The following is a 57,671-nucleotide window of genomic DNA, read 5'->3' as shown; positions in this document are numbered from 1 at the left end:
TAATATTAATGGCCATGTATATAAGAATTATTATACTAACTCTTCTTTCTTTTCGACCCTTGAAATCAAAATTTTGTCTACTCTAAATTGATCCATGTCTACTACTTCTAGTTTTAAATCCTTGACTTCTACAAAATCATTGACTTTAGGTATATCCCCAATTTGATTTGTAATGAACCCCCCTAATGTATGAAAGGTCTTATTATTCAAATTGATTGATACATCCTTTAAATCAAAATACCTTATAAAAGCATCAAATGAAACAAATCCATCAGCTAACCAGGTTGTTTTATCTCTTTCAATAATTTGAGGTTCTGCTTCATCTACTTCAGGCATGTCACCAACTATATTTTCTACAATATCATGTAAAGTGACCAATCCTTCAATTCCACCATATTCGTCTATGACCATTACCAGATGCTGACCAGACTTTTTTAAAGTTTCTAGTGATTGAAATACTTTCATTGATTCTGGTAGTACAAGGGCTTTTTCAATACACTCTTCTAATATAAAATCTTTCCCAAGCATTACTTTTGAAAAAACATCTTTAGTATAGATTATTCCCCTAAAATTATCCAAGCTGCCTATTCCAACAGGAAATTTCGAATAAGGACTTTCTGTCATTATCTTTATATTTTCTTCAAACGAATCTTCTAAATCGAGCCAAACAATTTTTGTTCGTGGAGTTAGGATGTTACCCAAATATTTATCTCCCAAATCAAAAATTTGCTCAACCATATCCTGCTCTATTTCTTCTAGTACTCCACTATAAACACCTTGTTCAATTAATTGTGTAATTTCTTCTTCTGTCACTTCAGGATCATCGTTTGGTTTGATTCTTAGTAATTTCAGTACTACTTCTGTAGATTTACTTAAAAACCAAATAAGTGGTCTTCCAATTTTAGAGAAATAAAACATTGGCTTAGCAACTATACAAGCAACTTTCTCAGGATTACCCATGCCAATCCTTTTTGGAACTAACTCACCTATAATTAATGATAGATACGTGGAAATCCCAACAACTACCGCAAAACTCAACTCGTGACTAAAAGGCGCAAGGAGATCAACTTTTTCAACATAAACTGCTAACTGCCCAGCTATTGTAGCACCGCCAAATGCTCCCGTAATAACACCAATTAGAGTAATACCAATTTGAATAGTTGACAATAATTGATTCGGATTTTCGGCTAATTTTAAAGCGTAACCTGCCCGTGAGTCACCTTCTGCTTTAAGCTTTTCAAGCCTGTTCTTTTTGGAGGTGACTATTGAAATTTCGGTCATTGCAAATACACCATTTGCTATAATGAGGATTAAAACAATAATAATGGAAACCAATATGCTACTTTCCAAAAAATCTCCACCGTTCCTTATATTGATTTTGAAATATTTAGGTTGCACCTAATATGCATTATACCAAATTAAGAACTTTGGTATCCTTACCAGTCATAACTTCTAAACTTTGAAAGGTGTATATGAAAAATACCCAAACATTAAGTCGATAATTTCCCAATAATTCTAGAACGAGATAAGCCTATTTCACTTGTTTGTATGAATATGCTCATTTGCTAGTGATCTTGAAAATTCATTTTCAAAAAATTTAAATTTCTGGTGTCTGAAAACACCTACTGTCTTTATATACTCTTTAGAAGATAATGGAAAATTAATGATAGTAGCTGATTATTCAATTAAATACACCTATACAGTTTCCCTTTCTTCTTTGTTTTCTTTCGTTAAGAACCAACCTGCAACAGCAATTCCAATTAATACAGTATAGAAGAAGAGTTTCCATTCAGTGGAGTGTGCAAATTCATAAGAAAGTACGCCAACATCAGGATGTCCTAATGTTAACACAGCCAGCATCACTCCAACCCATCCGACAATTGCAAAAGCCGCAATTTCTAGGCCTGGCCTTTAATGAAGTAACTTCACAAAAAAGTTTGCGGCAAAACGCATAATAATTAAGCCCATAATTCCACCAGCAAAAATGACAAGGAATTTACCGCCATCCATTCCACCAGTTTGTGGGAGATTTGTGTTTGGGAGTGTCATAGCTAAAGCTACTGCAGCTAAAATGGAGTCAACTGCAAATGCAATGTCAGCTAATTCGACTTTGAAGACAGTTCCCCAAAAACCAGATTTTCCTCTTTTCTCTTCTTCATTATTTTTTTCATCTTTCTTTCTAAATACAAGCTTCCTTACAATATGATTTATAGCAATATATAACAGGTATAGAGCACCTATCGCTTGCACCTGCCATACATCTACTAGGAACGAAATAGCAAATAATGAACCGAAACGAAATACAAAAGCACCTGTGAGGCCGTAAAAGAGGGCCCTTTTTCTTTCTTCCTCTGGGAGATGCTATAACCATGATTGCTAAAACAAGGGCGTTATCTGCTGCTAACAAGCCTTCCAGCGCAACTAATAAGATCAATACCCAACCGTACTCCATTAAAATTGAAAGTTCCAATTTACTTTTCCTTTAAACCTTTAAATTATACATTCTATATATAGACATGCATTTTTCTATAAAACCTTTTCCAAACGATCAAAGTCTTAAACTAATTGTTTAACCTTAGCACACTCCTTTTGTATAGTTATTTTTAATAAAATCTTTTTCGTCTCCATAAAAAAAACCTCTACCAGTATCGGTAAAGGCTTTTCAAACAATAAAAGACCTCTACCAATTGGTAAAGGTCTTTCTAACAAGGGATCGTTGCCAACAAAGCCGAGAAATAAAAAATTTCCGAAATGACGACTTTGCTGTAAAAGCTACTCCCCTTTAGGAGAACTATTAATATTAATCAGACTATATTCATATTATAGTGTTTTGTCAACTAATTTTTGTGTTTTCAAACAAGTTATTACCATTTAAAATAAAAAATGTAATTTTCCCCAACCTATGTACTACTTAGTATTGATGGAGGCTATCTAATGCTTGCTTTACGTTTGCGAAAGTAGTAATTTCAGACATTTTTATTCCGCTTTTTACTACAGTTTTTGCTAATTCAGGGCGTAGACCTGTTGTCAGGGTTTGGATCCCTAACAAATTAAGCATTTGTCCTATTTGATGCAGATGACGCGCTATATCTGTATCAATTATCAATATACCTGAGAAGTCACAAATTACATAGTTAATCCGTAGTTCAGCTATTTTTGGTACAACTTTCTCCATAATATGATTTGCCCTATATGAATCGATAATACCAATCAGAGGGAGAACCGCAATACCTTCTTTAATCAATACAATAGGTGCTGATAGTTCAGCCATTTCTCTTTGCGTCTCCTCCTTGTAATCGTCGGATAGGCGTTCGAATGCAAAAACCGTTTCATTGAGGCTTATGTCCAACATATTATTTATCCTTTTAATAATGAAAGCATAATCTTCTAATAAAAGCCCAATATCAATACTAATTTTCGTCATTATATCAGTAAAAACTTCCCTTGTTGTTGGGTATCGAACCACTATCTCTGAAATTTTCCCATTGGGAGATACTTGTCTTGCTGCATTATTCTTACTCCATTCAATAAGTGGTTCAGGTATTTTCTCTTCCTCGATCATAAGAGAATTACCTAAAAAATTTATAAAGTTAATATACATTTCTATTGCTTGTTCTTTTTCCCACAGAGGGATTTCTATTTTTAAGCTAAACAAAACACCATTAACGATTTCTTCCGCAAGTGATTCTGCATTATCAATTAAGTGGTTTGAAACATTAATTACCAAGTTCATTAGTCTCCCCCCTTTTTAAGATAATAAATTATAAACTCTTGTAGTAATAATAATCATTTACTAGATTGATAGTCAATGGAAGAAAACAGAGATGTGCTTCCTTCCTAACGAAATTTAACTAATCTACAAATGTTATGGCCTTTCACCCCCTCCAAGTAGTTAATCATCCAACAAGACGCGTTAATAACACTTATCGATAGTGGAGAAAAATACATATAATTATAGTCATGTAAGTAAATCATGTAATGTAACATCGAATACGAACGTATTAAATCATAATATTAATAAGTTTAGGTAAAAACAAAAAAAACTTCAGTCCCTTAATAACAAGGAACTGAAGCTTCTCACTCTGATGATCCGAGAGGGATTCGAACCCCCGACCCCTACCCTGTCAAAATTGGGTGAGGAATTAATAGAGTTAAATCTAATATAACTGCATTAAATAAGTATTGATAAATCAACGTTTTTGGCTAGTGATTGTAAAATAAGTTAATTAAATTCAATGAAATAAATTAAGTCTGTGCAAATACTGTGCAATTTGGGGTATGTGATCAAATTATATTTAATCAACAATAATACACAAGATAAACGTAAATAAATTACATTAAAAACTCAATACTTTCTTCAACCAATTATGAGCAAGAATCGGCCAAATAGCTATACCTTCGTCTGAATTAGTAGGCGGTGTAAATTCTCTCATTCCTTGAATAATGGCCTCTTTCACACTTATTCCTTCTGGTATTTCTCTCAAGTTATTAAAAGGTGGTGACAATTCAATCCTATTCACTATACAAAACTCCAATGTTTCTAAAAATTGCTGCAGAGTATACTTCCCTTCATAATTACCGCTAGCCCAATCTTCATTCGCTAGAGACAAACCATGCCCTCCATTACCGAACACATGTAGTTCAAAAGGAACCTTTTCTGCCTTACAAGCCTCAGCAAATACATAACTATTTTCTACAGGTACAAGTTCATCGGTTGCTGTATGCCAGAGAAATGTCGGTGGAGTGTTTTCAGTTACGTGTTTTTCTAATGACATGTACTCCAATTCTTCTTTTGTTGCATATTTTCCTAAGAGAGCTATAAACGAATCTTTGTGTGAATGAGAAACAGAAGAGATAACCGGATAAGATAAGATTACTGCATCTGGCCGATTGCTAATACCCTCGTATTCATTACCGATCATTAACTCCTTTGCATGATAATGAACCGCAAGACTTCCGCAAAGATGACCTCCCGCTGAAAATCCGCATATCGTTAGTTTATCTGGGATAATATTAAACATTTCGGCATTTTTCCGAAGAAAGGCAACTGCCTTGGATAAGTCCATTAATGGTTGCATTTTTAGTGGTATTTTCTTTAATAGATTTGTTGTGTACGTAATAACAAAAGCATTGTATCCTTTGTGATAAAACTCTTTAGCAACAAGTTCTCCTTCAGTTGGAGACACCATACTGTACCCCCCACCAGGAACAACGACCATTGCAGGTCTTTTGTGATCATCCTCATCGTGAATATAAGAGACAACATTCGGTATGAAATTCCCGAAAATCGGGTAGTTATACTCTTCTTTTGTCCATAAATGATACGTATTTTTAATCATGTTATTTTCCTCCTTCATTCTCCTATATTTTTGATATATATTGCCTAAAAAATCAAAAGGAGCAGAAAATTCATCCCTCGAATCTAACTGCTCCTTTGTTGATGCTGTTAAGTTATATATGCCTTATTAACATCTTTCACTTATTCTATTAAATACTATTCTTATTACAGAGTTAATCCACCATCCGCTAATAGGATTGAACCTGTCATATAACTAGAACTATCTGAAGATAAAAAGGCAACTACTTCAGCCAGCTCATGCGGTTCAGCATAACGCCCTATACGCATGTTTGGAAATTCTTCTGGCATATAACCTGTTTCCTGCAACTGTTGAGGAACACCCGCTGTAATAGCTGTTGCAACACCGCCAGGGCAAATTGCATTGACTCTAATTCCGCGTCTTACATAATCTAGAGCTGCTGCTTTCGTTAAACCAATTACCCCATGTTTGCTTGCAGTATAGGCAGCCAGACTATGTTCTGCTCTTATACCAGTGGTAGAGGCTGTATTAATAATGTTTCCATAGCCTTGCTCATCCATAATTTTCAAGGCGTATTTCATACCTAAAAAAACGCCTTTTAAATTAACGTTTATAATCTTTTCAAAGTGATCATCTTCAATATCTGCAAAACGTGAAAAAGTTTGGAGAATCCCTGCATTATTAAAAAGCACATCAATTTTACCGAATGCTTGAATCGTTTGGTCAAGATAGTTTTGAACATCCTCACTCTTGGAAACGTCTGCTTGGATAAAGATTCCCTCTCCTCCCTTATCTAAAATTCCTTTCAAGGTTTCCTGTCCAGCATTCTGTTGAAAATCAACGAGTACTACTTTTGCGCCTTTTGAAGCTAATAGCTCTGAACTCGCTTTCCCAATGCCACTTGCAGCACCTGTTATGACAATAACTTTATCTTGAAGGGATAACTCTTTATTTTTAGACAAAGTTTCTTCTTGGTTATTCTTTATATCTATCTCACTTTCTTCTATTTCGATGTTTTTTAATTCATTTTTAATTACTTCTAACATCTCCACAGGAAAATCCACTTGTGGCAGTGCTGCAAATTGATCCAGTGTAAATTGACCTGCCATACTAAAGTTTGGTTCATTAACGAAAGCAGGGATATATTTTTCTAAAACTTTATACGCTTTCTTATTTTCAAGTAATAATTTTATATTCCAATTAGATAAATCAGACATTGTGTTGACCTCCTATAGTAACATCTTCATTTATTGACTTATTTTTTACTGCTTCATTAAACTGGTATATTAATTGTTCTAGCATGTCTTCGCTCATTTTCCCTTTTGAAAATGCAATTAGTGCACGTAAAGGCATATATCTCATCATGGCTTCCATCATTTCAGCTGAAACAGAATCAGTGGGTCCAACCTCAGCACTTTCTCCCATCATACTTTGTAAATGTTGTAATATAGGAGCTGTTTTAGCGTTTTTCATTAATTCGCCAAGAGTTGTATTTCGATGAAATACAGGTATTATTTCTTCTGTTGACAGAATAGTGAGTGTGTCTTTTAAAACAATATCTTTCGAAGACTTTCCAACAAGAATTTCGAACTCGCCAGTTTCTACATGCCAATCTGCCAGTTCAGTATTGTAATAGGCAAAACTGCGTTTATCTAGATGGAAGGTAACAACTTTTTCTTCACCTGGCTGTAGAGCTACCTTCTCAAAACCTTTCAATTCTTTTTCAGGTCGTGTAATACTCGAATCAATATCACGTACATATAATTGAACTATTTCTTTTCCGAATTGATTTCCTGTATTTTTTACCGTTACATTAACTTTTACTATATCTTGATCTGTTGCTTGTCTATGATCAATCGTTAACTGCGAATACTCAAAGCTAGTGTAACTAAGGCCATATCCAAATGGAAAAAGCGGAGAAACATCCTTTGCATCATAATAACGATATCCAGTAAAAATACCTTCACGGTATTCAACTCGATCACCCTCACCAGGAAAGTATAGGTATGAAGGGTTGTCCTTCAAATTTTCTGGAAAAGTTTCCGCAAGCTTTCCGCTTGGATTCTTCACTCCGAACAATAAATCAGCAATGGCTCCTCCGACTGCTTGACCACCTAAATACCCTTCAAGTATTCCTTTTACCTTATCAAGCCATGGCATCTCAATCGCGGAGCCGTTACTTAACACAACAACTATGTTTTGTTGTACTGATGCAATTGAATCTATTAACTCGATTTGATTTGGCGGAATATGCAAATGTTCTCTGTCATATCCCTCTGATTCATACCTTTCAGGAAGTCCAACAAATAGAACCACAACATCAGCTGCTTGCGCTTTTTCTATTCCATCTTGTAATAGTTCATTTTCCTCTGCAACATCTATGTTCACATCATAGCCCCTCGTAAAAGTTACCTTACTTTGGTCTCCTGCTAATTTCATTATTTCTTGTAATGGAGCATCCATTTTAGTTGGATTAATATGAGAACTTCCGCCTCCCTGATAACGTACATGCTCTGCCAAATCTCCGATTACAGCTATATGACTACCGGGTTTTAAAGGCAAAATCTGATCTTCATTTTTTAATAGAACCATAGATTCTGCCGCAACTTCTCTTGCTAATAAATGATGTGCTTCTCTATCATAGTTCATTCCTTTTACTTGAGAAGAAGTTGCTTTATACACAATTTTCAACAAACGTTCAACCGACTCATCCAATACTTCTTCGGATAACATACCGTTTTGAACAGCCTCAATAATTCGTTTTTTCCCAGCTCCATAACTAGATGGCATTTCCAGTTCCATTCCCGCTGCGACACTTTTTTCTGCCTCGTTAACTGCTCCCCAGTCAGACACAACAATTCCTTCATGACCCCATTCATTCTTAAGAATATTAGTCAATAAATATTCGTTTTCAGAACAATAGGTTCCATTAAGCTTGTTATAAGCTGACATAACAGTCCATGGTTGAGCCTTCTTAACAGCTATTTCAAAGCCAGTTAAATAAATTTCTCTCAATGTTCTTTCATCTACTACTGCATCTGTTGTCATACGACGATGCTCTTGGTTGTTAACAGCAAAGTGTTTTAAAGAAGTTCCAACACCTTGACTTTGAACTCCATTAATATGAGCGGTCGCCATTTCTCCTGTTAAGTAAGGATCTTCAGAAAAATACTCAAAATTTCGACCACATAGTGGAGATCTTTTAATATTCGCACCAGGACCTAGTAGAATCGAGACACCTTCAGATTGACTTTCTTTTCCTAAAGCTTTACCAACTTGTTGTATTAGTTCACGATTCCAAGAACTTGCCATCCCTGCAGCTGATGGAAAACATGTAGCAGGTACACTTTGGTTTAAACCTACATGATCCGCTTCTCCCTCTTGCTTTCTGAGTCCGTGAGGCCCATCTGTCATAAGAATTGAAGGAATGGCCAGACGATCAATGCCTTTTGTTGTCCAAAAGTCTTCACCTGAGCATAATGATGCTTTTTCTTCTAATGTTAATCTTTCAATCATATTTCTTATATCAACAATATTCATTTCCATACTCCTTATTTCTTTTTTAGAAGTTCTCTAATGACCAATTGATTACAGATTAATCAAAAACCACCCTCGGATATAGAAGAAAATTAAGATTTTTATTGCTTGTTATATGCAAACGCTTTTATTTTTTTATGATGTTAAAAAGGCAATAAATAATCTTTATTAGTAAAATGGAAGTTGATATAAAAAAAGCTGCTCCCAACAGCCATTTTCATAACTTTTGGAAGTAGCCTACTACTCTATTTCTTATAAAATTTAAGGTAATATAATTGTTCCACCATCTACGTTAAATGTCTGTCCCGTTACATATTTTGATTCATCAGAGGCTAAAAATAAAATAGTAGGTGTTATATCCCTATAAACATCTCCAAAGTACCCAACTGCACCAAGTTGAAATCCAAGTGTTTCAGGATCTCTTTGTTCTTCAGGTAAGGTAGTTAAATATTGTTTGATACTGTCAGTAATTGCAGAAGGATTCACTATATTTACTGTAATACCGTCCTTCCCCCATTCACGAGCTACAACACGTGATAATCCACGAATTCCTTCTTTTATTGCAGCATAGGCAGCATACCCCTCTTCACCAATAACCCCTGCGCCCGAACCGAAGTTTATAATATTACCCTTCGTTTCTTTTAAATATGGATAACAAGTTTTCATCATGTTCCAAGTAGAAACTAGACCCGATTGATACGCCAAATCAAGTGTGTCAATTGTATGATCTAAAAAAGAATGAGGTGTTTTTATGGCTACAGCTAAATTAATTAAAACATTGATTTCCCCGAATTCTGAGATTACTTCATTAACAAATGTTTCACTTTCTTCATAACTTTCTAACTTCACCACTTTTGCTACTACCTTTGCGCCCTTCTCTTCACAAAGTTCTTTCACATTTATTAAAGCCTCATTGTTTATATCACAAAGAGCTAAATATGCTCCTTCTTCTGCCAGCCGAATAGATACATGCTTACCAATACCACCGGCAGCTCCCGTAATAATGGCAACTTTCCCCTGTAGATTCATCATTATCTCTCCTATTCTTGCAAAAAAGTTTTTTTATTATATTTGAAACAAATTTTTCGCAATAGACAGTAAGGCTTCACATTCATGATGTTAAAAATCTCAAACGAATGAGTAACGCTATTTAGTTTATTAAAAAATAATTGGTATTTCCTTAACCCCACGTATAATCATACCTTGACGCCACTCTAAGGAATCTTCCGTATCCTTCAATCGAATATCCGGCATTCTTTGCAGCAATTCACGTATGGCTATTTCCCCTTCTAACCTAGCTAGTGGCGCTCCCAGACAGAAATGAACACCTTTTCCAAAAGCAAGATGATTGTTTACTTCTCTAGTAATATCGAACATATCAGGATTGATGAATTCACTTGGATCCCTGTTCGCTGATGATAAAGCAATAAAAACCATCTCACCTTTTCGAATGATTTTCTCACCAAAGCTTACATCTTCAATTGCCCATCTAACATTACTAACTTCGGCTGGACCATTGTAACGTAATATTTCCTCTATAGCAGAATGGATAAGATCGGGATTACTAATCAACTTTTCTTTTTGATCAGGAAATTCCAGTAATGCAAGAACACCATTTCCTATTAAATTAACAGTAGTTTCGTGGCCAGCTATAATTAGTACAAAGACCAAAGCATATAACTCATGCTCACTAAGGACATCTCCTTCTTCTTCAACTTTGATAAGATCACTAATTAAATCATCCTGTTGATATCTTCTTCTTTGTTCAATTAAGTCCTGAAGGTATTCAACAAAAGCAATTGTTGCTTCTTCACCTTGCTGAGATAATACAGGATTATTAACACTTTCCATTAAAGAATTTGACCATTCTTGAAATTTGTATTGGTCTTTTACAGGGACACCTAACATTTCACAAATAACTTTTATCGGTAATGGAAAAGCAAAATCTTCGATAAGATTCATTTCTCCTTTTGTTTGTACTCCGTCTAAAAGATCAACGGTGATCTCCTCAATTCTTCCTCTAAGTCGTTCAATCATACGAGGTGTAAAAGCCTTTTGCACTAAACGTCTAAGCCTTCGATGATCAGACGGATTTACACTAAGCAAATTACGGGAGATAATCGCTTTATGTGGGGGAAGATTGGACTCATCTTCATCGTTATTTACTGGATAGTTTGTTACAAATCTAGAATCATTTATTACTAACGAAGCATCTTTAAAACTTGTGATGATCCAAGCATGTTGACCATTTGGCATAAGAAAACGAAAGATTGGATCCTTTTCACGTATTTCTTTGTATACTGGAAAAGGATTTTTGATAAATTCTTGATTTAAGAAATCAAGATTTGTTTTGTTAGATTCATTTTGCTGATTAGTAGACATATATATTCTCCTTTCAGATTTTGAAATCTTACAGATCGATAAGCTCTTTGAATAGTAGCAATTTCTATTAGATGTAAACGCTACATATTCAAGTTTCATTTTAATAGCATTAAATTTATTTAATAACGTCCTTTCGGGCATGTAATATATGAACGTTCGGGCAAATAGTCTTGGATCATTTAAATCTCTGACATTTACCTCATCAGGACTACAAAGAAACAGGAGTACATGTTCATACTCCTGTTTCTTTGTTAAAAAGTTTATTTACCAAAAGGGAACTACACTCTATTAGACTGCCTCGTTTTGAACAGAACTGTCTTTTTTCTCAAGATCTCTCATTATTGACTCGCCTTCAATATCTAGATTGGGTAAAATTTTATCCAGCCATTTTGGTAAGTACCAAGCTGCTTTTCCCATTAATGACATAACAGCTGGAACAATAGCCATTCGTACAATAAAGGCATCAAAGAGTACACCAAATGTAAGAGCTAATCCCATTTGTTTGATTATCGGATCTGGAGCGAACATAAAACCGGCAAAAACAGATATCATGATTAAACCTGCTGCCGTTACGACTCCGCCACTATCTTTCATTCCCGCTAAAATCGCTTTTCTTGCATCACCTGTATGTGAATATACTTCACGCATCCGACTAACTAAGAAAACTTCATAATCCATCGCTAAACCGAATAATATACCAACTACTATAACTGGTAAAAAACTTAAAACAGGACTTGCTGTTGGTAATCCGAAGATATTTAGTAGATTTCCATCTTGAATGACAAATACGATAAAACCTAATGTCGCGCCTAACGAAAGTAAGAAACCTAAAACTGCTTTTAAAGGAACTAGAATCGATCTAAATACCAATACTAAAAGGATAAAAGCAAATCCTACAATTAAGGCTGCAAATAAAGGAAGTGCATCATTTAGTTTCTGAGAAATATCAATGTTAACAGCTGTCGCCCCTGTTACCATTACCTCAATATTTTGTTCTTTTAAAATTAATTCACTTTTGTTTCTTATAGAAGTAACCAATTCTTTTGTTTCTAAATCATTGGGTCCTTTTTCAGGTGTAAGGTTCATAATATACAAGTCACCTGTGGCGCCAGGTATTGGAGGTGTCAAGCTTTTTATATTAGGTAACTCCTCCAATTGCTCGATTACATTATTTAATGCGTCCTGTGGATCTTCAGTATTCTTTTGGATCTTAGCTGCAATAACTAAATTTGCATGATAACCAGGACCATAGGCTTCTGATAATAAATCATACGCTCTTCTTTCAGTTGTCTCATCGGATTTTGTCCCATTATCAGGAAGTCCCAGTTCCATGTGGAAAAAAGGTAGTGTTATGACGGTTAACAAACCAATTCCAAGAATCGTGACAAGTAAAGGACGCTTCGTCACAAATTTCCCCCATTTATTTGAGTCCGTTTTTTGAGAAGAGCCTTTCATTTTTTGAAGTAAACCATTTTTTCTGTTAGGCCCAATTTTATGTCCCATCAACCCAAGAATTGCCGGGACCACTATGACAGCAATAAAGATCGCAATCAATACACACATTGCTGCTGATATGCCCATTGCGGTTAGAAATGGGATGTCAGCAACTGCAAGCCCCAACAATGCTACAATAACTGTAATCCCAGCAAAAACAACTGCACTTCCAGCCGTTCCATTTGCAATGGCAACCGACTCTTTTACCGAATATCCTCTTGTTAGTTGTTGTCTGAAACGTGAAACAATGAATAGAGCATAATCGATACCTACAGCAAGGCCTAACATCGCTGCTAAAGTAAGAGAAAAAGAAGTTATTTCAAACATATTCGTTCCTATTAAAATGAGCATCAACCCTATTCCTAAACCGATAGCAGCGGTCAAAATCGGCATTCCTGCTACTAAAAAGGATGTAAACGTGAGGGCTAATATTACAAAAGCAACAACTACTCCCAATACTTCTGTTATACCCCCAACTTCTATCTCAGAGAAAGCAACACTTCCAGCTAACTCTGTCTGTATTCCGGCATCTCTTGTTATTTCAATACTATCTAGTACAATTTCTTTTGATTTATCTGTTACTTCTGCAGAAGGGACGTCATATACAACCGTTGCGAACCCTATCTTTTTATCAGTGCTTAGATTACCTAAATCAATAGGTGTAGCTGTTGAAACAACCATCTTATCCTCTTTCTTTATTTGGTCCAGCACATCTTTCATTTTGTTAGCTACATCCTCAGACTCAAGCGTTTCACCCTCTGGTGCTTTAAAAACTAACTGAACTTCTCCTCCTACATCTTCTGGCTGAGGAAATGCTCTTTCTACTGCTTTTAGAGCTTTTTCTGACTCAGTTCCAGGAATAGACATGTTTTCCTCAAAAGAAGGTCCCATGCTTAAAGCAATAACAACCAGAATTACCAAAACTCCTATTGATGCTCCAATAATTTTTTTACTATGATTAACTGCCCAATTACCTATCTTAAAGAGTATTTTTGCCAATTTAAATCTCCTTCCTTATTTTCATGCTGTAGTAGCAGGAATGTACCTTTGTTATTACTATTTCATTTTAATAGCCGAAGACATAAAAAAAATCGTACATAGGGGCAAATGCCTGATGTACGATAGGGCAAAGTACTTATATATTTTTCTTACAACCTTTTTCATTGTTATTTTTAAAGTTTATGACTACATCTTAAACTGTACAATGAGTTCCCTTAAATCCTCCGACATTTTTGCAAGTAATTGAGATGAAGCAGCGATTTCCTCACTTGAAGCTAGTTGTTCCTGAGTTGTTGCTGTCACTTGCCTTGACCCTTCGCAAGCTTCATTTGCCATTTCTGCAACTTTATACATTGCATCATGAATATCATTTGTCTTTTTCTCAACTAAATAAATGGTAGAGGCTGCTTGATCAGAACTTGTTTCCACAAGTTGTATTGCCTTATGAATTTCTTCAAATGCACTCTCTGCTTCTTTTGTAGCAATGTCACCTTTTGCCACTCCACTTATTGTCAGTTGCATAGAGGATAGAACCATTTCAATATCTATTTGAAGTTTATGCACAATTTGATTTATTTGATTAGCAAAATCAGAAGACTGTTCAGCTAACTTCCCCACTTCTTTAGCTACAACTGCAAATCCTTTCCCCGATTCTCCAGCCCTTGCAGCTTCAATTGCTGCATTTAAAGAGAGCAGATTTGTCTGATCCGCTATAGACGTAATCATCCCACTAATTTTTTCTATATGATGAGAGTGGTGATTTAACCCTTCAATAGATGTACTTAAATTCTCTACATCTTTTTTTATGTTTCCCATTTCATTTATGCTATTCTTTATTGAAGAGGAACCGCTTAACGATAATCGAGTTGTTCTTTCAGTACTTTTAGATACCTGTGCTGTCTGATTCAACAGTTTATTCGTTAACTCCAGCAATTCTTTTAAAGTTGCTGTACTTTGACTTATTAACTCTACTTGGTTGCTTGAACCAATAGATAATTGCTCAGCTACTCTAGCAGTTAATTCACTTCCAGTTTTGCTTTGATCTGATACAGCACTCAACTCTTCAGCAGAAGCTGCCACATTCATCGAAGCTCTATCTACGTTAGTAATTAATCCTCGAATACCATGGTTCATATTTTCATATGACATCATTAATTTACCTATCTCGTCTTTTGCTTTGTAATCAACAATTCCAGTCAAATCCCCTTTCTCTGCCATCCCTAAAAGATTTTCCAGATGTTTAACGGGCTTTGTAATCATTCCAGCCAAAAAATAGCCAATAACAGATAAAACGATAATAGCTGTTCCAGAAATGATACTTAGTATAATTAACAATCGCCAACTCTCTTCTTTATTCTCGGCATTTAATTCTTTTGCTGATTCACTTATTAAAGTGAAAAGCTGTGCTATGATCTCTTTACTCTCATTTTGATTGGTACGAAAGTCTCCGAAATACAACTGGTAAGCTTCATTTATTTTCCCTTCGCTTTTCAACTGAAATATTTCTTTTCTAAGCTCAATCGCTTTTTCTCCACTTCTTTTATAACCCTGTAATAATTCATTTTCTTTAGAGGATTTCGAAAGTTCTTGTTGGTATTGTTCCATTACTATCAATTTTTGCTGATCAGCCTCTTTTATATTAATCTCTGGTTCTTTGGAATCTTCTGTAAAGAATCCATCTAGAATGTACTCATTTATTTGCTGATCAATCGCCATAAGCTTATTTAATAGCTGTGATGGGATAATCTGTTCCTCATACATTTTCTCAGCTCTTCCAGACATTTTTGAAGAATTCAGATTTCCAAAAGTGCCACTTAAAATTAAAAAAATGATGGCAATAATGATTAGAAAATATATCTTAGTAGATACATTTAAGTCTTTGATCTTTGTTTTCATAAATACCTCCAGTTTTGTAAAAGCAATTGCTTACTTTTGGTCCTATAGTTCTAATAAAGTTGTTTATATCTTAATGTTTGAATTTTAATTTATATATGTGATTTTAAAGATTTTTATAGTAGAATATATGAAAACGCTTAATATTATCATAGTACTAAGGAGCTATAAGTATGATGAAAGACTTACCGATGATCTCTGAGATGATTTTTGAAACTTCTCGAATCCCAGTAACTATTTTTAACGAAGAACAACAAATCACTTTCAAGTATGGTGAAAAATTCAAAAATCCTCTTTTAGACACAAAAGAGAAAACTCTTAAATATCTTATTCAATCAGAAGAAAAACAAGATATTCCTATAATTAAAATAACGGACTATATGGAAACCTATCTTTTGCTTACAATTGCCCAAAATAAAAAAATGAATAATTATCTTTTAATCGGTCCTTTTTCTACTTATGAAATTACAGAAAGTATGATTCTAGGACTAATGAAAGATTACCAATTACCAATCACTATACAAGAAGAGTTAGTATTATATTTTAGTCAGTTTAAACACCTAAATCAGAATGAGATCTTTTCACTTTGTCGGCTTATTTATTATTTAATCTATAAAAAGAATCTTGATCCGGAACATTTAAAAACATATATAGAAGATCCGCTAAAATTTGAGAGTACAGATATAGAGGCACTCATCAGAGATCGTCGAATTAATGAATCTTTTCACATGGATTACCGAGAGGAACAACTCATATGGCAATGTATAAAGGAAGGAAATAAAGAAAGACTGCAAGATCACTTAAATAATATAAAAATCGAAGGAATTGGTACCTTATCAAAATTAAGTCAAATTAGAAACATTAAAAATCATGCTATTATATCTGTTGCACTTGCTACGAGGGCTGCAATAGATGGAGGCTTATATCCGGAGATTGCTTTTACAATGAGCGACTTTTACATTCAAAAAATTGAAGAAACGTTAGAACTGAAGAAGATCAACCTCATTAATCAAGATTGCTTATTTTCATTTGTAGATCGTATTAATGAGAACAAAAACAATAACCAATCCAAACCTGTTCAGGTTTGTAAAAACTATATTTTCAATCACATATTTGATCAAATCTCGGTACAGGACCTGGCCGAGAAAGTTAATTTAAACCAAGTTTATCTCTCACAACTTTTTAAAAAAGAAACAGGCTATCCAATCGGTAAATATATTCAAATCGAAAAACTAAAAGAATCACAAAAATTACTTATTCAGACTGATTTGTCTGTTGCAGATATCTGTATGATGCTTCAATTTAATGATCAAAGTTACTTTACTAGTATATTTAGAAAGTATACTGGTCAGACACCCAATCAGTTTCGAAAGAATCCCAATGCAATTAACACTTAATTAAGAAAAGCCACTAATCAAATGATTAAGTGGCTTTTCCAAATCTACAGCTTACTATTAAATTTATAAACGAAACAAACCATTTTCCATCGCAACAGCAACTGCTTCGGTTCTCGTATTCACGCCAAGTTTATTGAAAATATTGGTAAGATGGGCCTTTACCGTTCTTTCTGCAATTCCCATGTCAAAAGCTATTTCCCTACTACGAAATCCTTTTGCAACAGCCTGCAGAATAAACAGTTCCTTTTCAGTTAATGATAGCTTATCAGAACTTGAAACAACATTTTGTTTCTTACTTTTTTTATTGAGTAATTTCTGTATTACCTCATCTTGTAATAGAGTCTCTCCCCTAATCGCAGATTCTATCGTTCGGAATAAATGTTCACGACTCGTATCTTTTAATAGGTATCCTTTTGCCCCCATCTCTATACCTTTAATCATCAATTCATCCTCATTATATGTTGTTAATATAATAACAGGGATATAAATCTGTTTATCATTCAAAACCTTTATTGTGTCCAATCCACTCTTTACCGGCATGTTTAGATCCATTAAAATAACATCAGGCTTAGAATCTTCAATTATTTGTAACGCTATCTCTCCATTTTCTGCCTCACCAATTACTTGGAAAGAGTCATTTGTTTCTAAAATAAGCTTTAATCCTTCACGAACAACCATATGATCATCCACTATTAATACTTTATGTTTCACTTTATTATTCCTTTCTCCTAAATAGGAATTCTGACAGATATAGATGTTCCGGTATCATGACTACTTATAATATCTAGACTCCCGTTAATAATCCGAGCACGTTCTTTTAGCCCTAACAATCCATATTTCCCGATATATTTTCCTACTTGATGTGCAGGAAACCCAACACCATCATCTTCCACTTCCATAAATAAGAAATTTTGTTCCTTGCTGATGGTGACTTTTACCTTTTTAGCTTTTGAATGTTTTGAAACATTCGTTAGACACTCACTTAGTATATAGAGACTATGTTCTTTTTTTAATCCTGAGAGATTTTGAATCGGCTCAATCTCATATTCAACTTTGATAGGATTGGTCTTAGAAAAGATAACAAGCTTTTCAACACAAGCTCGATAAAAATCGATATCCTCTAATTCTTTTGTCCGCAAATCATCTATAGCTTTCCTGGCATTTTTTAATGTATCCCTGGCCTGTTGCATAGATAGTTTAATAATTTCCTGAGATCTTTTCGTATTACCATTCCTAGCATGTGCTTCAATCGCTTCCAATTGCATAATTAGCCCTGCTACACCCTGTGCAAGGGTATCATGTAAATCCCGAGCCATACGTTGTCTTTCATTTAAAAGAGTCAATTCCTCCACCTTTTGATGAGCTTCCTCTAATTCCTGCAAATAATATTCCATCCGAACTCTAGCATTGACCTGCCTGTTATACGTAACAGAATAAAAAATAACGATCGTTAAAATAATAAATAAAATTGGAATAAATATAGGTAGTTCTTCTATTCCATAAGTAATTCCTATTGTTACACAATAAGAAGAATATAATATAATAAATACGATAAAAACTTTAAAATTGTTTTGGAAAATTGTTATACTCTGAGCAATTAGTATTGGTAAGAGCCCAATCAGAATAACTGGTGAACCACTTGGGATCAAGAATGAAGAGATGATAATTAGAATGCCTTGAAAGAAAAAATACACCCAACGATAATTACCTATAAGTAAATCACACTTCCAATATAAAGAGATATGAACGGCAATTATGAATGTAAAGACAATAGTCTGGATAATTAATGGTTTACTTATAAATTGCAGCAAGATCGCTCCACTATATACTAATATAATCCACAATAAAATTGGCACTCTAGAAACCTCTAATAGCTCTGTAATTTTATAAACTGAACTCCGATAATTCTTTATATTCACTATGCTTTCACCCAATCAATATTATAATAGAAAAGTTCACTAAACTCTTGCCCTATTGTTCATGCCCTCTCGTTCACTAATAGTCATAATTATTATTGGCACTTCCTTTATTAATTAAGCATAAATAAGAAGACAAGAAAAAAGCACTCTTAAACTGAGTACTTTTTTCATTACCATTATTGAAGTACTTATTTAGATTGCGCCTACTTCATTATTGCTTTTATTAAGTGCATCTATCACCATTTTAAACAATGTAGCTGATTCAGTAGGTGCATTCGCCAATACTTCACTTACCGAAAGTTGATAAGCAAACTCAATCATAGGATGTCCCATTAATTCTGGAGCATATTGATTAAAGAGTTCAATAGCAAGAGGTTCATTTAGAATTTCTTGCAAAGTAGTATCAAATGTAAATTTTTCTATTTCTAACCTAGTTTCTGTTTCATATTCATATTGATAGATTCCAGAACCAATTTCTATTGGCTGCTCTTTCTCTGGTAAATAAAGAATAGCTGTAGTATTAGCAGGAATTTCAATAGCTACTTTTATCACATTATCTTTGCATGACCACGAACTTTTTATTTCCCCGTAAACAGAGTTAAAGGTTGCATCTATTGAAGTGATTCCTTTAATAAATTGTGGTTTAATTAAAATCTTCTTATACCCTGGCTGCAGCTGATTAATTCCTGCTAACCTTCTATACATCCACTCACCGATAGATCCATATGCATAATGGTTTAAAGAGTTCATGCCAGAAGTATCGAAATCTCCATTTGGTAAAATCGAATTCCATCTCTCCCAAATAGTTGTCGCTCCTTTTTTCACAGAATATAACCAAGAAGGATAATCTTCTTTTAAGAAAATCGTACCAGCTAAATCATGAAGGTTATTTTCTGTTAGCGCATGGCAGAGATAAGGTGTTCCTACAAATCCAGTTGAAAGATGATTTTTATGGTTTGCAATATTCGTTTCTAATGCCTCTAAAATTCTGTTTCGATATTTCTCTTCTGCCAAGTCGAAGTAAAGAGCTAATACACACCCCGTCTGTGTTTCACTAACCAATCTACCAGTCGCAGTAATATATTCCTCATTAAATGCTTTTTTTACTTTTTGATATAACTCACTATATTTCTTTATATCCTCTGCTTTATTTAGCACTTCAGCTGCTTTTCTCAAAATGTTCGTAGAATAAGCATAATAGGCATTTGCAACTAAGTATTTATCTGTAGCACCCGTTCTATCGGCACTTTCTTCTTTATCTAAAGCAAGCCAATCTCCATACTGGAATCCAGTTTGCCATAGTCCATTGCTTCCACATTTAGACGTAATATATTCTACCCAACCTTTCATACTCTCGTATTGCTCCTCAAGAATTCGAACATCTCCATACGTTTCGTAAATAACCCATGGAATAATTACAGCTGCATCACTCCAAGCTGCTGCACCATCTTGATCTCCTAAAATATTAGGTACTACATGTGGAACCCCAAATTCTTCAGTTTGTTCAGATGCTACATCATGAAGCCATTTAGTGAAAAATAATGCCACATTATGATTATATGCAGCTGTTCCAGCAAATACCTGAGCATCTCCTGTCCATCCTAGCCTTTCATCTCTTTGTGGACAATCAGACGGAATATCTAAGAAATTACCTCTTTGACTCCACTGAATATTACTTTGAAGTTGATTAACTAGAGGGTTTGAAGAAATAAATGTACCGGTCTCTTCCATTTCTGTATGCAGGACACAAGCTGTAAAGTTTTCTAATTGAATGTCCTCAAGCCCTTCAATGCTGATATATCTGAAACCATGGAACGTAAAATGTGGTAAAAATGTTTGCTCTTCTCCATTGCAAACATATTGATCCACTGAAATCGCTTTTCTTAATGTATCGGGATAAAAATTACCCTCTTTATCTAAAACTTCTGCATGTTTGATCGTAATTCTCTGACCTACTTTGCCTTTAACTTTTACCTCTACAAATCCTGTAAGATTTTGGCCAAAGTCAATCACTTTTTCTTCCTTTGGAGTAATAATCAATTCTTTTGCTGGTAATTTCTCCGTTATACGTACAGGTTCACTTTCTTGAGCTATGATATTTTCCATTTTATATGAAGTACTAACAACCTCTTCAAGTTTCTCATTCTTATAACAAGAATCAATGGTTTCCCCCATATAGATCTCACTGCTACGTATACTACCTGTTGTCACCTTCCAGCTTTCATCTGTCTTAATTATTTCACTCGTACCATCTGTATAAGTGATATGGATCTCAGCTAAAGCAGCTACGCGATCACCATAATGGTTTGGTGTGCATGTAAAACCGAAAATCCCCTTATACCAACCATTACCTACAGTGATTTCAATTTTATTTTTTTCTTGAAGGATACGGTCTGCTTGATAGGTTTGATATTGAAGTCGATTCTTATAACTAGTCCAACCAGGTGCAAAGAAAGTATCTCCTAGCTTTTCACCATTAATTTTTATTTCATAAACACCTAGGGATGTTGCGTACACACGAACCCTTTCAATTGTTTTTTTTACAGAAAATTCTTTCACAAAAACAGGACATGCTGTTTCTTCTTCAGGAAATTCATGAGTAATCCATTCTGCACTAAAGTTTGTTCCACCTAACAAACCTGTTTCAAAAGTTCCTTGTACTAACCCTTGATTACCTTTGTTATCCCAAACTTCTACCTTTACCTCGTATAAAGAGAGTGGGGCAAGCTCTGGTCCTTCATATTGAATTAAAACTGAATTGCTACTCTCATTTATACCTGTATCCCATAGATCAACTCCGCCCTTTGACACAACAATTCGATATGCTTCTTGCAGAACGTTTTGCTCTTTAGAAACTAGTTTCCAAGAAAACCTTGGTTTCACCACATCTAATCCTATTGGATTTTCTCTATACTCTATTTTTAATTCTGTTACTTTCATATCTAAACATCCTTTCTATTAGGTAGGTTTATTTTTTATGAGAGATTAATATTCTGTTTCTTTGGTTCATCAATATACTTAAAGCATTTTTTTGCTACTCGTTTAGTTATAATATTGATAACACATCGAATTATTAATATTTTATACGCTTTCAAATGAGGATTATATAATAAAACACAGAAAAATATTGCTAAATATATATCATTAACTAAAATAAATAGTAGTAATCTAAATCAAAATAGCATAAAAGATGCCCCCAAAAAGAAGAGCAACTTAAATATAATTAATTACATCTATTATAATTAGTTCTACCATAATAAACCGATCATTTAGATAAAGAGTAAATCCTAATCTAATTACCTAGCAACTACAAGCTTGTTATCTTTTTCATTCAAATCAATGAAGATTGGTCTTTCATTCGGTGAATCATTTGGTGAATGTAGTGCCAATTTTAGTTGACCTTCGAATGTCCTAAAAATCATGCCGTGCCCTCCGTCACTTTCGAATATAGGATCCTCGTTTTGAACCCAAGGTCCCTGTATTTCACCGGATAGTGAGACAGCAATACCTTGAGCATACATTCCATTTTTAAAACTCGACCACAGCATCAATAAAGATCCATCCTGACAACGATGCAAGAAGGGACCGTCTGTAACATAATAAGAAGCATCTGGATATAATATCCGTGCCTCTTCAGGCAATGGCATTTGGGTAACCCATGGTGCTTCAATAGCGGTAAATAGCGTGATTGGTTCGCCTATTGCACGGTCTAATGATTCTGAGAGCTTAATAGCGTCAATAGTTCCTATTTTTATCTGCATCCATTCATGACAAAAAACCATCCAAGGTTGATTATTGTTATCTATATAAAGTGTACCATCCAAGCATTCCCAATCTTTAGGTGTAACTGGACCATCACTATGTGGCTGGAATGGTCCAAGAGGATCGTCAGCAACAAGTACTTGCGTACCTCGGCTCACTCCCTCCGCCTTAAAACTGGCTAACATATAGTACTTCCCATTATATTCATGTACCTCAGGCGCCCAAAAATTCATATTAGCCCAAAAGTTAGGTTGGGGTCTAAAAGCGGGAAATGGCCCTTCCCAACTTTCTAAATCAACACTTTTATAAACATCGAATCCTTCCGCTGGACCAGTCCAGGCATTTTTATCCGTTGTGCCATAAAGATAGTATCTTTTTTCATTATCTACTTTTAGAATAAATGGATCCCGAATTTGTATATTTGCTTTATCAAACATATATTCTATGTTCATCCCCTATCTATCCAATTTCTTAATCAGTTATGGTAACAGTAAAAGTTTGAAGATTTCCCCAAATCTCAAACCTTCACTTTTTTTGCTGCTACCAATCTGATAAGCAAACAGTTAAACATTCTTTATTCACTGATAGCAACTTCTAATAAAACATAAGCTTTTTAAACAGTTTATCTATGCCTATGAAGAACTAATTTTTTTACTTCTTATATTTTCAATTCGCTTTTCTTTCTTCGAGCTCCTTAACAATCTGAGGATATTTCAAATCCAGATCATATTTACGTAAAAGTAGATAAATAACTAGAAAGAATACAAATGGTAGATAAACAGTTAACAACAAAATACTGAATATGGACGAAGAAGGCTGTACAGCTAACGTCCCATCATAGTTTCCAAGCGCAAGGATCCATCCAATTATGGCGGCTCCAAGACCACTTCCCAATTTTCCGCCAAAGCTATTGGCACTATTAATTAATCCTACAGTTCGTTTTCCAAATTTCCATTCTCCGTATTCCGCAGTATTGTTAATTAAAGCAATGCTTAACGCCATTAAAGGAATGGTTGCAAATGAAGTAACTCCTCCTAAAACGAGTGCACCTGTAAAACTATATGGCATAAAACATCTTATTAGAGCGGCCACTCCCCCCATAATTAGAGTAATTCGGATCGTTTTTGTAGGACCAAACTTTTTGACCATTGGGCCTATTGCAATAAACCCTAATACGACAGGTATAAGACCAACTGCTCCCATAACACCGATTAGATTTTCGTTACCAAGAATGTATTTTGTATAATAAATTCCAGTTGACGCGGTCAGAACAGACATCATGTTCATCAAGAACAAAACAAACAACATAATAACCCAGTATTTATTTTTAAACAGTAATGGCAAACTTTCTTTTAGTGTGATGGTTTCATCTTTCCCCTCCACATGTGCTTCGGTAGCTTTCTCTTTTGATGCAAGAAATGCCAAATATAAACAAATACTTGAAATAATTGCAATCACTACACTTACGATAATCCAGGATCTTTGGTCTCCTCCAAACATATTTGTAATTGGAATTAAAGCCACGGCAACAATTGTACCAATGATATATCCAAATACAGCTCGGGAAATGCCCATCTTACCTCTTTCTTCCGAACTTCTAGTCCGTAAAGCAACAAGGCTATTATAAGGAATAACAGTAGCTGTATAAACAACCCCTGTAGCAAGCACAACAGTAATAAATACATAGATATTTTTAACTGTTGAAGAAGCACCTATCGGAACTGTAAATAATAATATAATTGAAAGTAGTGTGGGTATTATCATCCACAACAGCCATGGACGTGCCTTTCCATATTTCGATTTAGTCTTTTCAACAAGCACTCCCATCGTTATATCTGTAAAGGCATCTAACACACGGGCCAATAATAAAATAGTACCGACAACTCCTGCAGCCATTCCAACCTTATCAGTGTAGAAATAAGTTAACATACCTACCAATCCAGTAATAGCATTTAATGGGACCTGTCCTGCCCCATCTCCAAGATAATGACGCAATTTCATGGTTTTTTGAATTCCTTGAGCATCTAATCCAAGCTCTTTTCCTTTTTGCGGTTCTTGATTTTCCACATGATCTTCTAGTACATGTTCAACTTTCATAATCTCTAACCCCTCTTCTATTAAGTTTCACCATTATTAAACGCTTACATTAAATACACTTAAAACTGAATTAAACACAATTCCTTTGTAACGGTCCAGATAGTAAATTTCCTCTAATAAGTTTAAAGTTTCTATTCATTCACATTCTATACCTAAGGAACTATATTACTTGGATTACATATGATTTTATGCGCTTTCACACTAAAATTATATAAGGAAATATATAATTTTATAATTTTTTTTATATCTTTAATAAATACATTTAACTATAGTTGCCGCTACTACGAAATTGAATTTCACTCTAAAGGAATAGCTCTCTTTGAAATATACAAGAGAGCTTACTAGAATTGATACTCAACTAAAAAACTAGTTTTCCAATTATTTATAATTGTAGGGGTTATTGGCCAGAAATAAGTTTACAAGCACTAAATATTAATAGGATGTATTTACCAATCACACGTATTCCTTTTTTTCTTTCCACTTCCAAAATAACACTTAGAAAAATAAGTTTGATAAACATCTAATACTGGTTTCGCATTGATTGTCTTTATTTCTTCATCAACAGTGAACAAAGACATTGGCCCCCAGTGATTTAGAGACAAATCAGGTGCCCAAGGACGAATGCCGCTTACACCATTTTTCATCCCCCACTTAATAAAATCCTCTGTAAACTGTGATTGACCTTCTTCAGTAATTTCATATCCATTAAGCGGGACATCCCAATCCTGAAATGGGCCACTAGTCATTTCTTCAGATGGAAACGCATATTCAGCGATAAATACAGGTTTTTTTACTTCTTTATTTATCGCTACAATCATGTCTTTTACAGTTGCTACCGGGTCTTGTAAATAGCTCATTGAAGTTGGATAAAAACTGATACCCGCCTGATCAACCTTAAATCCATTTTTGGACAAAGTTTTGAAATAAGCGGTTGCAAATGTTTTATCCGCAACTGCTGTTGTGATATGCGTTGAAAACTTTGCATTACGATCAACTTTCTTTATTCCTTTTGCTAAAGCTGCCATCATTTTCCCATTATAGTTCCACACATTTTCTTTAAGCCATTCTGTACCAAAGGACGGAAGCATGTACATGTCCCAAAGATTTTTATTCTCTAATTCAGGATTAACAGCAGTTTTCAGCCCAACATTTACTCCACCGAAACCAAAATTAGCTTCATTACCTAAATTCCAATATTTTACCTCACACCCCGCTGAAAGAAGCTCAGACGCAACCAATTCTCCATACTGTGTAAGAACATTATTCATTTCTTCAAGAGTATATTCACTCCATGGTTTGTTAGGTTTATTTAATTCGGGATAATCTTTAAAATTCGGTGCTTGTTGACTAAATGAATCCATATAAGTGTACGCTAACATGATCTCAGGATTTATTGGAATATCAAGATCTGCTGCAATCTTACACATATTGAGACCAGTTTCTAATGAGTGTAGCTCAGCGTGCTCAGGATCTACCGATAGATCTCCATCATTGTATCTTTTAGTATTAATTCTAACAAACATCTCATTGGCTCCTGCATTTATATACAGTTGTTGAAGTTCCTTTTGGTTCGATGCTATGGTATCTCCATGTTTAAATATATAGCCCGATTTCAGAGTTTCCTCTACTCCCTGACCTAGTGACAAAGCCACTCTATAATTATGATTTTTTACTACAGTGTGCTTTTCTTCTAAGTTTTGCTTTCCCTGATTACTAGTTTTCTCTAAAACAGAGTCTTGTGCCCATACAGAATTTGGCATAACCAATAGAATCATCATCATTAAAAAGCAAAAAGTTTTTTTCAACTTTCTTCCCCCTTAGCCAATAATATGAGTAGAAATGTTTAAGTTATTTGATAGATCCAGCAGTCATTCCAGCTACAATTCTTTTATTAAATAAAATAAAGAGAATGAGAGGAGGGATCGATATTAATAGGACATTTGTAAAGAGCAAATTCCATTGTGTATTGTACATGCTCATAAAATTGTAAAGAGTTAATTGCAGAGTAGCGTTTTCGGATCCAGGAAAAAAATACAATGGATTTACAAAATCGTTATAAACGTTCACTGCAGTTAACACAATGACAGTTGAAGATACCGGCTTTAATAAAGGCAAGATTATTCGAAAAAACAATTTAAACCTACCACAGCCGTCTATTAGTGCAGCTTCATCAAGTTGCTTAGGAATTGTCACCATAAATCCTCTATATAACAAAATAGTAAATGGTAAGTTTAGTGCCACTTCAACTAAAATAATGCCTGGCATTGTTTTAAAGAGACTAATTCCTTGTAATACCAATATTGTAGGAACTACTGCAGGAGGAATTATGAGACCTGCCAATAGAAGGAAATTAAAGAAAGGAGTTGCTTTACTTACCTTCCTTTGTAATACGTATCCTGCAGCACCTCCAAATAATATTAAGAGAATGATCGAACCGCCTGTTATCATAACGCTGTTAAAAAATGCCCGAACAATCATTCCATCCTGTGCACTAAGTACCGCTTGAACATTTTCGATAAAATGGAACGAACTTGGCCAATCCATGTTTAACAAAGAAGATTCCTTTGTATTCTTAAAAGCATTAACAATGACAAAATAAAAAGGTATACCGAAAATTACTAACGTTCCTAAGACTCCAAAGAGTTCTATTATAAAACCTCTTACTTTCCGCCATGTTTTTCCTTCCCTTTTGTCAGTTATAATGTGCTTACTTGTGGAGGGAATCATTTCATAATTACTCATTTATAAATCCACCTCTTTTTTATTTAGATAAGCGTATAAAGGGAAGGCTAACACAGAAACAAGTATGAATAAAATAACGTTTCCAGCTGTTGATAAACCATAAAATCCTGCTTGATACTGTTTATAGATGATCGATGCAATTAAATCTGTACTAAAGCCCGGCCCCCCTTTGGTCATTGCCCAAATTAAATCAAATGTGCGTAATCCACCTATAAATGCTAATATAATCACCGTGTTCATAGCAGGGCGACTAAGGGGTAGGATAATATTTTTAAATTTGTGCCACGAGTTACCACCATCAATCATTAAAGCTTCATAATAGTCTTCCGGAATTGACATAATCCCCGCGATAAAAATAACGGTTGCCATCCCCACACCTTTCCATACATCTACCATTGCAACAGAAAGTAAGGCAATACGCGTGTCTCCTAACCAATCCGGTCCAGCGATTCCAATTACTCCTAGTGCTAAATTAATCATTCCTTGTGAAGGATGCATTAGCATTGTAAAAGCTATTCCGACAGCGATTGTGCTTAACAAGGTTGGAAAGAATACCATTGAGCGGATAAACCCTACTGTTTTTAGCTTTGTACTCAAAAACACACCAAGCAGTAATCCAAGAACAACTTTTAATACACATGTAATGACCGCATAAATGATTGTATTTTTGAAACCAATATTCAGAGAAGGTTCTGATAGAAAAGTAATGAAATTTTCAAGACCTATGAATTTCCAATCAGTTAATGTCCACCAAGTCATACTGAAAAAAAGAGACATAATCGTCGGTAATAAGAAGAAGACAAAATAAACAACTCCAGCAGGTAATAAAAAAGTGTACGTATAAGTTTTATTTGTTAACTTTTCCATGACTTCTCCTTTCTACTAGCCTATTAAATACGGACCCTAATTAAAGAATTAGGGTCATCTTAAAAATTATTACCATCCCTCAAGACCTATCTGTTTTGCCTGTTTCTCCACGTCCTTATCATATAAATCTGCTCCATCCTTTGCAGTACTTATTCCACTTCCTACTTGAGTTGTAATCTGTTCCAGACTTGGACCTTTTATTGGACTCAGGAATTCAAGTGCTGGGGCAATACTACCAGTATCAAAATACTGAACCATGTCTTTAACAGCCGGATATACATCTTCAGGTAGCTCTGCTCCTTCTATAGCAAAAGGACCTTCTGGCTTTACTTTGGAAGAATATAAATTAACACCTTCTTGTGAAACATAGAACTCCATCCATTTCTTAGCTGCATCTATATGTTCACTATTCTTATTAATATAGATTGCCATCGGCATCCAAATGGTTATTCCATTTTTGTCAGTCTGATCTCCCGGCTGAGCAAAAAATCCAATGTCTTGTATTTTGTCCGGAAAATTTGTAGCAAGGACCGCTAATGATTGAGTAAGCATTGGATAATGCACACCAGTTCCATCAGCTAACATTTTTGCACCTGCATCATAAGTCGTTGCAAGGAAATCTTCATTGAAATAACCTTTCTTATAAACTTCTTCTAGTTTCTCAAAGCTTCGAAGTGCAGCAGGAGTAGTGGAGAACTTTGACTTATTTGCTGTTAAATCTTCTGGAAATTCAGGATTTTCAGCTAGGACATTATAGTTATCTGAAAGGACAATCAATTGAGATGTCCAAGTGTCCTTAAAAGCACCTATTACAGGAGTTTTACCAGCTTCTTTAATTTTTTCATTGTTCGCCATCAACTCATCCCACGTTCTTGGAATAGTAAGACCAAGCTCCTCATATACTCTTTTGTTATACAACCACCCACCTGCTTGCGTTGGTGTAGCCGGAATGCCGAAAACCTTATCCTTTACACTTACAGAACCTTTAAAATCATCTAAAATCTTTTCCATAAATGGCTCATTCTTAAGGTCAACGAAATTCTGTTCAGGGTTAAGTGCCTGTAGAAGTGAACCTGAATTATAAAAAACTAAATCTGTCATTTCACCTGTCGCAAGTCTTGTTTTTACTAAGTTATCCCCTTCTGAACCACCTGGTCGTGTTTCAAATTCTGTTTTTATGTTATATTTCTCTTCAAACGCTTCGGCAATCGCTTTAATTCCATCCGCTTGAGTTTGGTTGTCGATCAATATTGTGAGTGTTTCCTGTTCTACACCATTTCCACTGACTGTTGTCTTCTCTTCCTGTCCACTGCAACCACTCATGATTCCTGTAAAAAGTGCAACAGAAGAAATGATAGATAATAATTTCCTGCTTTGCATAACCATAATTTTCTCCCCCTTTTTCAGAACTATTGTTATTTGACCACCTCTGAGAATAGATGCTATGGTTTTCTATTTGACCTCATAATATCCCCACCTTTATCGTAAGAATAATCGCCTCTCAATATTAAGCGGTTACATTTCAGAATAATATGAATATTTATAGAATTTTTTTGAAAATTATATATAAATTAATAAAACAAAACTAAAATTTAAATAATTTACATTAAACGTAGGACCAAAAAATCTCGAACAATTAATCTCCTATACAAAAAACTTCAACCCCTTATCTACCAAGGAGTTGAAGCTTACTTTGATGCTCAAATTCGAACCTCTGACCCGATTATTTAACCTTCTAGGAATTTTCACAATATGGCCCGTTTACTGAAGAAGAGATATGAAATTCTGGTGTTTTATTCTTCTAGAAGTGTTAATAGCGCTTATCGTCAGAAAAACCTAGAGAGAATAATCTAATGTAAATTAGAAAATTTGATTAAAGAATTATTGCAAAGCTTAGTCAAAAAAATAGCTTCAATTCCATATATCAAGGAATAGAGGCTTCTTACTCTAATGATCCGAGAGGTATTCAAATCCCCAATCCACTTTCAACATAGGAGCTCTAAAACGTGCAAACCAATTACATCGGATACAGGGTTATATTATTTTATATTTCTTAAAAAACTATCTTCTTAGTAATTGATATTAATCTTTAAAATACTGAAATAGGTTGAAAATCTCCTATTTTAAACATCATCTTTTTGGAGTGATTTAAAAAATTCAACGATATGCTGGCATACCACTTTTGTCGCCCTTGATTGGTATCTCCCTTTTTTAAAGGAAAGATTTATATACCGATTGCATGGAATATTTGCGATTGACAAGAGTTTTATGCTGTTATCCACTCCTCCACCCCAAGTAATTGCTGGTAGAAAAGCAATTCCAAGACCAACACCTATAAACCCTCTAACAGTAGCTGGGTCATCACTTTCTAATATTATCTCTGGTTCAAATCCAGCCATACGGCAATAAGATGTTGTAATATCTCTTAGATCCTTTCCTGTCTGCAAACTAATAAAAGATTCCGAAGCAGCTTCTTCTAACCTAATATTTTGTTTTGAAGCAAAAGCGTGATCGTTTGGAACTGCCAATAATATCTCCTCTTCTAATAGAGTAACGACATTTGATTCGTGTACTTTCTCTTTCGTTGAATATATGAATAAATCAGCATTTATTTCTTTTTCAGTCTCATGTTGTTTGATAATGAACTTATATTCAGGATACTGCTTTTTTATATCGAGAAGAATTTTCGGAAGCAATTTGGAAGCAGCGTACATCAGTATCACCACTCTATTATCTTGTTGTTCATTAACATCTGACATCTCTTTTTTCACATCATCAAGTGCACACATAATCTCGTTTGTGTATTTTAAAAGAATATGACCATTCTGATTTAGTTTTATATTTTTGCCTACTCGATCAAATAACTTGACCTTAAGTTCATCTTCTAAGATTCGAATAATCTTACTAAGAGCAGGCTGAGCAACGTGTAATTTTTCACTTGCCCTTGTCATGTGCTCTAATTCTGCAATAACTTTAAATTGACGTAAATGTTGAAATTCCATAATTCTCCACCTTATATACAAAAACATATAAATATATCTTTTATTATATATTATACATTATAAAAATAAGACTATATAATTTAATTAAAGCTAATGTACATTTAAGGGTTATACTCGAAATACATTTATTATAGGTAAGGAGTAGATTTCACATGTCAGGTAAACAATGGTTTGAGATGCTTGGGGACCCTATAGCAAATGAGGTAATGCAAGCATTTTTTAGGTTTGAGAGAGAAGAAAAATTGACACGATATAAGCATTTAAACCAAAAGGTTCGCAGTGGACAAATTTTGTTCGTTGGTTCATCTTTAATGGAACAATTCCCCATTAATGAACTTCAACAATCGCTTGAGAATCGCTATATTATTTACAATCGTGGTGTTGGAGGGTTCTTAACAACTGATCTTTTGTCAAACATGGAAACATGCATTTTTGCCTTAAAACCTTCAAAAATATTTATTAACATAGGTTCAAACGATATCAGTTTACCAGACTATAAAAAAGAAAATCTGATTGCAAACTATGAGAAGATATTATACCAAATAAAAGAAAGATTACCTGAATGCATGGTATATATTATGGCTTATTATCCTGTTAATGCAGAAGTACATAATTCTTCAAATGGAAATCATAATGTAGAATTATTTAAAACAAGAAATAACCCCAATATTTTAGATGCCAATAAATCATTAGCATTACTAGCAAAAAATCTTGACTACGAATTTGTCAATGTTAATGAGGGATTAGTAGATAAGAAAGGCAACCTAAAAGAGACATTTACAATTGAAGGTTTTCATATGTGGCCCAATGCATATTCAGTAATTTTTAAGAATCTATTAAAATACCTATAGTTCTCATATATTTTGGTAGCAATAAAGGAGTTCAAAAATGGAATACATCTTATTATTAGTTGGAGGACTTCTGGCTGGTACAATTGGAAGCCTTGTCGGATTAGGTGGAGGAATAGTTATCGTTCCTCTATTAATAGGACTTGGTGCTATATCGTTCATTGATGTAACGCCACAAATAACAGTAGGCACCTCTATGATTACTGTTTTCATTACAGGTCTGTCATCTACGCTTGCTTATATGAAACAAAAACAAGTTGATTATAAAAGCAGTCTTTATCTTTTTATTGGTAGTGGACCAGGAAGTATATTGGGATCATGGTTCAATCGTTATTTCAATGATGATTCCTTTTCTTTATATTTTGGTTTTTTTATTATTCTTGTTGCTATTCTGCTTATGGTAAAAAACAAGATCAAGCCTATAGGACAACAAAACAAATCAACTGTCACTCGTACCATAATTACCCCTGAAGGAAAACAAATTACCTATGGAATTAATTTGGCATTAGCAATACCAATTGCATGTTTGGTTGGATTTTTATCTGGCTTATTTGGAATAGGTGGTGGATCATTACTTGTACCGGCAATGATTATACTTTTTTCTTTCCCACCACACATAGCAATCGCAAGTTCAATGATGATTGTGTTCCTTTCTGCCATACTTAGTTCAATCACACACATATCATTGGGAAATGTTAATTGGTTGTTTGTCTTATTTCTATTACCTGGGGCATGGTTTGGTGGAAAGTTAGGAGCTTATCTTAATACAAGGTTAAGTAGCAATGTTCTAGTCATGATCCTTCGTGTAGTGTTAATTATTGTTGGAATTCGTATGATATTTTAATTTGTAAAACATTTAATTACACAAAGTTTTTGTGAAAGAGGTATATCTGCTGCATTTATCAATTCTTTTGGAACATTATTTGCAAGTCTTCATTTACGAGTGTGTTTAATTCTAAGTATCAACTACTCGGTAATGCCCTAAGCTAACAAAAGTGAATTAATCCATAATAGCCAACCAATTCACTAATGAGTTGGTTGGCTATTGAGTATACACTTATCCAAGTGCCTCTCTCAGCAGATTTTTGGACAGCATGTAACACAGCTTGATTTTTCACTCCATCTTCAAAATTAGTTACAAAGACAAACTGCAAATAAGTTAGAACAAGATTTTTTTAGAGACAATGTGCAATTTTCTTTCTTGAAGGGCTAGAGTGGCAGTTTATGTTTAAAAATAAGAAAAGCTTCAGTCCCTTAATAAAAAGGAACTGAAGCTTCTCACTCTGATGATCCGAGAGGGATTCGAACCCCCGACCCCTACCCTGTCAAGGTAGGACACCGACTCCGATCTAATCGGAAATGGGAGGATACCCCCCTATTATTCCGCTACTTTTCTTCTCAACTTCCGAGATTGTCAGATGTTTTCGGATTGATTCTGATAGAGTTTCACCCCGAAATCACCCCGAACACCCCAAACTCATGACGCTCCATAAACATTGATAAAACGAAGAAACACTTTATAAATGGTGTTATCCTTATAGTTAATATTCAATTAAATACCTTTTCAATTTCAGGTCGGTCATAATCTAAAATCCAGTCATTGTATCTTTTATAAATACCTCTTATGGTTTCCGTTAGAGTTGCCAATAAATCACAACCCTTGTCATCGTAAACATGAGAGATGGTTACTTTGTTGATATTTATAAAATAGACTCTGTTAAAAAAACATGGTTTTACTCCCAAATCCTGATTACAAATTGCTTTTAACATGGGAATGTATTTAAAATCGGATGTCTTACATTTTAGCATAAATCTATGTGTTCTATTTAATCCTTCTTCGTCATCTTCTGTAAAAATATTGTGCATTACTTTAGGGTTTAATTTATACAGTAATGATTTCTCACCATAGGGAGAAAAGTTTTTAAATTTACGTTTTATGTTTTTTCCTTTGTCGTAATCATTTACATCAACCACGAAAATAATATCATCCTGTTGGAGAATGAATGGACTCGAACAAAGTAATTGCCCTCTTATAACATCCTTGTAAATATGGACTGAAGCAATCATCTTCCCTTTGCCACTCTATCCCTAATTCAAACCGTAAACAATATTTAATTGTAGAACAAAGATAGTTTATGATCTAAATTAGGAAATTTTTCTTGAATACATTCTTTTAACTGCACCTCAACACCTCGCAGTCAACTTTTATTGCTCTTAATGTTTGAATGTAATACATGGCTTTAACACACTTTCCATACTGTTTGATGCGGGTAACGCTATTATCCTTTAATGTTGTATTTGCTGTTCGATTGAGAAGGTAAATGCGTCAAAAAAAGATTTATTCCTTAAAAGTTGTATAATTGATTTCCTTTTATAAAGAAAAATTTATGAATGATACAACTTGTGTAACTCAATTTAATAAAGCCTTTAGTAAGCATATTTATATCTAATCGGTTTATGTAAAAATCAGTATTATTATATTTTCTGAAACATCAATTGTGGATTCTATTAGGCAGACTAATAAGATAATTTGAAGCTACTAAACTAAGCATTGGAATTTTTTATTGTACACTCTTAAAGGGATTTCCCCGTATTAATTTGGAAAAATTAAATTTAATCAAAAATTTCATGTTGAAATAATAAAGTTTTTTGAGTTTTCCAGAGGTTGGAATTTGAAAAACCAAAAAAGAAGCATACTTCCAATGTTGATAATTATTTATATTAAATTCTGGTATTCTGTACAAGAAATCATTTGAAACAACAAATAAACTTTATTGCTTAGAACCATAATCCGTAGTTTGAGACCATATACCTATGTAGTTCATTTCTTTAATGCCATATTATCGTAGTTAAATTGGGAGAATCCCTACAATTTACTATAACATTTATAATCTAACATTACAGTATTTGTTATTCATTTATGTCATTCGCTTAAAAGGAATTACATCACCTGCAACTATTTTTCATTTAACCGAACAACAGATACAACAATACTTTAAATTTGAGCAACTGGAAAGACAGCTACTATTTGCATTAAAATAGAAAAGTCAACAGATTGATTTCTGCTGACTTCATGAGGACTAACTTAAAGATGAATGTGGATTTAACTTCCTGTAAGGATAATTTTCTGACCTGAATTTTTGCATTCGTGGGTATCGAGAAATGTTTGAATTGCATCTAAAATCCTTGAAAAGTTGCTTTTGTCCGTAACACCTATTAAATCTCTAATCTCCTTTTTACGTAAGAAGGAAACACCATTACTCTTAGCATCCAATATGATCTTTTTTGCATCTTCAATTTGGTGTTCCAATACCGTAACTCTTTTTGAAGAGTTTTGCTTCTTTTTGTTTACGCTCAACTTATTCTTTTTATACTGAATACCAGGCAATTGTGTAAGTACCATATCAACTGCATCTTGATTGGTAGTAAATACATACATATTCGAAATACGTGTATTATCTCGATTCACCCTTTTAATGGCTTGATAAATTTCTCCTGCAATCACAGACTTTCTGATGTTTTCTACGATATCATGTTTGAAGATATCAACATCACCAACATGACCGCCATCATTTTTACTGTTATAAAAATAAGACAAAGCGTAAGACAAATAATCAAAATTTGGTGTCTTTAACACTACTACATTGTCGAAATCCCTATAGGTGTTTACTCCAATGATATTTCCAAAGTAATCAATCCGTATTAAATCCTTCAACATCACCTTTGCTTCATTTTCCTCTACTCCATTTAAAATCAAATAGTTGATGATTTTTCCTTCTAAGTTAAGTTGGTTATCTTGATCCGTAATAAATAAGGTTTTACCATTTTTTTCAGGATGAATTATATCAAGAGCTTTTTCAGGAAGGTTGATTTGTTTGGACAATCCCTTTTTACTTGTATTTACTTCATAGTGGTGAAAAATAGAATGGCTGTATTCGAAGAATTTAGGTTGCTTTTCTACTTGGAATTTTTTCGAGAGGGTATAACGATAATCAAATCCATTTGCATCAAGAATGATGTTACTTTTCAAAAGTTTGAATTGTACTTGGCTATTGAAGGTGTGAAAAGATCGTTCATAAAAAAAACAACCGTTTGTGAGGATTTGCAAAACCTTCAATAGTAGAGTACCATCCCTTCCATCACTGACTGTTTTTAAAATCTCAGGCATGTCTATCTTTAATTTTTCCAACCCACATTCTCTAAAATCAATGAATAACATTTCATTCTTTTTATCGATTTCTTGTTGAACTGAACAATATGCCAACTTTTCTCTTAGAGAAAATGCAAGGTTTTCAAGCAAATCATTTTGATATTTATAATTCATCATCCATAAATATCCAATATCATTTTCTGATAGAGTGACTTTTTCTAAAAGATCTGGATACTCGTCAATAATTAATATGTCCCGACCTTCAATAAGTTCCTTATGATTTCCTCTACAAATTTGATTATACATCCTATGTGAGATGATAAGAACCTGGGCTTCCTTTGCCAGAATTCTACGCTCTGCTTTCTTTGAATCCTCACCTGTGAAACCAACGGCAACCTTTCTTCCTGAATGCTTGTTTATCAATGCTACTGAATTATTTAGTTCATCATCTCTTATAAATCGTTGAACATACAGGACTCGATAAGGGGATTCCTTAGTCATTTCACCAACAAAACGGAATGTGTTTCTGCTTTTTCCTGTACCCGCCTCGTAATCAAAGACATGAAAGCGATCCTTTTCCCATTTCTGTTTATTTATTATCCGCTCTCGTAATTCGTTGAAATAGTTTAGCATTTCAGTCACTCTTTACTTCCTCCTTATTAAATTAGTTTTTACACACTTATGATAAGAGGAAGTATAGAAACTAAAAATGCCTTATTGGTTCTACCTTGTTCGAGGTTTATGATTACAGGCAAAAGAATGTACCACTTCCGCCATGGTTTTTACCAGTGATTACAATGGTATTTACCAAAATGGTGTACATAACAACATTGGGAAATCAGGGAGGCTTTTCATTGAAATAAACTGGTTTACTTATTTATTATTAAAGTGGAGGTGGATTCATGGATATACATATTAACCCTTTCGAAGACATTACGGAGGTTGACCTTAGAGAAACTACAAAAGAAAGTCCTTTGAAAGACTTTGAACTTCCAAAAGGTATGTTCAAAAAAGAAGAAGATCATTTATTAAACTTAGATAGTTGGGACACACAACATTGGGAAACAATTTTAGAAAATAGATTGCTATCAGTAGACCGAAATTTTGGTTATGCTATGTATTACTATTAAGTCACCAGGTAAACAAGGACAATCGGTTCAATATTACCCTCACTTTGAGGAAAAACATTACAGTAACTTTTATAACTTCACTTATTTTGTGGACGTGTTCTTTTTACAATCTTCTACCGTATATGAAACTATTGGTCATTTGTTGTTTAAACTGTTTGACTTTGAAAGCAATGAAGACAATCCAAGAGACCAAATAAGTTTCAATAATGCAATTTTTAAACTCAAAGAAATAAACCGTCCTCTATACAAAGACTTAAATAAAGTAAAATACTCTGATGACTTTCAATTTGGAGTACGCATGAGGAACGACATTGCACACAATCACCCACCATACCGCATAGATTCTGGAATCTCTAAGTCAGAAGGATTAATCGCTTTTGGTGTGGGTGAATACACAACTACAAATGAAATTAAAAAGGTAATGATTGGTCTTTTAAGAAGTATCAAAGCAACTTTTAAAGTGCTTGAAAAACACCTACGATTAAAATAAAGGAGCCAGTTATGGTTCCTTTATACTTTGTTATGATGATTTCCTTCATGTTCCTCTTAATACCAGACATTCAATCCTGTCCTCATTGACTCCAAAATTCAAAACAACTATAACATCTTCCATTCAAAATCTATGCTTTTTAAATCTTAATCATCGCATAGATTTGAAATGGTACACTTTTTGTCGTTTAGTGGTAAAACTATGTCAAGGATAGTACATTGGCTTTAATCTATTTAATGCTACATTTATGAATTTTCATCATTTTATGAAGTAGTTCTACAAAATAATTTATGAAATGTCTTATATCTATGAAACTATTGCATAAGATAAATTATCAACTCTATCAAAATAATAACAGAAAGGAGAATTGACAAAATGAAAGAAGAAATATTAATAGCCTGCGATGTTGGCCGACACACAAGTAAAGCACTGATGAATTACGATGGAAAGACATTCATTTCCATGTTTCGCACAAAAATACAGGAGGTAGATCGCTTAGGAATAGAGGTTCAACCAGGCTCCTATCATATAAAATATGAAGGAAGGGAATACCTCATAGGAGACATGGTGAGCGAAGAATATAGTAGTTTCGACCTCGATAAAACTTCTCTTACTCAAAAAGTAGCAGTTTACACCTGTATCACAGACCTTCTTCAAAAAGCAAAACTAAATCCCCAAAATGTAATTCTTCGATTAGCTTGCAATATTCCCATCAATATGTACAAGGATGCAAACTTAAAACAGAGGTATAAGGAGTTTATTGAAAATAATGGGAGCAGTATATTGTTTTCAGTTAATCAAAAGACGATTTTATTTGCCCTAACGGATGTTACCATCGCTTTTGAAGGTATGGGAGTAGTTTTTAAACAAATGGATAATCACAAAAATCAATTAACGATTTCTATTGATATTGGAGGCTTAAATACAACTCTCTGCACATTTAACGGTATCCAACCAAATTTCGATAGCATGAGTGTAAGTAACTTAGGTATAAACGTACTGAAAGGTAAAATAGGTAAGGCCATTAATGAGCGATTTGGAATTGCCGTTTCAGCTAATGACTTAGAACAAATTCTTCACAACGGATTCCTTTCTCACCGTGGAGTTGTGAATGATGATAGTAAACTATTAATTTCAAAGGTTAAGCGAGATTTCTTTTTGAATATCATTCAATTTGCTCAAAGTCGAGGTTATACTTTCAACAATGCGGATATTCATTTTTGTGGAGGTGGTTCATTAACATTACAGGAATTCATAAAAGAGGAATTTCCGAATGCAAAAGTAGTAATCAATCCGCAATTTGCTAATCTCCGTAGTTTCCAAAGTATCTTAGAGGTTAAGTATAAATGACAAAACGGGCAAGGTACACAATCAGTTTCTTGCCTACTGATACTGACCTAATCCAACATTTAGATAAAATAAAAGAACACAAAACAGTCAGCATGTATGTAAGAAGTCTAATAAAAAAAGATCTCTATGACGAACACATAACCCCTGATATTGATAATGTGGTCGAAAAAGTGATACTGAAACTTAAATGTAATAAGGACTTTTCATTATCTCCGCAATCAAACGAAGATGAAATAAAAATTAGTGAGGAACAAAAAAATATCATTGCTACCCTTTTTTAATAATAAAGAGATCGGTACTTCCACCGATCTCTTATAATACATAAAGTTAAAGAATTAACTTACACCCAAAGCCTTAAACACCGCATCAATTGGATCGGCATAGAAAATTGGTTGTACTTTTATAAGCAAATCCGATGGAACGGTTTGAAAGTCTACAACCGATGAAGCAGGGATTAAAACTTTCTTAGCTCCCGCATCCACACAAACCTGTAGGACATTTGCCAGTTCTTCAACCTTTTCAATTGTTCCTCCAACTGTCATGTTCCCCAAAACAACGGTACTTTCTTGCAAAGGCTTTTCTAAAGCCCCCGAACATAATCCAATTAATTCAGCAACGGCTAATTGAGGGGTTAGTCCGATTCCTTGCAAATCAGCAATGTGCATCAGGTAGTCTTTTGTTTTAATCGATATCGTACCACTTATGCTTTTACTGTTTGCAGTAAAATATCGATAAGCTGTATCTAAACTCTCCTTAACTGCTCGGTTAGAACCAACACCTGATTTTTCAAATTTACCTGAACCAGAAACCACTTGATTTTCAAGTTTAAAAACACCTATCATTCCAGATTCACCGACACCTACTGTATAGACGTGTCCTGGTCTACCCATGCCTTCTGGTATAAGTTTACCTCCACCCTGTTCAGGAACGGATACGTGTTCTTCTTGTAGGGTTTCTTTGTCTATGTAAGAGAACATCACATCATAAAATTCCATTCCACCGATTTTCTTTAGTTGTTCTTTTACACGTCTACGACCTTCAAGAGCATATTGGAGAACTTCTTCAACATCCTCTCTTGTATATTCCCCATGAGGATACAATAACTTCATAAGACCTGAGACAGTTTTTCTTACCCCAATGACATCACGTTGGTTTAAATTGTTGCCAAGTTTAAAGAATTGATCAATCGAGTCGCCAAATGATCGCTTTCTCATTTCCCTAAAATACTCGGCTAAATAATCGACGATAAACCCACAGCGATCTGTGAAGAAATCTGGTCGCATTTTTGGGATCTCCCATCCAGGTAGATAATAGTGCATTCGATCAAAGAAAGCCGAATCATTATTCATTCCTTCTGGAAATGGGGCAAATAGATGTGAAGTTTTTATTAAAGAATCAACACTTTGATTGATATTACCAACAAAAACCATAGATGCTGATGCTGTTTTTTCTTCTTTCCCTCTGGCAAAAGATCCACTTGCCATATAATCCTTCATGATTTGAATACCGTCTTTATCCTTAAACTTAATACCTGCCACTTCATCAAATGCTACAACATCCCACATACCTACAAGGCCAACTGTTCTTGAAGACATATTATAAAAAAGATTTGCGACAGTTGTTTGCCCACCTGACACAAGTATAGAGTTTGGAGAGATTTCCTTATAGACATGGCTTTTACCTGTTCCTCTTGGCCCTAACTCACACACATTGTAATTATTTTCTACCAATGGAACAAGACGTAGCAATAAATGCCATTTCACACGATCATTAATTTGAGTAGGTTCCATTCCTGTTGAACGAATTAAAATGTCAATCCACTCTTCTTTTGTAAATTCTTGTCTCCCGTTAATGATTTCGCTTAGATCCATATTTGGCATTTGAATTGGTTTTAGATTACTAATGCTAAATGGACTCATATTCTTCTGTTCTTCATCGTAATAATAGTCCATTTTTAACATACACCAGATGCCCCCAGCTAATAGTTTATCAAACTCTTTAACGTAGCTTGATGAAATTGGAACATCCTTTAATCCTAAGTTTGAGAATTCTGCTTCATAGGTATCCCTTTTAGGGTTTAATCGAACTGTTATCTTGTCAATGATTGAATACTGACCAGTCTCCCGAATTTTACTTTTAATCTTCTCTGCTTCGTCTGGTCTTACAAAATTCTCAGACAGGATTTTCTTAACTCTTGCTACTCCTTCTTGAATGCTTTCATCATCATCAGTGGCCGCATACATTCCTAAAAGGTATTCAAGTACATATACAGGTACATTTGCCCCCTCTTTAATGAGCTTTGTAAGATCTTTTCTTACTACACGACCTGCAAAGACTGAATTCAATTTCTTATCTAATTCAAGCGTATTTACTTCATTCACGTTCTCCAAAGATTTTTCCCTCCCTTATCTTAGAAATCGAAGTCACTGATAATCCCCAAATTAATGTTGAATGGTACTTTTTCCAGAATAACACCTGTCTCAACATCTTTAATTGTTAGATAATAATGTTTGTTTTTATCATATGTCATCGTTTTTAACGCAAAACGTAGCTTAAAGGTGCGTTCTTCTGGATTTTCAGATGTGCGATCACCGATAATTGTTTCTTCATTAGAAATGACACTACCATCTTCATCTGCCATGTAAATCAATACCGTTCTCGGAACAACCTTATCTTCTACTTTTTCAGTTTGGAAAAACGACAAGTGAAATAAACTATTCGTAATTTTTCGTGTTGAACTTGTCATTTTGATATCTACTTTTACAATTTCCTTGCTGTTCGCTTGTCCTCTACGGATGTTTTTGAATTTGATTAATGGGACAACTACTTCTTGAAGGCTTGCACCCCCATGCACAAAATTCACCCCCGAGCCTTGTATTTTGAATCGAATGGTTGCTTTAGGAACGTAGACATTTAGTTGGTTCTTATTTTGAATGACGGAATCCAAATTAATATTAAGAATGCCATCCATCCCTCGTTTTTCTTTCGACAACATGTATCTTCTTTTCACTTCAATTGTATGAATATCCTCTTTATCGATCTTATCACTTTCAACTAAAGCATCTCTTTGATATACAAATCCATGATCAGCCGTAATCAATATATTTGTTCCTGAAAGATCATCACGAATAATCTTAGTTAATGTAGATATTTCATCGATTGCTCGTTCAACCGCATCAAACGTATAGATTTCAGTAGAGGATTTGTCACCCATCGCATCAATGGTATCGTGATAAATGTAAATGAGTTTTTTCCCTTTAAAATACTCTCTTCTGCCCGCTTTGTTCATTGCCAACATTTCTTGTGCATGGATCGCTACACTATCTATAACAGTAGATTCAATAATATCCTTACGATTTTCAATCCCGCTTGAAGACTTCCCATCAACTAATACTCTTGCATTTTCATCAAAATCAATCATCTTATGTGGTAACAAAGAAGCCATGCCAAGTTTCGTAACAGACGGCACAACACTAAGGACTGGTTCTATTTCACAAGCACCTAATGTTCCTGCATTCAGCTTATCAGCTATTTCCACCCCGACCTCATAGCGTAATGCATCCGAAATAATGACAAAGATCCGTTCTCCCTTATACACTTTTGAAGCAACATATTGCTTATAAAAATCTTGTTGATTCGTAATGCCTGGAAGAACCCAATTTTCTTTCATATCTGATTCTACTGCCATAGACCAATGTGAGCTTAAATCTCCCATATACCAATTTGTATATAGATTTTCCACCATTACTTTTAACTTTTTCAGGATTTCACTGTTAGGGTCTTGGTCAAAAGCAACGTAAAATTTGCGATAATATGTATCCATTACATAATATTCATTAACATAATTCTTCCACATATCAATAGCAGATGCGTTTGGGATTCCTGCATTGTATTTCTTATTAAATTCATACATTTTTACTGTATAGAATAAAGCATCATAGATAATCTCGAAATTCTCATAAAAATGCTTCACTCTTCTTAAATTAATGAGCTTGGTATATTCCTCATAGTCTTCATGGGATGCTTCAAGGCTGTTCGCAATAAAGATGATGATTGCTTTATCGAAATATGGGAACGTATCTGCATTCTTAAACGACTCAATTTGTAATTGACGAACGATTTCATCCAATTGTATCTCTCGTTCTACGATTTCAGCTAACTCATTGTAAATTGTGTAATCAACCTTATGATGCATCCAATGATCGATAAAGACTAAGTTATTCGACTTGTTTCTTTCAGCGATAAAACCCTTCACATTTGATAGCAACGATTCTTCAATTGAATGACTGAGCGTTGTGACAGTTAAATGAATGAATAAAGTTTTCAAAGAACGATTTTCTCTATCGTAGCCATACAAATTCAAAACATACTTCCAGTACACATTTAAGTCAAAATATTTCTCCATTGAAGCAATGTATTTATTTTCTTCCTCTGAAAGACTTTCCTTCAAGGTCGTTTTTAGTACCTCTTCAAAATCAGGTGTTTTTAAGTTACATAAAACACTCATAATCCCAATTTCAATTGTCTCTTCCGTATAAGATTGGATGTTATAGGATTTAAACTTTTGAGTGTGCTTCTTATTGAAAAATTTTTCGTATTTTTTTACAACAGCTCGTAATGATATATCAATTCCTAAGTCATCTAACATCAAGGAAATCTTGTCTGCATAAAACGCCTTTGAATAGTAAACCGTATCAATAAGCCAATTTTCTTCTACACTTAATTCGTCATTAGTATAAACAAGATAATGAGAGGTGGTATCCTCCTCTTCAAGAAGATATTTTGTGTAGAAATTATTCTGCTCTGTTAATTGATGAACCTTTATATTATCAATAGAGATGTGGTTAATTTCTTCTACAAACTCTCTATCCTTATCAACCCAGAAAATAATCTTTCTTTGTTCACCATCATTAAGCGGTTCATTGAACGTTGCAGTTAATGTGGAAATTACCTGATCTAAATTCAAGTCCACTCACCCCTTTACAATAAACTCCATAAAACAAGGATACACCAGCCATAACTGATATATCCTCATGACTGCTTAAATTTTTGCTACAAGTCCCTTAAACTTCTCATGATTTTCCAAAACACCATCATCCAAATTTATTTCGATTTGCATATCAGCCATATGGTGTAGTAGTTCATCGTACTCTTTTATTTCTTCAATCTTCTTGTCCAAAACCTTCAATTCTTTCTTGGCGTTACTAATTTCTTTAGTTGTAGAATCACCTTCAATAACATTCAATAAATTTTTCCTTTCTACATCCAACCGAACTTGAAATTCATGCAAATAATCCGTTCTAATTCTTGACAAAGTTGTTTTATCATACCGATGAATATAAACTAAGCAATTAAATGCTTTTTGCTTACCAGAAGTAAACAGCCAATAAATAGGGGCTTTCCTACCTCTTGTACTATAGAGATTGGTATGATCAGAAAAGAAATCATTTAAAAAGTAACGACCAATAGTTTCTTTGGCAATTTCACCTTTTTTTCTACCGATTGTATCTGCAATAAAATCAAGATTTTTTATTAATGAATCTTCACCAAATGTAACCTTAACAAACTCGATAAATCTTGTAACAATGTCATCATCAATATATGTACCAGGAAGGATAGGTAGTATATTGTCGGTTTCAACAGGAAATGTTTCATAAAATAAAGGATTAAATTCTTTACCTGCACAGACTATTCCTTGTTTATCTAATGAATATCTTCCAAACATACATCCAACAGCATATGACATAAATAATTTTATATCATATTGTAATTCTGCTACATACACACTTACATCTCTATCTTCAACATGAGGTGTAAATTCACTTCTAAGTTTATAAATTTCAATAATATAACCATTTAATTCCTCTTCGTTTTTCTTCATAGTATCAAATTTCTGTTTAGTCTCAATATACCATTCTTTCCACGCATCATTAATTAATGAATTGTTTTTAGAATAACGAACTAAAGGATTTTCTTTAAAGTCCCATGAGGTTTCCTTTGAATCCCAATCGCTTTTGGAAATATTTATATTTTCACTTACAAGGTCATTAATTCTTTCTTTTACCTCTGTGCTATTTGGGAAAATAACGGGCAAATTAGCAATATTACCCACCTGAAAATTCATAGTCGGATTTTGTACTTTCATTAACTCAAATGTTAATTTTGAGCATAAGAACCCCATAAGATAATTCAAGTTTTCCTCATCAACAAAAAGAGACGATCCTCCAACATCAAATATAAAACCTGGCGTTGAATATCTTACCCCAAATCTTGTAGAACTAATGAATGACCAAGTTATACCTTCTTTAAAGAAGTAGTCAGGATTTCTTACAACCGCTCTGCTAAAGTCTTTAATTTCTTGCCCATCATTAAACCAATTTACTGTCCATTCATTATTCCCAAACCACTTTCTAAATTCTCCGCCCTTATTATAAGGAAACCATCGTTTACCACTTTCTTTTGCTTGACTTTTATTTTGGTAGCCTCTTCCAAAGTTATCCCAATCGATTTCATACCATAATCTTAAAAATCTACCATTATCAGCAGTAGCTATTCCTTGTCTTGGTGTTGCAATTTCGCTTAATAACGTACTATTTCTAAAAGTTTCACGGATGTTATCAGATATCCAATACGCAATTGGATTGCTTGGAATATCCTTATAGCTCTTATTTTCTGTTGTATATCTGTATTTTGCTTCTTTATTCTGTACAGCTTCTAACAGCTTTTGAGGTTGGAGCTCAACGCCAACAAAATCGGAAAGTCTTACAAATTCTCCTGGAATGTCCACATAATAATTTCGTAATGTAAAAGTGCAAACAGGAATGGCCGCTGTTTCAAATGAATTATACTCTAATTGCACTAATGAGCTTATTGAATTATTGTTAATTAATGACGTTCTCAAATTTTCATATGTTTTAATAAACATCCAAACAAAAGGAGTAACGAGGCCAATCTGCCCCTTTTTTGAACATGTAATTGTTATATACTCCATGAAAGCAGAAAATAAGTCAGATTTCGAATTAGGATATTCATTTTGTAAATACTCCCCTAATTCTTTTGTCATATATTTAGCTCCCATATAAGGAGGATTGGTGATTACAATATCATATTGTTTTAACATTATTTCAGATTGCTTTATCAGCTGTGGCAATAATCTTAATGCCTTTTTCCTTGACTCTTCTTCAAACAGGTTTGTTGCAGGATTATCTTGAATTCTATTATAAATGCTATATAATAAGTCCCCATCATATTCTTTAATCTTAATTAGAGAACCGAATGTCTTAGCATTGAAGAATGTTTTTATGAAAAATTTTACACTTTCAAAATTGTCTCCATTATTTTCTCCTACGATATAAGTAATGTCTTCATCGTTTAGTGAATTAGTTTCCTGTAGAGAAGCTAAGTTTAGCTTCAACCCATCTCTTTCAATGCTTCTAAAAAATCTACTATTATACTTTAATGCCTTCATTACAACCGAAAAACTTGCAAGCTGATATGCTCGATCATCTATATCTAATCCGTAGAGATTGTTTTCTATTATTAACCTTGGGATTTCTCGTTCCATGTAGCCACATTTACTGTAAATTTCATACAAAACATCGAACAAATAAACAAGAATATGCCCACTCCCCATTGCTGGATCAAAACATTTAATGTCCTCTACTTTTAATTCTTTATTAATGTAAGGAGCAAGTTTCTCCTCAAAATCTGGTTCTCGGTTACGGTTTTCAAGATAGAATTCCCAATCATCTATTAGCTCTCGATGTTCAGGATGCGACTCCATCCAATAACGCCCTAACGAATTCTGTACCATATAACGGACTATCCAATCAGGGGTGAATAACTGTGTTGCAAAAGGTATTTCTTCTGTTTTATATTTCTTTTTAGCTTGAATTACTCGATCTTTCTCTTCAGCTATGTAATATTGATACAACCAGCCAATGACCTCTACCTTTTGCCAATTATCCTCTGGAATAAAATCAATATCAGTCATTAGACGGACAAATGAATCTTTTGCTAACAATCCTTCTGGGAAAAGAATTTCTGTATAATCATCAATCATTTCAAACATAAATGGTAGAAAACGATTCAGGTCGTTACAATGCTTTATAATTAAATACTTGAACAATTCTTCTGTTTCATTGTTTAATTTCAAATTATAGATACGTTCTTTATCCAATTCGACTTCTAAATCCAATTCTAATGCCTCATTTAGCATGTCTGGATCAGCACTGTTTGGATTTGAAGATGACAACACTCTTACACCTGTTGAAAGATAATCGTTTACTTCCATGAAACGTAATGCTGTGAAACGGTTAAACCAAGTATAAGCAACTTCCTCCATTACTTGTTTGAACCCCATTTGATTAATACGTGCAATCAGTTTGTCTCGTTGAATTTTTTCTTCTTTTGAAAGCCGACTGCCATCGATAAAGATGGCATCAGAGCTTTCCACATCCGCTTTTTTGATTGTTTCTTCTGTAATTCCAATCTTCATTGCCTTTGCTTCAACTTTTTTCAAAAGCTCTTTTCTGGCACTTGTCGCAAAGGTCTTCAATGCTGATTTATTCATTCCGACATCTCCCGACTAATCAATAAACTCGATTTCTTTATTAGATTTAATAATCTGCTTTAACTTATTTGATAAGGTATTGATGTACTGTTCTACATCTTCTTCTGAACGTAATTCTCTCACGACAATTAATTCGGATGCTTTTATCTTTTGCTTTTGTACCGTAGCAACTTGTCCACCGTTATCTGAGGTTTCCCCTCCATCTATTACAATTGGTGGTTTTTTTGCATTTCGATTTTGCCATTCTTGAATTTCTTGATTGATGGCTCGTTCATATTTTTCCTTAAAACTGGCACTTTGAGAAATAGTTGCATCTACCTTGTAGATATCAACAAACCCTTCTATTTGGCTTAGCAATTCAGGATAGTATTGTTCAATTCGCTTCTTCGTATCATCGGAAACACCATATTGCTTTGCTTTTAAAGCAATGTAATCATAGTCAACTTTTATTTTTTCCTTAGCATTTTCTTTTTTCTCTGTTAGTACATGATCAATTTGTTTATAAATAGACTTGATTATCTCTGGAATATCTTTAATTTTCCCATACGGAATTGAATCATTTAAGATATTTTTTAATTGTGTTGCATACTGATCAGCAACTTGCTCAATAAGATAAGTTTTATTTTCTTCGTATGTGTTAAGTGCTGTAAGTCCTTTATCAAAAATATCTTTTTGATCGCCACTAAAGAAATTCCTTAAATAAGTCATATCCTCTTCCCAATAGCTAAGATCTTTTTGTAACCCTTTGATCTTTGCAAAGAAAGAAGCATTATCTAACCCTTTATGAAACTCACTAAAATATTCTAATCCTTTATTAAGTAAACTCATACCAGGATACTTTCTACCCTCATAACGAGCCTTGTAAGCATTAATTTCTGCCTCTTGCTTTTCAATAAGGGAACGAATTTCCTTCACTAATCCGTCTTCATCATCTGGTAAGTCTGTTTTATTAAAGACTTCTTTACTCACTTTCTTGGCTGTTTTAATAAGTGTTTCATCGACTTTTTTACGTTTTAGAATAATCCCTTTATCAGCTTCATTTGGTTTCGTCAATATGGTTATTATTCTACTCGAATCCACCTCTGGCTCCAAATACTCGGAATTATAGCGAATCCGAATTTTTTGATCCTTTAACAGTTCAGCAATCATTCTTTGAATATCCAGCTCTCTCCATCCATAAGGCTTATCGTGGAAACGATCTAAAATCATTTTGACTCGAATTTGCTTTTGAATTGAATCTTGAAGTGTAATAAAATCTGAAATTTCTTTGATGGCTAATTCATTTGGTACTTGCTTTATTTCTGTACTAAAGGACATTTGCTCTTCTTTTGAGTTTAATACCGCAAGAAGTTCTCTTTCAGTTCCCAAATAATCCTTTACGTATCCTAATTTCGTATATACATTATCAACTAAAGAGTGTAGAGCAGTATTTATTTTTTCTCTTACTGTTGAGCCTTTAATTGCAATATTATCTCCGTTTATGAAGAATTGACCACTTTTAATCGCATCTTCTAACAATTCACGTACTCTTCGTCTTCTTTCCCGAACTTCTGCTTGTTTATTGTTTAAGATGTTCTGAATGCTTTCAGGAAGCTGTGTGATGTTCTTTTTCTTACGATACTCCTCAATTCTTAGAATCTCTTCCATTTCTTCTATATAGAATTCATTTCCACCAAGTTTAATGATACATTCACCAGTACCTGACGACATCATCATTAATTCCTGTTCAGATTTCCCATAATGATCTGATAATGGCGAGAGTATAGTAATACCTACACTTGATGTTTGATTACCATGATTCTTTTCATCCATTTTTTGATTGTAAGAAAACGAATATTCAGGTGAATAACGGTATTTTTTCTCGTCATAAAGGTCTTGGAAAATATAGTTAGCAAGTTCTCTTTTAATTACATCATCGTCTACATTAATTGTTTTAATTTCTCGGTTGATATCTTGTTCATCGTCTGTTAAGAAGATAAAGAATTCGCCATTTTTCTGAACAAGTGTTTGTGCAATGAGTTTTCTTAAAGCGACTTTAATTTTTTCTTTCAACTCTAATTTATCTTCATCAATATTTGTGACCATAAGGGTTGCAATATTATCAAGATTGGCAGGAAGCTCTTTGATGTATTTAATCATAAATAATACTTTCAAGAGGTTTATATTAAATTCATTATCTTTTAGAGCAGGGTTTTCATATGCTCCCTCGATTACCCTTGAAATAGTTGGATTGAGAAATTCCTTAATTGTATCGTAAAATGCGTAGAAAGGAACCAACACGCCCTCCTCTTCATCCTTAAAACGTAACCCCGCTTCTTTAAATGCAGATAACATCGAACGTTCACCCTCGGATAAGTGTTTGCCAGATGAACCATGTCTTCTTACTTGCTCAAAAACATTTTGCAGAAGTTTAAATTGATATGGAATAAATGGGTAAACGTCTGCAAATTCTTGTTCATTATCATATCCTCTCAAATCTGCTGTACTTTCTTTAAAACTGATTAAGTTCTTTAAAATTGCACTTTTCTCTGGATATATCAATTTGAGCTTATCGTTAGCAAAGTCTTTCTTTAGTAAGATACGTTTCTTGATTACTTCATCAACAGATATGGATGAAAGAGAAAGCCTTGTATCAAAGCGGCCCTGAATGCGTGAGAAGTCATCTCCCTTTACCTTAACAAGGCTATCAATGCTCTCTTGGGAAGTAACCATAATCCATACCTTCCCTTTCGCATGAGTTCCTAAGTCCTCTGCAAGCGTTTGAAGGTTTAGCATAAGGTTTCGACTATCACCAATGTACTGCCCGATTTCATCGACTAAAAATACAAGGTGGAATTTCCCCCCTTTTCGTTCAATATATTCATTTACATCTTTTGCAAACTTCTCAATGCTGATTTCAAAATTATTCACGCCTTTTTCGAACCAGTTTCGAGCTGATTCTTCGGACATATCCGTAACCTTTGTTAAGGCTCCTATTACGTAGTCAGCGTCAAAATAAAACGTGTTACGGCGATCCACCCATTCCTCACCTGAAAGTGCCTTAAATTCCGCTTTAAATTGCTCATAGACACCTTTTTGATCCAAGTATTTTTCCATTTCTGCAACCCCAGGAATATCTCCAAAGTACCCTCTATGTTCATAGAAAACCTTCATAAAAACACGAAGAATTGCATCCTCTTTCGATTTGCTATCCATCCCAGCTTTCGAATCAATGTTAAATAAAATTACTTCGGTCTCAACATCTGCTGTCCGATTCATATTTGCTAAAATAAGTGGATCTTGTATCTTATCTTGAAAGAAATCAATTGCTTGTTTGTCTTTTACTTTTTTATTTTCAAGTAGATAGGCAAGGATTTTCAGAAAGTGCGATTTACCTGAACCGAAGAATCCTGAAATCCAGACTCCCATTTTATCCGTTACTCCGTCTATGCCCTTCTGATAATTCTCATAAAACTTCGATAAATGCTTGTTCAATTCCCTTGTAACGACATATTCATCAAGCTCTTGATAAATATTGTCCTCATCTGTCTGAGCAACTTTAATAACGCCTCTTATATCTCTTTCAATGTCTTTCTGAAACATATCCTTAATGATCATCTGTATGTCCCCCTTTTATCTAATCCACTAACGGAAATGCTCGGTAATAGTTGTCATCTTTAAATTTCCCAAATAATTGAAGAGATTGTCCATCATATTGCCCTGGGAAAAACATGATTACAGGTATTTTGTCAATTACCTCTTGAAGATTATTTAATATAGTATGTGATCGAACAAATGGATAAACTTTACCCACACCTGTGATAAAAACAACATTGTGATCACCCAATTGTTCCTTAATCTTTCTCAAAAAGATGTCGGGTTTAGCAAAGGTAGTTAATGCTTTAAATAGTGCATCTTTCCCCTGCCTCTCCTCTACTTTGAAAACTTGATCAAAAATCCGTTTTTCCCTTGCAATCTCTATTAACATTTTGTATAAGTCGAACTCAATAATTTTGCGATCAGATCCTTCGTAACTGAATTCCTTTTTTATATGATTCACATAATCACGAACAATTAGTTCTTCATTCGGTTCATAGTCAAAAATATAAAAGCTAATCTCATTTCCAAGCCCTCTACCTTGGATAAACTTTTCCTCTTTAATTTTTGGAATAATCTTATCAAGTCTTCGATTAATGTTAGCCATATTTATATTCCTTTCACTCTCCAATTGCTCTTAAATAAGCAGAATCTCCGATGTAGGTTAAATGACGTTTGATATCTTCCTCTAATAGCACTCTGCTTAATTCACCTGTTTTTTTGTCCCGTAATAGTCCCGCCTCAAACAGCAACTTCATATAAACTTGTTTCAATTTATTTATGGTTTGTTCAGTCCATTTCGCCATTTTTTCGTCTTGCTCAGCTTTTGTAACAAAGAAAACGTTCAAATCCTTCTTTTCAAGTAGGTAATTACCCTCTTCCAGCTTTTCTCGGATAACTTCATCCATAAATTCAAAGAACAGTCGATCCGTCTTCATAATGGCATATAGGTTTATAATCTTTCCTACATCTAATGGGCCGCTTAAAACCCACTCTTGTAGCTGATCATCTAACACAATTGCTCGTCTTATCACAGAAGGTACGCTTCGTTTTAGACTGGATGTAAACTTGTACTCAAAAGCATTTTCTTCAATTACCTGTTTTTTAATCTCAACATCCGACAAACCTTGCTTTTTGAGCTTCAAGACTTGCTTTAGTTCGTACAGCAAAAAGGAAGCTCCTGTGAGTGTGGCACTATATTCTAATTCTTTAGTCATACATTTAATCCCTCCCTTCTCGGTAACTATGACCTAATTTCAGCACCGCCTCTTATAATTCTTTCTATTACTTCAAGCCTTCTTTTTCCGCACTGTTGTTTTAGGACTGTAGTAAACTTCCCTTCTTTAAGCATTTTATTTGGATTATTTATGTACACGTCATGGACGCACTTGATAAGGGAATCTTCATTTATTTCATCATTCCAATAAGCATCTACAATTTCATTCAGAGACACTGCAAGCTCTCTTTGTGTCTTGTAAAAAAGTTTAACTTGCAAAAAAGACCACCTCAAATAATGTCTTTATCAAATATTATTCTATTCTTATTTTATTCTTACTCATTGGCGATTGCAAAGAAATCTGTAAAAAAATAGAGAGTGCAGTTATCCTACACTCTCAGCTATTTTGATATTTAAGTTTCCAACAATCCTTCCTTATGTTGCTCCCACATTTCATCTCGCATAGGCTTACCAAAATAGAAGGTGTAATTAGATAAATAGAAGATATACTTGTCCATCAAATTTACTAACTGATCAACCTTTTCAAATTTGTGTTCGAATTGTTTCACGAACGTAACTATTCTCATATTCAAATCATCACACTCGACTTTATTTCTGATCTTATCCTCTAAGATATTTTTTCGTTTTGCCACCTCTTGGTAAAGGTCTTCTGTCTGATTTGCAAACTGACAACTTACATAAGACTCATGGTTTCGATTAGAATAGACCAGTTCAAAATCACAACAAGTCCGACCAGCCCCATACCTCAATTTATTTGAATCAATCGTTCGTTTCTCTCTAAAAATATTTGGGTATTTCACTCTGCTTCGCAATTCTTTTATGATATAGGCGTTGGTTCTTTGTCGATCTGTTATTCGTTCGAACTTGTATTCGCTTTTCTCGCTAATACTTTCACAAATGCTGACGTATTTATCAAATATGTCATTGTAAGTGTCTACGATATTTAACTGTTTAAGGTTGTCCATGACATGTAAGATATGCATGTTTTCCAGTTTTTCAAGAAACGGTAGCACGCTCGAATTAACTTCTACTGCATAGAACTCAATAGTCTTATCCTTTAGCTCACGAATAATATTTGCAATCTTATTGAGAATGCCCGCAGAAAATCCTTTTGCTCCCCAAATGACAATACTATTATGAGGAGCTTTTTCAATAATATCTCTTATCGATTTTAAGTGCCGATCATCTTCATAGGCAAAGTTAATTTGATTTTCTATGAATAAAGTCTTGCCTGAATTTGACTGTCCAAAAATGTCTATCTTCTTAGCGTGAAAATAATATTCCCATTTTAACCACTCTACCTTCTCTGAGATAATATCTTCAATTGCCTCTTTATTTAACAATGTAATATATAAGTTCAGATAATTTTCTCTATCACCTTTTGAAATCCCCATCTTATCTGCTCCTTTTAGAAAAAAATAGAGAGGAAACATTTTACTTCCTCTCAGGTACTTTACTAAGCATTTAATTCCTGTTTCAGTTCATCTACAGCTTCTGTAATTTCGTAGATGTCTGCAATAAAGGTATCTCTTTGCCAAACGACATCGTTGATAACATCAATCAAATTTAATAGCTGTTCAACCACTTCTGAACTTACTGTTTTAACTCCATCCAATGTAAATTCGCAAGAAAATAATAATTGCTCCAATGGAACTACTCCACCATTAGTTTTATTTGAACCTACCTCTAAAAGATCAGTAGGTTCAACTGACAAAGCAGAAGCCAGCTTTTCAATTACAGGATAGCTCGGACAAAGGCGTCCATTATTTTCCAAACGGTTTACGTAGCTTTCGCTTATCCCCGTCATTTCTCTGATTTGTCTCAGGCTTAATCCTTGCTTAGTTCTAAGATACTTTAACATTCTTCCGAAATTCTTATTAATCACTCTTACCTCTTTCATACCTTACCTTCTCCCCACGTTTTTTCACTACTACTGTGAAAATCCTTTTTTAATTTAAAATCCTTATATCATAAGCAGATGAATGTAAAAGATAACTTCCAAGGAATATATTTTTAATAGAGTTACCCAGAAAACATGATTAACAGTAGCAATAACCTCCCCTACTCCGTTACCCCTCATAACTTTTAAAATCATCTCTACATAGGCTGTAAGGGCTTGCCTTATGCTTCTCTCTATTGCTTATATGTACAGCTTGCCTCCTACTCGTAAATCTTCCACTCACTTATTTCATCATCGTCTCGATACGGATTATCTATAAGCTCTTCGATTTGCTCGTAAGGCGACCAACCCATTCGACCCAGCTCCTCTCAAATTCTAATAAGATAGAAATACGAAAAATTCTTTTGTATTATCAAACTTTCCCGTCTGCATATAACATAAAAATCCAAACAGAAAGGAGTGTAGTAGTTCAATGATTATTTACGAACAACAAGGCAAAGGCAAAACCAAAAACAAAACAGCTCATGGCAAAATATTCGAGCTGGAATTTCTAAATAGTTTCCAAGGTAACAACATCTTTTTTCAACGAGTCAAAGACGATACCCTTAGATATAAAAATGTGCAAAATTTCTGTGACTTCATCTGCTTTTCCTATCCTCACCTTTATCTCCTGGAACTCAAAACCACAAAACAAAAATCTCTTCCCTTTAGCAATATAAGTCACTTCCAAATCGATTCTCTTTTTCATTACAGTCAATATGAAGGCATAAAAGCAGGCCTCGTAATCAATTTTCGATCACACGATTATCAAACATTTTTACTGCCCGCAGAAATAGCATATCCCTACTACAACAACGCAGACCGCAGAAGTTTTCCTTTAGAATGGGTGCAAGACAATGGCATCTTCCTACCTTCCACATTGGCTCGTACTCGTTACCGTTTTGATATCAGTCCGCTACTGAATTTCTAACAGTCTATTATCCTTTATGGCATATTTCTCGAAAGTTACACCAGGAGCAAGCCTTCTCATTCGGAGCCTCTGGGAGTAACAATACATCCTCAGCTCTTTCCAATTTCTCACTCATTATAAAATCCGAGATAAGTCCCGCACTATTTACTATTAGTTCTTTAACTCGATCTATGTCGTCTTTTGTAATCGGGTATTTCACTGCTCCCGCCAATTCTTTATTAGGATAAAGGTACTCGTTAGCCACTGTAATTTGGTTTATATCAAAATTAAATACATGAGCGTAATACAAGGCATAGATGCATAATTGATAATAGTCGTCCATAGAGTGATTGCCTGATTTCCAATCAATTATTGTTTTACCTTTCTGGTTATGGTCATAGACCAAATCAATAACAAATTTCACTTGAACATTATCTATGTTCATGGATCGGTTCCGTTCAGCATGATCAAACTGCACCTCTTCTCCATACATAATTTCTTCCAAAGTGGAACTGGAACAGAAAGAGTTTGTGCAGGCGACCATCTTTTCTCTAATTTTTTCAGCTCGATCAGCAGGCAGTTCATTACTGTAGTAGATTTCCTGTAACATTGCCCCTTGCACGCCATTTCCCTGTTTCCATACCTCTCTGTAGCTTTTAGAGTCTATAAATGCTTGGTTTAACTCACATCTAATATTCTTATAGATACGCTCAGCATCGGGCTGGATACCTTCTCGGAACCACTCCTTTACAGCTTGATAGACCTGATTATGTATTGAAATACCGAAAAGCATATCAAGATTCTTCATTTGATTCAGCTGTGTAACTTTTCTCTCAAATGATGTGGAATCTTTACGCATGCCCAACGGTGCAATTACATCGGTAAAGACTAATCCACGTTTACAATTCAAGAATCGCTTATGTTTCGAATAAGACCAAGATTGAACTACTTTATCTTTAATTGCATTTATTGGCGACCCCTCTTGGCTTATTGTTATGTTTTGCACCAAAATTCCCACCCTTCCAAATAAATGATTCAGACTTTTTAATAGAGTTTTCTAAGTAAATGTATTAAAAAAATAAAAGCACTGCCCACGGAGGAACAGTGCTGAATTTTAAATATGAAATTGTCCATTTCTTACATGAAATGACTGTTTTCATTTGTATTCCCCCAAAAATTTGAATAATTTATATTTTCATAACACAGAAAAAAATGTTCGTAAATACCGATCAGAACAGCAATTTAGTTTCCACAAGTAATTAAATATAAGGATTGTTATCATACAAACAACGGTATATTAACACATTTTTAAATAGTTTTGAGATACTTCCTAACTATATAAGACCTAAGTTACAACTACTCATTATCTAATGATTAGTGATTAATAATCTAATTAAAGCATTTTATTTTTAGGGGAATAGACTGATTAATCACTCTACCTTCTATTATCAACCTCTATGCATTTATCAAGGTCGGCTTCATATTCAACCCAGCAACCAACGCAACGTGTTTTCCCTTGATAAATTGTATAATCACCAATCTGAACCCCACATTCTTCACACGTTTTATTCTCTGTTTGTGCGTAAAATCCGCAATGTAATTTGTCTTCCACCATGTTCACTCCTTTTTTTCAGTAGCCATTCCTTTGAACGGGATTAGAGTGCAAAAGTAGATAATGATTATCTACTCTCAAAAACTGGTAAGCATGATACTGAATTTGAAATTGCTACTCAGTTTTGATGAAAAGAACGATTGACAACTTTTACTTTGATTATTTATTTGCTGTCATAATCCCCTAAGTAGCTTTATTAGCGATTTATTTTGCTTTGAAATCTCAGATTCATGATCGTCTGGTAATCTTGTAACCTTTCTTGGTTTTGGTATTTCCCTCGCCCTTTTACCCCCTACAGGATTTTTATTCATTAGTTCATCCAGAGAAATACTGCTTTTATATAAAATTTCAGGATCGAAGTCAACCTCATTTGCCCACCTTATAGTTCCTGTAACATCGTCTAATTTTGCCGTAATAAATACGTCTACATCATTGATTATATCTTTCA

Annotated in this window: 40 protein-coding genes, 1 tRNA gene and 2 pseudogenes (1 of these 43 cut by a window edge); 8 read left to right on the top strand and 35 right to left on the bottom strand. The window is 34.2% G+C overall.

The genetic code is table 11. The features are described from left to right. Positions 1-30: 30 nt before the first annotated feature. From HWV59_RS06490 to HWV59_RS06445, 10 genes and pseudogenes are all read right to left on the bottom strand, one after another. Complete coding sequence (locus HWV59_RS06490; RefSeq protein WP_268921752.1) at positions 31-1,398, bottom strand: hemolysin family protein; 1,368 nt, start codon at positions 1,396-1,398, stop codon at positions 31-33. Between the two features lie 297 nt (positions 1,399-1,695). Next, positions 1,696-2,470: pseudogene (locus tag HWV59_RS06485) on the bottom strand (TerC family protein). Positions 2,471-2,911: 441 nt separating this feature from the next. Further along, positions 2,912-3,733 carry an STAS domain-containing protein gene (locus HWV59_RS06480; RefSeq protein ID WP_175638365.1) on the bottom strand — a complete coding sequence of 274 codons (822 nt, stop codon included), beginning with the start codon at positions 3,731-3,733 and terminating at the stop codon, positions 2,912-2,914. Between the two features lie 604 nt (positions 3,734-4,337). Continuing rightward, positions 4,338-5,339, bottom strand: coding sequence for an alpha/beta hydrolase (locus HWV59_RS06475; RefSeq protein ID WP_175638364.1), 1,002 nt, complete (start codon positions 5,337-5,339; stop codon positions 4,338-4,340). 164 nt (positions 5,340-5,503) lie between these two features. Then, positions 5,504-6,280, bottom strand: a complete 777-nt coding sequence (locus HWV59_RS06470; RefSeq protein WP_235991804.1) for an SDR family NAD(P)-dependent oxidoreductase — start codon at positions 6,278-6,280, stop codon at positions 5,504-5,506. Positions 6,281-6,527: 247 nt separating this feature from the next. Further along, the gene (locus tag HWV59_RS06465; protein WP_407941540.1) at positions 6,528-8,858 is read right to left on the bottom strand and encodes a beta-glucosidase family protein; all 2,331 of its coding nucleotides are present in this window, start codon (positions 8,856-8,858) and stop codon (positions 6,528-6,530) included. A gap of 258 nt (positions 8,859-9,116) precedes the next feature. Continuing rightward, complete coding sequence (locus tag HWV59_RS06460) at positions 9,117-9,884, bottom strand: SDR family NAD(P)-dependent oxidoreductase (protein ID WP_235991671.1); 768 nt, start codon at positions 9,882-9,884, stop codon at positions 9,117-9,119. A gap of 129 nt (positions 9,885-10,013) precedes the next feature. After that, on the bottom strand, positions 10,014-11,237 hold the full coding sequence (locus HWV59_RS06455) for a cytochrome P450 family protein (protein ID WP_175638361.1): 1,224 nt from the start codon (positions 11,235-11,237) through the stop codon (positions 10,014-10,016). Between the two features lie 288 nt (positions 11,238-11,525). Continuing rightward, positions 11,526-13,730, bottom strand: coding sequence for an MMPL family transporter (locus tag HWV59_RS06450; protein ID WP_175638360.1), 2,205 nt, complete (start codon positions 13,728-13,730; stop codon positions 11,526-11,528). A gap of 186 nt (positions 13,731-13,916) precedes the next feature. After that, positions 13,917-15,626 (bottom strand): methyl-accepting chemotaxis protein, encoded by a 1,710-nt coding sequence (locus HWV59_RS06445; RefSeq protein WP_175638359.1) that lies wholly within the window; start codon positions 15,624-15,626, stop codon positions 13,917-13,919. A gap of 170 nt (positions 15,627-15,796) precedes the next feature. On the opposite strand from HWV59_RS06445, the gene HWV59_RS06440 reads away from it, so the two are divergent. After that, a complete protein-coding gene (locus HWV59_RS06440) occupies positions 15,797-17,020 on the top strand; it encodes a helix-turn-helix domain-containing protein (RefSeq protein ID WP_175638358.1) in 1,224 nt (407 codons plus the stop codon). 63 nt (positions 17,021-17,083) lie between these two features. Here the strand turns inward: HWV59_RS06440 and HWV59_RS06435 are convergent, their stop codons facing one another. From HWV59_RS06435 to HWV59_RS06390, 10 genes are all read right to left on the bottom strand, one after another. Continuing rightward, a complete protein-coding gene (locus HWV59_RS06435; protein ID WP_175638357.1) occupies positions 17,084-17,731 on the bottom strand; it encodes a response regulator in 648 nt (215 codons plus the stop codon). A gap of 17 nt (positions 17,732-17,748) precedes the next feature. After that, the gene (locus tag HWV59_RS06430) at positions 17,749-18,876 is read right to left on the bottom strand and encodes a sensor histidine kinase (RefSeq protein ID WP_175638356.1); all 1,128 of its coding nucleotides are present in this window, start codon (positions 18,874-18,876) and stop codon (positions 17,749-17,751) included. Positions 18,877-19,131: 255 nt separating this feature from the next. Then, a complete protein-coding gene (locus HWV59_RS06425; protein ID WP_175638355.1) occupies positions 19,132-21,879 on the bottom strand; it encodes a family 78 glycoside hydrolase catalytic domain in 2,748 nt (915 codons plus the stop codon). 356 nt (positions 21,880-22,235) lie between these two features. Next, entirely contained in the window at positions 22,236-23,153 is a 918-nt protein-coding gene (locus HWV59_RS06420) for a glycoside hydrolase family 43 protein (protein ID WP_235991670.1), read from the bottom strand. A gap of 214 nt (positions 23,154-23,367) precedes the next feature. Continuing rightward, positions 23,368-24,798, bottom strand: a complete 1,431-nt coding sequence (locus HWV59_RS06415; protein ID WP_102232306.1) for an MFS transporter — start codon at positions 24,796-24,798, stop codon at positions 23,368-23,370. A 446-nt stretch (positions 24,799-25,244) separates the two neighbouring features. After that, positions 25,245-26,603, bottom strand: a complete 1,359-nt coding sequence (locus HWV59_RS06410; RefSeq protein WP_102232305.1) for a glycosyl hydrolase 53 family protein — start codon at positions 26,601-26,603, stop codon at positions 25,245-25,247. A gap of 43 nt (positions 26,604-26,646) precedes the next feature. Then, positions 26,647-27,540 (bottom strand): carbohydrate ABC transporter permease, encoded by an 894-nt coding sequence (locus HWV59_RS06405; RefSeq protein WP_235991669.1) that lies wholly within the window; start codon positions 27,538-27,540, stop codon positions 26,647-26,649. Beyond that, positions 27,541-28,407: a carbohydrate ABC transporter permease gene (locus HWV59_RS06400; RefSeq protein ID WP_102232304.1), complete on the bottom strand. Its 867-nt coding sequence runs from the start codon at positions 28,405-28,407 to the stop codon at positions 27,541-27,543. 69 nt (positions 28,408-28,476) lie between these two features. Further along, positions 28,477-29,793, bottom strand: coding sequence for an ABC transporter substrate-binding protein (locus tag HWV59_RS06395; protein ID WP_102232303.1), 1,317 nt, complete (start codon positions 29,791-29,793; stop codon positions 28,477-28,479). A gap of 737 nt (positions 29,794-30,530) precedes the next feature. Next, a complete protein-coding gene (locus tag HWV59_RS06390) occupies positions 30,531-31,409 on the bottom strand; it encodes a LysR family transcriptional regulator (RefSeq protein WP_175638354.1) in 879 nt (292 codons plus the stop codon). A gap of 152 nt (positions 31,410-31,561) precedes the next feature. Here HWV59_RS06390 and HWV59_RS06385 point away from each other — a divergent pair, with 152 nt between their 5' ends. Together HWV59_RS06385 and HWV59_RS06380 are read left to right on the top strand one after the other, a co-directional pair. Further along, positions 31,562-32,260, top strand: coding sequence for a GDSL-type esterase/lipase family protein (locus HWV59_RS06385; RefSeq protein WP_217708443.1), 699 nt, complete (start codon positions 31,562-31,564; stop codon positions 32,258-32,260). Between the two features lie 37 nt (positions 32,261-32,297). Continuing rightward, entirely contained in the window at positions 32,298-33,101 is an 804-nt protein-coding gene (locus HWV59_RS06380; RefSeq protein WP_102232301.1) for a sulfite exporter TauE/SafE family protein, read from the top strand. A gap of 443 nt (positions 33,102-33,544) precedes the next feature. Here HWV59_RS06380 and HWV59_RS06375 read toward each other — a convergent pair. The 3 genes and pseudogenes from HWV59_RS06375 to HWV59_RS06365 all read right to left on the bottom strand — a co-directional run bounded on the left by HWV59_RS06375 (position 33,545) and on the right by HWV59_RS06365 (position 37,049). Further along, positions 33,545-33,612 (bottom strand) — tRNA-Val (locus HWV59_RS06375). Between the two features lie 193 nt (positions 33,613-33,805). Then, a pseudogene (locus tag HWV59_RS06370) lies at positions 33,806-34,440 on the bottom strand (DUF3885 domain-containing protein). Positions 34,441-35,360: 920 nt separating this feature from the next. Next, on the bottom strand, positions 35,361-37,049 hold the full coding sequence (locus HWV59_RS06365) for a hypothetical protein (protein ID WP_175638353.1): 1,689 nt from the start codon (positions 37,047-37,049) through the stop codon (positions 35,361-35,363). A gap of 260 nt (positions 37,050-37,309) precedes the next feature. On the opposite strand from HWV59_RS06365, the gene HWV59_RS26985 reads away from it, so the two are divergent. From HWV59_RS26985 to HWV59_RS06350, 4 genes are all read left to right on the top strand, one after another. Beyond that, positions 37,310-37,537: a hypothetical protein gene (locus tag HWV59_RS26985; RefSeq protein WP_235991668.1), complete on the top strand. Its 228-nt coding sequence runs from the start codon at positions 37,310-37,312 to the stop codon at positions 37,535-37,537. Then, positions 37,518-38,027: a Cthe_2314 family HEPN domain-containing protein gene (locus HWV59_RS06360; protein WP_235991803.1), complete on the top strand. Its 510-nt coding sequence runs from the start codon at positions 37,518-37,520 to the stop codon at positions 38,025-38,027. Before HWV59_RS26985 ends, HWV59_RS06360 begins: the two co-directional genes overlap by 20 nt. Positions 38,028-38,402: 375 nt before the next feature. Beyond that, positions 38,403-39,377, top strand: a complete 975-nt coding sequence (locus HWV59_RS06355) for a ParM/StbA family protein (RefSeq protein WP_175638352.1) — start codon at positions 38,403-38,405, stop codon at positions 39,375-39,377. Continuing rightward, positions 39,374-39,658: a hypothetical protein gene (locus HWV59_RS06350; protein ID WP_175638351.1), complete on the top strand. Its 285-nt coding sequence runs from the start codon at positions 39,374-39,376 to the stop codon at positions 39,656-39,658. Before HWV59_RS06355 ends, HWV59_RS06350 begins: the two co-directional genes overlap by 4 nt. A 54-nt stretch (positions 39,659-39,712) precedes the next feature. On the opposite strand, the gene brxL is transcribed toward HWV59_RS06350, so the two are convergent. From brxL to HWV59_RS06305, 9 genes are all read right to left on the bottom strand, one after another. Then, complete coding sequence (brxL, locus tag HWV59_RS06345) at positions 39,713-41,758, bottom strand: protease Lon-related BREX system protein BrxL (protein WP_407941617.1); 2,046 nt, start codon at positions 41,756-41,758, stop codon at positions 39,713-39,715. 29 nt (positions 41,759-41,787) lie between these two features. Then, positions 41,788-44,349 (bottom strand): BREX-1 system phosphatase PglZ type A, encoded by a 2,562-nt coding sequence (pglZ, locus tag HWV59_RS06340; RefSeq protein WP_328824206.1) that lies wholly within the window; start codon positions 44,347-44,349, stop codon positions 41,788-41,790. A 69-nt stretch (positions 44,350-44,418) separates the two neighbouring features. After that, positions 44,419-47,949, bottom strand: a complete 3,531-nt coding sequence (gene pglX / locus HWV59_RS06335; protein ID WP_175638348.1) for a BREX-1 system adenine-specific DNA-methyltransferase PglX — start codon at positions 47,947-47,949, stop codon at positions 44,419-44,421. Between the two features lie 15 nt (positions 47,950-47,964). Then, on the bottom strand, positions 47,965-51,546 hold the full coding sequence (gene brxC / locus HWV59_RS06330; RefSeq protein ID WP_175638347.1) for a BREX system P-loop protein BrxC: 3,582 nt from the start codon (positions 51,544-51,546) through the stop codon (positions 47,965-47,967). A gap of 19 nt (positions 51,547-51,565) precedes the next feature. Further along, positions 51,566-52,132, bottom strand: coding sequence for a DUF1788 domain-containing protein (locus tag HWV59_RS06325; protein ID WP_175638346.1), 567 nt, complete (start codon positions 52,130-52,132; stop codon positions 51,566-51,568). 13 nt (positions 52,133-52,145) lie between these two features. Continuing rightward, on the bottom strand, positions 52,146-52,742 hold the full coding sequence (locus tag HWV59_RS06320) for a DUF1819 family protein (RefSeq protein ID WP_175638345.1): 597 nt from the start codon (positions 52,740-52,742) through the stop codon (positions 52,146-52,148). A gap of 26 nt (positions 52,743-52,768) precedes the next feature. Continuing rightward, positions 52,769-53,020: a TIGR04540 family protein gene (locus tag HWV59_RS06315; RefSeq protein WP_175638344.1), complete on the bottom strand. Its 252-nt coding sequence runs from the start codon at positions 53,018-53,020 to the stop codon at positions 52,769-52,771. Positions 53,021-53,154: 134 nt separating this feature from the next. After that, positions 53,155-54,156, bottom strand: a complete 1,002-nt coding sequence (locus HWV59_RS06310) for a hypothetical protein (protein ID WP_175638343.1) — start codon at positions 54,154-54,156, stop codon at positions 53,155-53,157. Positions 54,157-54,218: 62 nt separating this feature from the next. Next, positions 54,219-54,662, bottom strand: coding sequence for a helix-turn-helix domain-containing protein (locus HWV59_RS06305; RefSeq protein WP_175638342.1), 444 nt, complete (start codon positions 54,660-54,662; stop codon positions 54,219-54,221). 472 nt (positions 54,663-55,134) lie between these two features. On the opposite strand from HWV59_RS06305, the gene HWV59_RS06300 reads away from it, so the two are divergent. Beyond that, positions 55,135-55,632: a Holliday junction resolvase RecU gene (locus HWV59_RS06300; protein WP_175638341.1), complete on the top strand. Its 498-nt coding sequence runs from the start codon at positions 55,135-55,137 to the stop codon at positions 55,630-55,632. A gap of 7 nt (positions 55,633-55,639) precedes the next feature. On the opposite strand, the gene HWV59_RS06295 is transcribed toward HWV59_RS06300, so the two are convergent. From HWV59_RS06295 to HWV59_RS06285, 3 genes are all read right to left on the bottom strand, one after another. Continuing rightward, a complete protein-coding gene (locus HWV59_RS06295) occupies positions 55,640-56,617 on the bottom strand; it encodes a PD-(D/E)XK nuclease family protein (protein ID WP_175638340.1) in 978 nt (325 codons plus the stop codon). Between the two features lie 429 nt (positions 56,618-57,046). Then, positions 57,047-57,223, bottom strand: coding sequence for a hypothetical protein (locus HWV59_RS06290; RefSeq protein ID WP_175638339.1), 177 nt, complete (start codon positions 57,221-57,223; stop codon positions 57,047-57,049). Between the two features lie 173 nt (positions 57,224-57,396). Next, on the bottom strand, positions 57,397-57,671 hold the 3' portion of the coding sequence (locus HWV59_RS06285) for a DUF2442 domain-containing protein (protein WP_175638338.1). It continues 115 nt past the right edge of the window; only the last 275 of its 390 coding nucleotides appear in the window; its start codon lies off the right edge, out of view — the gene reads right to left on this strand; its stop codon occupies positions 57,397-57,399.

This window comes from Metabacillus schmidteae (assembly GCF_903166545.1).
GTDB lineage: Bacteria > Bacillota > Bacilli > Bacillales > Bacillaceae > Metabacillus > Metabacillus schmidteae.
This window is presented reverse-complemented; position numbering and strand designations above follow the sequence as displayed.

Bases quoted from the DNA above. Each gene is read 5' to 3' on its own strand.
- HWV59_RS06480 (WP_175638365.1), bottom strand. From the start codon at position 3,733: ATGAACTTGGTAATTAATGTTTCAAACCACTTAATTGATAATGCAGAA.
- HWV59_RS06475 (WP_175638364.1), bottom strand. From the start codon at position 5,339: ATGATTAAAAATACGTATCATTTATGGACAAAAGAAGAGTATAACTAC.
- HWV59_RS06465 (WP_407941540.1), bottom strand. From the start codon at position 8,858: ATGAATATTGTTGATATAAGAAATATGATTGAAAGATTAACATTAGAA.
- HWV59_RS06460 (WP_235991671.1), bottom strand. From the start codon at position 9,884: ATGAATCTACAGGGGAAAGTTGCCATTATTACGGGAGCTGCCGGTGGT.
- HWV59_RS06455 (WP_175638361.1), bottom strand. From the start codon at position 11,237: ATGTCTACTAATCAGCAAAATGAATCTAACAAAACAAATCTTGATTTC.
- HWV59_RS06445 (WP_175638359.1), bottom strand. From the start codon at position 15,626: ATGAAAACAAAGATCAAAGACTTAAATGTATCTACTAAGATATATTTT.
- HWV59_RS06440 (WP_175638358.1), top strand. From the start codon at position 15,797: ATGATGAAAGACTTACCGATGATCTCTGAGATGATTTTTGAAACTTCT.
- HWV59_RS06425 (WP_175638355.1), bottom strand. From the start codon at position 21,879: ATGAAAGTAACAGAATTAAAAATAGAGTATAGAGAAAATCCAATAGGA.
- HWV59_RS06420 (WP_235991670.1), bottom strand. From the start codon at position 23,153: ATGAACATAGAATATATGTTTGATAAAGCAAATATACAAATTCGGGAT.
- HWV59_RS06415 (WP_102232306.1), bottom strand. From the start codon at position 24,798: ATGAAAGTTGAACATGTACTAGAAGATCATGTGGAAAATCAAGAACCG.
- HWV59_RS06405 (WP_235991669.1), bottom strand. From the start codon at position 27,540: ATGAGTAATTATGAAATGATTCCCTCCACAAGTAAGCACATTATAACT.
- HWV59_RS06400 (WP_102232304.1), bottom strand. From the start codon at position 28,407: ATGGAAAAGTTAACAAATAAAACTTATACGTACACTTTTTTATTACCT.
- HWV59_RS06395 (WP_102232303.1), bottom strand. From the start codon at position 29,793: ATGGTTATGCAAAGCAGGAAATTATTATCTATCATTTCTTCTGTTGCA.
- HWV59_RS06390 (WP_175638354.1), bottom strand. From the start codon at position 31,409: ATGGAATTTCAACATTTACGTCAATTTAAAGTTATTGCAGAATTAGAG.
- HWV59_RS06385 (WP_217708443.1), top strand. From the start codon at position 31,562: ATGTCAGGTAAACAATGGTTTGAGATGCTTGGGGACCCTATAGCAAAT.
- HWV59_RS06380 (WP_102232301.1), top strand. From the start codon at position 32,298: ATGGAATACATCTTATTATTAGTTGGAGGACTTCTGGCTGGTACAATT.
- HWV59_RS26985 (WP_235991668.1), top strand. From the start codon at position 37,310: ATGGATATACATATTAACCCTTTCGAAGACATTACGGAGGTTGACCTT.
- HWV59_RS06360 (WP_235991803.1), top strand. From the start codon at position 37,518: ATGCTATGTATTACTATTAAGTCACCAGGTAAACAAGGACAATCGGTT.
- HWV59_RS06355 (WP_175638352.1), top strand. From the start codon at position 38,403: ATGAAAGAAGAAATATTAATAGCCTGCGATGTTGGCCGACACACAAGT.
- HWV59_RS06350 (WP_175638351.1), top strand. From the start codon at position 39,374: ATGACAAAACGGGCAAGGTACACAATCAGTTTCTTGCCTACTGATACT.
- pglX (WP_175638348.1), bottom strand. From the start codon at position 47,949: ATGAATAAATCAGCATTGAAGACCTTTGCGACAAGTGCCAGAAAAGAG.
- brxC (WP_175638347.1), bottom strand. From the start codon at position 51,546: ATGATCATTAAGGATATGTTTCAGAAAGACATTGAAAGAGATATAAGA.
- HWV59_RS06325 (WP_175638346.1), bottom strand. From the start codon at position 52,132: ATGGCTAACATTAATCGAAGACTTGATAAGATTATTCCAAAAATTAAA.
- HWV59_RS06320 (WP_175638345.1), bottom strand. From the start codon at position 52,742: ATGACTAAAGAATTAGAATATAGTGCCACACTCACAGGAGCTTCCTTT.
- HWV59_RS06310 (WP_175638343.1), bottom strand. From the start codon at position 54,156: ATGGGGATTTCAAAAGGTGATAGAGAAAATTATCTGAACTTATATATT.
- HWV59_RS06305 (WP_175638342.1), bottom strand. From the start codon at position 54,662: ATGAAAGAGGTAAGAGTGATTAATAAGAATTTCGGAAGAATGTTAAAG.
- HWV59_RS06300 (WP_175638341.1), top strand. From the start codon at position 55,135: ATGATTATTTACGAACAACAAGGCAAAGGCAAAACCAAAAACAAAACA.